At 42.6% G+C, this 57,671-nt stretch carries 52 protein-coding genes (1 of these 52 running past the window's edge); 33 read left to right on the plus strand and 19 right to left on the minus strand.

Translation table 11 applies throughout. The features are described from left to right. Window positions 1-566, minus strand: the 5' portion of a protein-coding gene (locus EV579_RS16355) for an ABC-F family ATP-binding cassette domain-containing protein (protein ID WP_024426645.1). It extends 988 nt beyond the left edge of the window; only the first 566 of its 1,554 coding nucleotides appear in the window; it begins with the start codon at window positions 564-566; its stop codon lies off the left edge, out of view. A 152-nt stretch (window positions 567-718) separates the two neighbouring features. Between EV579_RS16355 and EV579_RS16360 the strand changes: the two genes are divergently transcribed. Then, window positions 719-1,861, plus strand: a complete 1,143-nt coding sequence (locus tag EV579_RS16360; RefSeq protein WP_133744855.1) for a DEAD/DEAH box helicase — start codon at window positions 719-721, stop codon at window positions 1,859-1,861. A 37-nt stretch (window positions 1,862-1,898) separates the two neighbouring features. Here the strand turns inward: EV579_RS16360 and EV579_RS16365 are convergent, their stop codons facing one another. Together EV579_RS16365 and EV579_RS16370 are read right to left on the minus strand one after the other, a co-directional pair. Then, entirely contained in the window at window positions 1,899-2,903 is a 1,005-nt protein-coding gene (locus tag EV579_RS16365) for an NADP-dependent oxidoreductase (RefSeq protein ID WP_024426643.1), read from the minus strand. A 120-nt stretch (window positions 2,904-3,023) separates the two neighbouring features. Next, on the minus strand, window positions 3,024-3,401 hold the full coding sequence (locus EV579_RS16370; protein ID WP_024426642.1) for a YfmB family protein: 378 nt from the start codon (window positions 3,399-3,401) through the stop codon (window positions 3,024-3,026). A 221-nt stretch (window positions 3,402-3,622) separates the two neighbouring features. Here EV579_RS16370 and EV579_RS16375 point away from each other — a divergent pair, with 221 nt between their 5' ends. Together EV579_RS16375 and EV579_RS16380 are read left to right on the plus strand one after the other, a co-directional pair. Next, a complete protein-coding gene (locus EV579_RS16375; protein WP_024424592.1) occupies window positions 3,623-3,970 on the plus strand; it encodes a YflT domain-containing protein in 348 nt (115 codons plus the stop codon). Window positions 3,971-4,929: 959 nt separating this feature from the next. Further along, entirely contained in the window at window positions 4,930-5,586 is a 657-nt protein-coding gene (locus EV579_RS16380; protein ID WP_024424594.1) for a class I SAM-dependent methyltransferase, read from the plus strand. A 35-nt stretch (window positions 5,587-5,621) separates the two neighbouring features. Here EV579_RS16380 and EV579_RS19305 read toward each other — a convergent pair whose 3' ends face one another. Next, window positions 5,622-5,747, minus strand: coding sequence for a hypothetical protein (locus EV579_RS19305; protein WP_254968622.1), 126 nt, complete (start codon window positions 5,745-5,747; stop codon window positions 5,622-5,624). Between the two features lie 119 nt (window positions 5,748-5,866). On the opposite strand from EV579_RS19305, the gene EV579_RS16385 reads away from it, so the two are divergent. The 10 genes from EV579_RS16385 (at window position 5,867) to EV579_RS16430 (ending at window position 20,656) form a co-directional block, all read left to right on the plus strand. Beyond that, window positions 5,867-6,592 (plus strand): GTP cyclohydrolase II, encoded by a 726-nt coding sequence (locus EV579_RS16385; protein WP_024424596.1) that lies wholly within the window; start codon window positions 5,867-5,869, stop codon window positions 6,590-6,592. A gap of 32 nt (window positions 6,593-6,624) precedes the next feature. Then, window positions 6,625-7,428 (plus strand): formylglycine-generating enzyme family protein, encoded by an 804-nt coding sequence (locus tag EV579_RS16390; protein ID WP_133744856.1) that lies wholly within the window; start codon window positions 6,625-6,627, stop codon window positions 7,426-7,428. 4 nt (window positions 7,429-7,432) lie between these two features. Further along, window positions 7,433-9,190: a WD40 repeat domain-containing protein gene (locus EV579_RS16395; RefSeq protein ID WP_133744857.1), complete on the plus strand. Its 1,758-nt coding sequence runs from the start codon at window positions 7,433-7,435 to the stop codon at window positions 9,188-9,190. A 283-nt stretch (window positions 9,191-9,473) separates the two neighbouring features. Continuing rightward, the gene (ribD, locus tag EV579_RS16400) at window positions 9,474-10,556 is read left to right on the plus strand and encodes a bifunctional diaminohydroxyphosphoribosylaminopyrimidine deaminase/5-amino-6-(5-phosphoribosylamino)uracil reductase RibD (protein ID WP_024424599.1); all 1,083 of its coding nucleotides are present in this window, start codon (window positions 9,474-9,476) and stop codon (window positions 10,554-10,556) included. Between the two features lie 112 nt (window positions 10,557-10,668). Further along, window positions 10,669-13,791, plus strand: coding sequence for an exosporium glycoprotein BclB-related protein (locus tag EV579_RS16405; RefSeq protein ID WP_243837438.1), 3,123 nt, complete (start codon window positions 10,669-10,671; stop codon window positions 13,789-13,791). Between the two features lie 140 nt (window positions 13,792-13,931). Then, a complete protein-coding gene (locus tag EV579_RS16410) occupies window positions 13,932-15,527 on the plus strand; it encodes a sensor histidine kinase (RefSeq protein WP_044335448.1) in 1,596 nt (531 codons plus the stop codon). A gap of 3 nt (window positions 15,528-15,530) precedes the next feature. Further along, complete coding sequence (locus tag EV579_RS16415; RefSeq protein ID WP_025092679.1) at window positions 15,531-16,226, plus strand: response regulator; 696 nt, start codon at window positions 15,531-15,533, stop codon at window positions 16,224-16,226. Between the two features lie 3 nt (window positions 16,227-16,229). Next, complete coding sequence (locus tag EV579_RS16420) at window positions 16,230-17,207, plus strand: tripartite tricarboxylate transporter substrate-binding protein (protein WP_024426632.1); 978 nt, start codon at window positions 16,230-16,232, stop codon at window positions 17,205-17,207. Window positions 17,208-17,548: 341 nt separating this feature from the next. After that, the gene (gene citM, locus EV579_RS16425) at window positions 17,549-18,847 is read left to right on the plus strand and encodes an Mg(2+)/citrate complex secondary transporter CitM (RefSeq protein WP_024426631.1); all 1,299 of its coding nucleotides are present in this window, start codon (window positions 17,549-17,551) and stop codon (window positions 18,845-18,847) included. A gap of 177 nt (window positions 18,848-19,024) precedes the next feature. Beyond that, the gene (locus EV579_RS16430) at window positions 19,025-20,656 is read left to right on the plus strand and encodes a M14 family metallopeptidase (protein ID WP_133744859.1); all 1,632 of its coding nucleotides are present in this window, start codon (window positions 19,025-19,027) and stop codon (window positions 20,654-20,656) included. Window positions 20,657-20,727: 71 nt separating this feature from the next. Here EV579_RS16430 and EV579_RS16435 read toward each other — a convergent pair whose 3' ends face one another. Next, a complete protein-coding gene (locus EV579_RS16435; protein WP_008341777.1) occupies window positions 20,728-21,213 on the minus strand; it encodes a phenolic acid decarboxylase in 486 nt (161 codons plus the stop codon). 112 nt (window positions 21,214-21,325) lie between these two features. On the opposite strand from EV579_RS16435, the gene EV579_RS16440 reads away from it, so the two are divergent. Both EV579_RS16440 and EV579_RS16445 read left to right on the plus strand, forming a co-directional pair. Then, window positions 21,326-21,883 carry a PadR family transcriptional regulator gene (locus EV579_RS16440; RefSeq protein ID WP_024426629.1) on the plus strand — a complete coding sequence of 186 codons (558 nt, stop codon included), beginning with the start codon at window positions 21,326-21,328 and terminating at the stop codon, window positions 21,881-21,883. Window positions 21,884-21,987: 104 nt separating this feature from the next. After that, window positions 21,988-23,094, plus strand: coding sequence for a nitric oxide synthase oxygenase (locus EV579_RS16445; protein ID WP_122631760.1), 1,107 nt, complete (start codon window positions 21,988-21,990; stop codon window positions 23,092-23,094). 309 nt (window positions 23,095-23,403) lie between these two features. Here the strand turns inward: EV579_RS16445 and EV579_RS16450 are convergent, their stop codons facing one another. Continuing rightward, window positions 23,404-24,813: an MFS transporter gene (locus EV579_RS16450; RefSeq protein ID WP_133744860.1), complete on the minus strand. Its 1,410-nt coding sequence runs from the start codon at window positions 24,811-24,813 to the stop codon at window positions 23,404-23,406. A 117-nt stretch (window positions 24,814-24,930) separates the two neighbouring features. On the opposite strand from EV579_RS16450, the gene EV579_RS16455 reads away from it, so the two are divergent. Next, on the plus strand, window positions 24,931-25,818 hold the full coding sequence (locus tag EV579_RS16455) for a LysR family transcriptional regulator (protein ID WP_024426626.1): 888 nt from the start codon (window positions 24,931-24,933) through the stop codon (window positions 25,816-25,818). Between the two features lie 260 nt (window positions 25,819-26,078). On the opposite strand, the gene EV579_RS16460 is transcribed toward EV579_RS16455, so the two are convergent. Beyond that, window positions 26,079-26,351, minus strand: a complete 273-nt coding sequence (locus EV579_RS16460) for an acylphosphatase (protein ID WP_133744861.1) — start codon at window positions 26,349-26,351, stop codon at window positions 26,079-26,081. Between the two features lie 122 nt (window positions 26,352-26,473). On the opposite strand from EV579_RS16460, the gene EV579_RS16465 reads away from it, so the two are divergent. Beyond that, window positions 26,474-27,124 (plus strand): MOSC domain-containing protein, encoded by a 651-nt coding sequence (locus EV579_RS16465; protein ID WP_133744862.1) that lies wholly within the window; start codon window positions 26,474-26,476, stop codon window positions 27,122-27,124. Window positions 27,125-27,166: 42 nt separating this feature from the next. On the opposite strand, the gene EV579_RS16470 is transcribed toward EV579_RS16465, so the two are convergent. From EV579_RS16470 to map, 3 genes are all read right to left on the minus strand, one after another. Next, window positions 27,167-27,304 (minus strand): YflJ family protein, encoded by a 138-nt coding sequence (locus EV579_RS16470; protein ID WP_064497716.1) that lies wholly within the window; start codon window positions 27,302-27,304, stop codon window positions 27,167-27,169. A 134-nt stretch (window positions 27,305-27,438) separates the two neighbouring features. Continuing rightward, window positions 27,439-27,600 (minus strand): hypothetical protein, encoded by a 162-nt coding sequence (locus EV579_RS19045; protein WP_087978305.1) that lies wholly within the window; start codon window positions 27,598-27,600, stop codon window positions 27,439-27,441. 324 nt (window positions 27,601-27,924) lie between these two features. Then, window positions 27,925-28,674: a type I methionyl aminopeptidase gene (gene map, locus EV579_RS16480; protein ID WP_024424611.1), complete on the minus strand. Its 750-nt coding sequence runs from the start codon at window positions 28,672-28,674 to the stop codon at window positions 27,925-27,927. Window positions 28,675-28,861: 187 nt separating this feature from the next. Here map and nagE point away from each other — a divergent pair, with 187 nt between their 5' ends. Further along, the gene (gene nagE / locus EV579_RS16485) at window positions 28,862-30,229 is read left to right on the plus strand and encodes an N-acetylglucosamine-specific PTS transporter subunit IIBC (RefSeq protein WP_042968202.1); all 1,368 of its coding nucleotides are present in this window, start codon (window positions 28,862-28,864) and stop codon (window positions 30,227-30,229) included. An 18-nt stretch (window positions 30,230-30,247) separates the two neighbouring features. Here nagE and EV579_RS16490 read toward each other — a convergent pair whose 3' ends face one another. Next, window positions 30,248-31,006, minus strand: a complete 759-nt coding sequence (locus tag EV579_RS16490; protein WP_133744863.1) for a DUF817 domain-containing protein — start codon at window positions 31,004-31,006, stop codon at window positions 30,248-30,250. 195 nt (window positions 31,007-31,201) lie between these two features. Here EV579_RS16490 and EV579_RS16495 point away from each other — a divergent pair, with 195 nt between their 5' ends. After that, a complete protein-coding gene (locus tag EV579_RS16495) occupies window positions 31,202-31,705 on the plus strand; it encodes a DoxX family protein (protein ID WP_133744864.1) in 504 nt (167 codons plus the stop codon). A gap of 44 nt (window positions 31,706-31,749) precedes the next feature. Here EV579_RS16495 and EV579_RS16500 read toward each other — a convergent pair whose 3' ends face one another. Both EV579_RS16500 and ltaS read right to left on the minus strand, forming a co-directional pair. Next, complete coding sequence (locus tag EV579_RS16500) at window positions 31,750-32,337, minus strand: YjgB family protein (RefSeq protein WP_133744865.1); 588 nt, start codon at window positions 32,335-32,337, stop codon at window positions 31,750-31,752. 98 nt (window positions 32,338-32,435) lie between these two features. Continuing rightward, window positions 32,436-34,418 (minus strand): lipoteichoic acid synthase, encoded by a 1,983-nt coding sequence (ltaS, locus tag EV579_RS16505; RefSeq protein ID WP_133744866.1) that lies wholly within the window; start codon window positions 34,416-34,418, stop codon window positions 32,436-32,438. A gap of 579 nt (window positions 34,419-34,997) precedes the next feature. Between ltaS and EV579_RS16510 the strand changes: the two genes are divergently transcribed. The 7 genes from EV579_RS16510 to EV579_RS16540 all read left to right on the plus strand — a co-directional run bounded on the left by EV579_RS16510 (window position 34,998) and on the right by EV579_RS16540 (window position 43,550). Further along, a complete protein-coding gene (locus tag EV579_RS16510) occupies window positions 34,998-36,656 on the plus strand; it encodes a pyridoxal phosphate-dependent decarboxylase family protein (protein ID WP_044334637.1) in 1,659 nt (552 codons plus the stop codon). A gap of 31 nt (window positions 36,657-36,687) precedes the next feature. Next, the gene (locus EV579_RS16515) at window positions 36,688-38,412 is read left to right on the plus strand and encodes a methyl-accepting chemotaxis protein (protein ID WP_133744867.1); all 1,725 of its coding nucleotides are present in this window, start codon (window positions 36,688-36,690) and stop codon (window positions 38,410-38,412) included. Window positions 38,413-38,591: 179 nt separating this feature from the next. Next, complete coding sequence (locus EV579_RS16520; RefSeq protein ID WP_024425281.1) at window positions 38,592-38,981, plus strand: DnaJ family domain-containing protein; 390 nt, start codon at window positions 38,592-38,594, stop codon at window positions 38,979-38,981. 163 nt (window positions 38,982-39,144) lie between these two features. Next, on the plus strand, window positions 39,145-40,581 hold the full coding sequence (gene treP / locus EV579_RS16525; RefSeq protein WP_122631765.1) for a PTS system trehalose-specific EIIBC component: 1,437 nt from the start codon (window positions 39,145-39,147) through the stop codon (window positions 40,579-40,581). 15 nt (window positions 40,582-40,596) lie between these two features. Continuing rightward, complete coding sequence (gene treC, locus EV579_RS16530; protein WP_133744868.1) at window positions 40,597-42,297, plus strand: alpha,alpha-phosphotrehalase; 1,701 nt, start codon at window positions 40,597-40,599, stop codon at window positions 42,295-42,297. Window positions 42,298-42,316: 19 nt separating this feature from the next. Beyond that, window positions 42,317-43,045, plus strand: a complete 729-nt coding sequence (gene treR / locus EV579_RS16535) for a trehalose operon repressor (RefSeq protein ID WP_133744869.1) — start codon at window positions 42,317-42,319, stop codon at window positions 43,043-43,045. A 70-nt stretch (window positions 43,046-43,115) separates the two neighbouring features. After that, entirely contained in the window at window positions 43,116-43,550 is a 435-nt protein-coding gene (locus EV579_RS16540; protein WP_133744870.1) for a terpene synthase, read from the plus strand. 86 nt (window positions 43,551-43,636) lie between these two features. Here the strand turns inward: EV579_RS16540 and EV579_RS16550 are convergent, their stop codons facing one another. Continuing rightward, a complete protein-coding gene (locus EV579_RS16550; protein ID WP_133744871.1) occupies window positions 43,637-47,929 on the minus strand; it encodes a multifunctional 2',3'-cyclic-nucleotide 2'-phosphodiesterase/3'-nucleotidase/5'-nucleotidase in 4,293 nt (1,430 codons plus the stop codon). A 254-nt stretch (window positions 47,930-48,183) separates the two neighbouring features. Here EV579_RS16550 and EV579_RS16555 point away from each other — a divergent pair, with 254 nt between their 5' ends. Then, a complete protein-coding gene (locus EV579_RS16555) occupies window positions 48,184-48,702 on the plus strand; it encodes a type 1 glutamine amidotransferase domain-containing protein (protein ID WP_024425275.1) in 519 nt (172 codons plus the stop codon). A 108-nt stretch (window positions 48,703-48,810) separates the two neighbouring features. Here the strand turns inward: EV579_RS16555 and EV579_RS16560 are convergent, their stop codons facing one another. Then, entirely contained in the window at window positions 48,811-49,026 is a 216-nt protein-coding gene (locus EV579_RS16560; protein ID WP_003214000.1) for a DUF1128 domain-containing protein, read from the minus strand. Window positions 49,027-49,103: 77 nt separating this feature from the next. Beyond that, window positions 49,104-50,459, minus strand: a complete 1,356-nt coding sequence (locus EV579_RS16565; protein ID WP_122631769.1) for an alanine/glycine:cation symporter family protein — start codon at window positions 50,457-50,459, stop codon at window positions 49,104-49,106. Between the two features lie 174 nt (window positions 50,460-50,633). On the opposite strand from EV579_RS16565, the gene EV579_RS16575 reads away from it, so the two are divergent. From EV579_RS16575 to EV579_RS16585, 3 genes are read left to right on the plus strand one after another with little or no spacing between them, the layout of a single operon-like run. Continuing rightward, window positions 50,634-51,104: a low molecular weight protein-tyrosine-phosphatase gene (locus tag EV579_RS16575; protein WP_024425273.1), complete on the plus strand. Its 471-nt coding sequence runs from the start codon at window positions 50,634-50,636 to the stop codon at window positions 51,102-51,104. A 20-nt stretch (window positions 51,105-51,124) separates the two neighbouring features. Further along, window positions 51,125-51,448 (plus strand): YtxH domain-containing protein, encoded by a 324-nt coding sequence (locus EV579_RS16580; RefSeq protein ID WP_041106306.1) that lies wholly within the window; start codon window positions 51,125-51,127, stop codon window positions 51,446-51,448. A 27-nt stretch (window positions 51,449-51,475) separates the two neighbouring features. Continuing rightward, complete coding sequence (locus EV579_RS16585; protein ID WP_024425272.1) at window positions 51,476-52,294, plus strand: YihY/virulence factor BrkB family protein; 819 nt, start codon at window positions 51,476-51,478, stop codon at window positions 52,292-52,294. A 208-nt stretch (window positions 52,295-52,502) separates the two neighbouring features. Here EV579_RS16585 and EV579_RS16590 read toward each other — a convergent pair whose 3' ends face one another. After that, window positions 52,503-53,009, minus strand: a complete 507-nt coding sequence (locus tag EV579_RS16590) for a GNAT family N-acetyltransferase (protein WP_133744872.1) — start codon at window positions 53,007-53,009, stop codon at window positions 52,503-52,505. Window positions 53,010-53,025: 16 nt separating this feature from the next. Beyond that, window positions 53,026-54,189, minus strand: a complete 1,164-nt coding sequence (locus EV579_RS16595; RefSeq protein ID WP_041087254.1) for an MFS transporter — start codon at window positions 54,187-54,189, stop codon at window positions 53,026-53,028. 75 nt (window positions 54,190-54,264) lie between these two features. On the opposite strand from EV579_RS16595, the gene EV579_RS16600 reads away from it, so the two are divergent. The 3 genes from EV579_RS16600 to EV579_RS16610 all read left to right on the plus strand — a co-directional run bounded on the left by EV579_RS16600 (window position 54,265) and on the right by EV579_RS16610 (window position 56,625). Beyond that, window positions 54,265-54,642, plus strand: a complete 378-nt coding sequence (locus EV579_RS16600; RefSeq protein WP_133744873.1) for an OsmC family protein — start codon at window positions 54,265-54,267, stop codon at window positions 54,640-54,642. Window positions 54,643-54,707: 65 nt separating this feature from the next. Next, window positions 54,708-55,775 carry a calcium/proton exchanger gene (cax, locus tag EV579_RS16605; RefSeq protein ID WP_044334656.1) on the plus strand — a complete coding sequence of 356 codons (1,068 nt, stop codon included), beginning with the start codon at window positions 54,708-54,710 and terminating at the stop codon, window positions 55,773-55,775. 67 nt (window positions 55,776-55,842) lie between these two features. Further along, window positions 55,843-56,625, plus strand: coding sequence for a YfkD famly protein (locus EV579_RS16610; protein WP_133744874.1), 783 nt, complete (start codon window positions 55,843-55,845; stop codon window positions 56,623-56,625). 113 nt (window positions 56,626-56,738) lie between these two features. Here the strand turns inward: EV579_RS16610 and EV579_RS16615 are convergent, their stop codons facing one another. Next, window positions 56,739-57,458, minus strand: a complete 720-nt coding sequence (locus tag EV579_RS16615) for a YebC/PmpR family DNA-binding transcriptional regulator (protein WP_003218036.1) — start codon at window positions 57,456-57,458, stop codon at window positions 56,739-56,741. Window positions 57,459-57,671 lie beyond the last annotated feature (213 nt).

Raw genomic sequence — 57,671 nt, forward strand, 5'->3', positions numbered from 1 at the left:
GTCGGCTCATCGAGAAGGAGAATTTCAGGTTTCTCTAACAGCAATTTTGCTAGCAATACCTTCGTACGCTGACCGCCGCTGAGCTCCGTCACATCACGGTCTAATCCAAGATCCGTTAACCCAAGACCTCTTGCAATCTCCTCGACCTTAGAATCAATGATATAGAAATCATTGTTTGTCAGTGCGTCCTGAATGACGCCAACTTCCTCTAACAGCTTTTCCAGCTCATCAGGATCGGCTTCACCCATTTTGCCATAAATGTCATTCATCGCGGCTTCCATTGAAAATAAATAATGGAATGCATCCTGAAGGACTTCACGGATCGTTCTTCCCTTTTCTAGCACGGTATGCTGATCAAGGTAGCCGACACGGACATTTTTCGCCCATTCGACTTTTCCTGCATCTGGCTCCAGCTTGCCAGTAATAATATTCATAAACGTTGACTTTCCTTCACCGTTGGCGCCGATTAAGCCGACATGCTCGCCTTTTAATAAACGGAAGGACACTTCGTGGAAAATGGCTCTGTCGCCAAAGCCATGACTTAAATCTTTAACAGATAATATCATTTTTTACACCTCAAATAGATTCAAAACGGCTAGTGCCTCTCATGATTATATCGAACTGTCCGGCTCGATAAAAGCATCAAAAGAAAAATTGCGTTTCAAAGCTGATTTTGAGATACTAAAGGATAGATTGAATGAGGATAAAGGAGATCGACATGACGGAAAATTGGGCATTTTTGAAAGAAGCAAAGCCATTTATTCAGGAAAACTTTCAAGCGGCTGGCTTCGAAAAACCAACAGCTATACAAGAAAAAACAGCAGAGTGGATTACGGAGAAGCGTGATGTGATCGCAGAATCGCCAACTGGGACGGGGAAGACACTTGCGTATGTACTGCCGCTTTTAAATAAAATTGATGTCAATATCAAGCATCCTCAAGTCTTAATCTTGGCACCTTCAAGAGAGCTTGTGATGCAAATCTTTGATGTCGTGCAAGAGTTCAAACAAGGATCAGACATCAAAGCGGTCTCCTTGATTGGTGGAGCGAACATCAAGAAGCAGCAAGAAAAACTAAAGAAACATCCGAACATCGTTGTGGCGACACCGGGCCGAGTACAAGAATTAATCAAAATCAAGAAACTGAAAATGCATGAAGTCAAAACGATTGTATTAGACGAAGCAGATCAGCTTCTTGTGCCAGAGCATATGAAAACGATCCAAGGGATCATTAAGTCCACATTAAAAGAAAGACAAATCCTTTGTTTTTCTGCAACGTTGAAAGATGAAACCGTTCAGCTGATCAAAGAAATGACATCTGAACCAGAAGTATTGAAAATTGCTAGAAGCGAGGAAGAAGCGCAGAAAGTGGGTCACTATTATCTGTTATGTGATCAGCGTGACAAAGTGAAACTGCTGCAAAAGCTATCACGGCTTGAGGACATGCAGGCGCTCGTTTTTGTGCGTGACATTACGAACTTAAGCATTTATGCAGAGAAATTAGCGTACCATCATGTCGACCTTGGTGTCCTTCATAGTGAAGCAAAAAAAGCTGAGCGTGCTGTGATCTTAAAATCATTTGAACAGCGTGAATTCCCGCTCCTCCTTGCAACAGATATTGCAGCAAGAGGAATCGATATTGATGATCTGCCATATGTGATTCATGCAGATATGCCAAATGAAGAGGGCTACATCCACCGTTCAGGCAGAACCGGGCGCGCAGGAAAAGAAGGCGCAGTCATCAGTCTTGTCACACCTCAAGAGCAATCAATGCTGAAAAAGATGGCGAAAAAGCTGAATCTTTCGCTTGAAGAAATTGTGTATAAGCAAGGCCAGCTGCACCTTGCGCCCAAGCAGGCATAAGAAAAGGACCCTCCATTATTGGCAGGGTCCTTTTTTGTTATGAAATTTTGACAAGCTGTTTTCCGACATTTTCCCCTTTGAATAGTCCAAGGAATGCATCAGGAATGTTGTCAAAGCCTTCAATGATTGTTTCTTTATATGTGAGTTTGTCTTCTTTTACCCATTGTGCGAGATCCTTCGCTGCCTCTCCAAAACGATCTGAATAGTTGCCAACGATGAAGCCTTGCATCAATGCGCTTGTTTTGATGAGTTTTGTTTGCACACGCGGCCCGATGTCCTCGCTTGCGCTAATATTATAAGAAGAAATGGCGCCGCACACTGGAATGCGTGCAAAACGGTTTAAATGATTCATCACCGCATCTGAAATCTCGCCGCCTACATTGTCAAAGTACACATCAACGCCGTTAGGACAGGCTTTTGCAATGGCATCATCTAAATCATTTGTTGTTTTATAATTAATCGTTTCATCAAAGCCCAATTCTTTTAAATAAGCGAGTTTATCATCAGATCCGGCAATTCCAACGACGTGTGCGCCTTTGATCTTAGCGATTTGTCCTACAACAGAACCAACAGCTCCTGCGGCTCCAGAGATGACAACCGTCTCGCCTTCTTTTGGCTGGCCAATCGCAAGCAGGCCGAAGTAAGCGGTTTGCCCTGGCATGCCCAAAATGCCTAAATAATAGGACAATGGCGCAATGGACGGATCAATTTTAGTCAGAGATTCAGCTTTGGCAGTGGAATATTCTTGCCATCCAAGGAATCCAAGGACAAAATCACCCTTTTCAAATTGAGGCGATTTCGACTCAACGACTTCTCCGACGACACCGCCCTGAATCACTTCATTTAGCTTGAACGGAGGTGTATAGGATTTTGTATCCTGCATTCGTCCTCTCATATAAGGATCTACAGAAACATATTTCGTTTGAATCAAGACCTCTCCATCTTGCGGCACAGGTATATCTACTGTTTCAAAATGAAAAACATCTTTTGTAGGTAATCCTTTTGGACGTTTAGCTAATTGAATTTGCTTTTGTTGACTCATGTCAAATCCTCCCTTTCACTTACAGCCTAGATTTACATTAACATGATGCTTCTTTTCGTTCAAAACATACGGTCTTTTCAAAACACACACAAAAAAGCAGCCGCCATCTCATCGAAGGGACTACTTTTTCTGAAAAGATACAGAGAGGAGCGGCGGGAGACAGCCAAACAGCTGATACACATCCGCATCACGTTCTTTTAACAAATATTCGTTTGCATTTTGCATGGAGGCTTTCATCATATCGCGCGTCACAAAAGGAAAAAGGATATTCAAGTATGAGGACAACATGTCTTGTGGATCTTGTTCAATTGACTCGATATCTCCAATGTTAATAATGATGGAAAAGAGATAATCAATGGAGATGTGAAAGTGCTGTTCGGCAAACAATGTAAGCGGCTTTGTATTTGCTTCTTCAGGATTCCACTTTTGAAAAAGCTGTTTCACCAAATCACTGACAACCCAAGCATTAAACTGCTGCTCCGCTGAAAAGTAATACATCAGCTCTCCCTCATTTCTAGCCTCCAGTATAAGAATTGTACAACAAATCAACAGGATTGAACATAATAATTCAGAAAATTTAGTCATTTTTACAGGCTTTTTGTCAAAAATAAGTCGATAGACATGGTACTTCGATCAAGCAATTTGGATGTGCTCGTGGAAGGTTTAATGTCAAAAGTGACGGGTAAAAGATTCGTAAGACGTTAAAGGAGGAATATAAAATGAAACCTGTTGTAAGAGAGTATTCAAATGATGAAACACTTCAAAAAGATGTAGAGCAATTAAAGGCACTCGGTGTTGCAAGAGAGGACATTTATGTTCTGTCCCATGACGATGACCGAACAGAGCGTATTGCAAGTAATGCAGATGCCAATACGATTGGCTCAAGAGAAGTTGGACTCAAACATGCGGTTGGGAACATCTTTAGTAAAAAGGGCGATGAGCTCCGCAATAAAATTCATGAAATTGGTTTCTCCAAAGAAGAAGCTGAGACATTTGAAGAACATTTAGACGAAGGGAAAGTCCTTCTCTTTGTCACAGATCATGAAAAAGTGAAAAACTGGGCGTAAACGCCAACCGAAAAAGCCTCTTACTTTTGTAAGGGGCTTTTTTTCATGCTTCCATGTCTGAAAGAGAGACATATATCTTTTTTACGATATTAAGTAAATACAGAAGTATGGAATAAATAGTAAACTCTCTAATTGAAAATGCCGTTATACCAATGAAAATCAAGAAGAAGCAGAAAAAATAGTCGAAATATCACAAAAAACCATTCGGGAAATAATCATTGTATCTTTCTATTTTGATTTAAAATTAAATAAAAAACTTGTGTAATTTAGTAGATAAATTTCTTAGTTCTATTGGTTTAAGTTATATTTTTGTGTAGAAATAAGTGTTTTAAGGTCAAAAAACCACAAAAATTACCTGTATTTTCAATTAGAAAATTCATTTTAATGTTTAGGAAATAATTTGTTGACAAAATAAACTAAAAACAATATATTTGGCTTAATCCAGTCATTATGGAATTAGTTGTTAAATTTCCGGCAGGTTTATTCGAAGCATAATCTAGTGAAAGGGGGTGGCAAGAACCAAAGCGTAAGCGCCTCTTAGATACAAAAATGTCTACTAGAACTGAACAAATCGTCGTTTACTTGAAGAAAAAATGATCGCCATTCTAAACAGTAGATTGATCTTTCTACTAAAAGCACAGTGTAAGAGATTGTCCAAAAGACGTTAAGTCCTTATAAAAAAGAGAAAGCGGTTTCAATAAGAAATGTGAGTTGATCGAACGGTAAAGGAGGTGAACTCATATGAAAAAAAGAGAGAACAAGCTGAGGCGGTGCGGCCTTCGAAAGGCTGCATATGAGGATGAATGCTGAAAAAGAAGAGTGAACATGTGGGGTGCTTCTCTTCTTTTTCAGAAAAACAGATTTTCCTAAAAAATCCATCTTTCATTTTAACATAAGGTTTTTGGCTTGAAAACCACCTTTGCCCGAAAAGAAGATTGTGAATTGAAGGAGGTTTCATGATGAAAAAGGCTTTGTACCATGAAGACAGTGGATTGTATTTAGAAAAGATGCGCATGGCATTCCAAGAGCATTATGAGCAAAGAACAGATATGTGGTCTACTGATCCATCCTTAACAGACGCAGCAGTGATGTCATTAAAGGCATGGCGTTCAAGGGAAAAGAATGCACTTGCTTCTGTGCTGGATATCGGGTGCGGCAACGGCCGTGCACTAGAACATTTAAGCGGGCTTTCCGCATATGTCGGTATCGACCTGTATGAGCATGAGGAGTGGGAAGGATTACAGAAAAGAGAAACAGTTCCTGTCCATTTTGTTCATCAAGATTTTATGTCATGGTCCATGGATCAGGGACGCGGGATGCAGTTTGATTTAATTTTAGATCATGGCTGCTTTCATCATCAACATCCTGATGATCATGAACGTTATTTAAAACAGGTCTCTTCTTTACTTCATGAAGGCGGTGTCTTTTCACTTGTTGTCTGGGGAGAACAGTGGAAAACAGGATTAATCGGAGAAGATGGCCGTTTCCATTTTTCATTTTCAGATTCTCAGCTTGGCGAAAAAATTTGTACATCAGGTCTTGAGCTTGTATCCATATCACCGTTACAAGCGAAGGCTGGAATAAGCCAGCATCATGTCATTGCCGTCAAAATCTAGTACAAAGGTGAGTGATTCAAAGCTAGCAGAGGAGTTCATGGGAAGAAAGAGCGTCTGCCAATCAAGAGCGTTTGCTGCTCTGACAGAAAATAAAGCATATGAACCAAAATTTCTGCTCCTTTGTACTGGAAAAGGACAAGGTCTAAAACGATGAGAGACATCGCACATCCATTTCCTTCTGCGGGAGCACACAAGCTGAGGGGTGCGTACACATATTCATCACTCCATCACTGCGCTATGGGAGTCGATTTGGGTGCAGTGATGAATAGGGGGGAGACTAATGAACAAGTTTGTAGATGAATTACAATCAATGATTCATCATTTTACCTTTCAAGATAAACACTATTTGCTCGTGGGGCCTGTGAATCTGCCAATTTCCATTCAACATGAAGAAGTGCCATTTAAGTGGTATGCCTTCGCGCCTGTTGAACGGGATACAAAACCAACGATCGAATCGATTGTCCAAATGAGTACCGCGCAGCAAACCTTTTCCTCTTGTCTCTTATTTGGCGACTTTGAAAATGAACGGCCGCCGCTTGTGCGAATCCATAGTGTCTGCCAAACAGGAGATGTGTTTGGGTCACTGAAATGTGATTGTGGTCCACAGCTTGCATTATCGCTGAAGAAAATCACCGATTACGGAAAAGGCATGCTTGTGTATATGGCCAATCAAGAAGGTCGGTCTATTGGGCTGATGGCAAAAGCGTTGACGTATAAATTACAGGAGATGCAGCTGGATACTTTTGAAGCCAACCGCCTGATCGGCTGCGGGGATGATGATCGGCATTACGAGGAAGCAGCAGCTGTTTTGCACTATTTAAACAAAGGAAAACCATTGCATTTACTAACGAACAATCCAGATAAAGTCGATTCTATTGCAGCTTATGGTCTTCCTGTTTTGCGGTTTGATCATACGGTCGAAGCCTCTCTCTACAATGAAGCCTATTTAAAGGCAAAAGCAGCCTCAGGGCATATGGTCGATGAGAAGAAATTAATTAATCAATAGACGAGTTTATTGAAAGAAGGCGGGAGAAAAGCGTGAAACCTGATATCAATTGGATTCAAATCCCAAGCGGCTATGCAACGATTGGAAGTAATGAAGAAGATATGAAAAAGGCAGCAGAATTCTGGAAGGACAAGCTGCTCAATCCAACCTACGGCCGTGAGAAAAAATTTCAAAAGTGGCTGTACAAAGAATTTCCGTCCTATCAGCCGTATATCAACGAATTTTATATCTCAGATACGGTCGTCAGCAATGAACTGTATCAAAGCTATTGTGATGAAACAGGCCAGACATACCCGGAGAGTTTAACGAACGAAGAGCTTGGCGGGGGAAAAGATCATCCAGCTTGGGGCATGGACATTGAGGATGCCTTCTCCTTCTGTCAGTGGCTGAGCGGGAAACTTGGGATTGATGTTTCGATTCCTACTGAAGAAGAATGGGAGTATGCTGCCCGGGGAAACACGAGAAATCAATACCCGTGGGGAGATGAGTTTGATCCTTCTTACTGCAATACGCACGAATCAAATATTGAAAAAACGACGCCTGTCCGTCATTACGAAAAGGGCCGATCCTTATTTGGTCTTTATGATATGGGAGGCAACGTCGAGGAATGGGTCAACACCAAATATCACGTATATGAAGGCGGGATCGAGGTCGTCGATGATTTAACGGAAACACTCGGAAGTGATTACTATATTTTAAAAGGCGGCTCTTTCGCAAGAGGCGGAGATTTATGCAGAGTCGCAAGAAGACACGGGAAGCACCCAGATCCCGTTTTTCGATTTACTGGTTTTCGTTTAGTGACTCGTCAAAAACAACATATAAAGGTGGGAGTGTAAAACTATGCATAGAGGACCAATTACATCTGTTTTATCAACTCAGCACGACCAAATTGTTTACACTGGCGGCTATGACCGCTGTATTTATCAGTGGAACCGGGAAACAGGAGAAGGAACGTTTATTGGCAGTCACGAGCATATCATTAACTCCATATCTCTTTCTGAAAACGGAAAGTATTTAGCAAGTGCATCGTCAGACTATACGATTCAATTGTATGATACAGGCACAAATACTCGAATCCGCACGTTGTTTGGTCATGCAGATGATGTAGAAGCCGTCGCTTTTGCGAAGCAGGATACTTTACTTGTATCCGTGTCCAGAGATAGAAGATGCTTAGTCTGGGATATCGAAACGGGCGCTATTTTAAGAGAATTCCATGGCCATAGCAAAGATGTATTAGCTGTATGGATACATGGTGATAAAGCTTATACAACAGGTGATGATGGATATGTCCTTGTATGGCTGTATGAAACCGGAGAAATTGTAGGGGAAATCGGCCCGTTTGATTATGAGCTCGATACAATCAGCGGCAGCAATCAAAAAGAAGTTTTCGCACTTGGCAGAGATGATGGCACCGTTATTATTTACGATGCAGCTACTTTACAGGAGAAGAAAATCATCAAAGCCCATTTACAGGGCGTCAAGCGCGTGAATTTTTCTCCAAGCGGCAATTACTTGCTGACAGCAGGCTACGACCATTTAATTAAGCTGTGGAATTATGAAACAGGTGATTTAGTCGATACACTGCTGCCTCATAAATATCAGTGGGAGCGCTCGCTTGTCTGGACAGAGGATGAGAAGTCAATACTAGGAGCCAGCTTTGGAAAAACATATTGTGAATGGTCGATCGAAAAGGGCAAAGTCATATCAGAGGAGATCGAAATGGCGACACCATCTATCAATGATATTGCGCTGACTGATGCAGGTGATATTATTACCGCATCTGATGATGGAAAATTCAGAAAAAATGGGATTGAAATTGCCAAATCGACGGGCGTTTTAACAAATGGAGTAGCTGTTGCACGGGATGGAAGCTATTATGCGTGGGGAGACCATGCAAGTCAGGTGCATATTGTTCATGAGTCATTAAAGCAAATGGTTTCGTTTGATCTTAACACAGGTCCGGTCAACAGCGTGTATTTCCACGAGGAGGATCGTCAATTTTATATTGGAACTTATGGCGGTTATGTCCATGTCATTTCGACAGAACACTTAAAGGAAATCGGCCGTTCCAAAGCACACGATTGTGCAGTTAAAGCATTAAAGGTAGAAGGAGATCTTATCATCACAGCAGCAGTTGAAGGAACCATCTGTCTTTTAGATAAAAAGAGTTTGTCCTTAAAAGCGGAATACATTGGTGCGACAGAGCTGTTAAATGATGTCTTTATTGATAGTAAACGAGACCGTATCGCCATTGTCAGCCGCGACAAGAATGTGAGATTGTTTGATTTGCATACAGGAAGAATTTTAGACCAGCATAACGAACACCAGTATTCGATTAAATCGGTCACAGTCACAGACTCAGGCTATATTGTAAGCGGTGATTATTGGGGCTATATCGTTGTGTGGAATCCAGAGCTGGATGTCAACACCGGCCCAATTAGAATTGCCCAAAATGGGATTAGTGCCATCAGACAATTAGGCAATGATGTATACGCAAGCTCATATGACGGCGGGATTTATCACGTTCGAGAAGATGGGACGCATACCGAAGTACTACGCTTATTTGAACAATTTCCGAAAGAAGTAATCTCTCATTAAGAAAAAGAATGTAAGCGGGGGATTCTCATGATAAGTGTTTGCAAGGAACATATGAAAAAAGGTCTGTCTGTACTCAATTGTCCGCATGTGCTCCTCATTAATAAATATGAATGTCGCAAATGCTGTTTTTGTAAACAACGAGCATCTTATAAACTTTTTTATTCCTTGCCTTACTATGATCGATCTGAAAAGAAACGGATGGAAAAAATATAGCACATGAGAATAGAACTCCTTCATTCCCTGAAGGAGTTCTTTCCCTTGAAAGAGAGGAAAGGAGACTTACATGAAAGACGATGTTTTTTATATGAAGCTAGCGATTGCCAACGCAAAGGCCATGAAAGGACAAACCTCGCCAAATCCGCTTGTCGGGGCAGTGGTAGTCAAAAAAGGTGAGATCGTTGGAATTGGTGCTCACATGAAGGCGGGCGAGCCGCATGCTGAAATTCATGCGCTGCAAATGGCAGGAGAAAAGGCGAAGGGGGCTCATATGTATGTGACGCTCGAACCTTGTTCGCATCATGGAAAAACAGGCCCTTGCTCAGAAGCCATTATAAAGAGCGGGGTGAAACGTGTGGTCATTGCCACTGGGGACCCAAATCCACTTGTAGCAGGTAAAGGGGTCACGATGTTGAAACAAGCAGGGATAGAAGTAGAAGAAGGGGTATGTAAGCGGGAAGCGGACAGCTTAAATCTTCCTTTTTTTCATTCGATACAATCAGACCTTCCGTATGTCATATTAAAAACAGCCATTTCATTAGATGGGAAAATTGCAACAGCTCATCAAGAAAGCAAATGGATTACAGGGACAGAAGCGAGGAATGAAGTGCAGCAATTACGTCAAGAAGCAGATGCTGTGATAACAGGCGTTGAAACCATTATTCAAGATGATGCAGGTCTTATTGTAAAAGATTCAATCGTGACACAGCCCATTCGTGTCATTTTAGATTCCACATTAAGGATTCCGCTTCATGCGAAATGTTTAAATGATCATATGGCAGAAACCATCATTTGTACCTCAAACAAGTACGATCAAAAAAAATACCATCAACTGGTGCAAAAAGGACATCAAGTATTTGTCACAAGCGGAGAAAATCGGACAGATCTTCATGCGGTGTTACGTATGCTGAAAAGGCGCTCTGTGATGTCGGTGCTTGTAGAGGCGGGAGGCAGTGTGAGCGCATCCTTTTTAGAAGCGTCACTTGTGAACGAAGTCATTATTTATATGGCACCATTATTAATTGGAGGGAAAGATGCACCTACTTTCTTTGAAGGAGAAGGTACGAAATCATTAAAAGAAGCCATCCGTCCGGTAGATATGGATTATAGTATGGTAGGAAAAGATTTAAAAATGACGATGAGACTTTAATGAAAGAAGGACCTTGTGCATAAAGTGCAAGGTCTTTTGATTATTTTAAAAAAATAAAAGTGTACATACACCTTTCCCAGTCATGATGAATACGATGGATGGGGGTGATTCCATGAAAAGATGTAGGCAATGTGGTAAGACATATCCAACTCATTCGACAGACCACTACCAAAAAGGAAGCTGGTATGATGCGTATAAGGATGATGGCTGGGAATGTGATAGTTGTAAAAAAGGGATATCAGAAAAGCCTAGGAAACCAGTAAAAAATCCTTGCTGCGGAAAAGATCCTTGTGTTTGTGTGATTCAAGGTCCGCCAGGCGGGAGAGGAAGAAGAGGCCCAGCAGGTCCAGCGGGTGCAGTGGGTCCGGCAGGCCCAGCAGGTCCAGCAGGTCCAGCAGGTCCAATCGGTCCAACAGGCGTAGGTTTAACAGGCATCTTGGCATTTGATCCAGCAGTAGCACCAACCTACCCAGTAGGGCAAGTGGTGACATACGATGGCAGTACGTACGTCGTCAATTCAGTACCACCATTAGGTACACCGGATACGTCGGCAGATTATACATTATTAGCTGCAGCGGGGGAAACAGGTACAGGGCCAACAGGTGTCACAGGAGATCCAGGTCCAACTGGAGCCACAGGAGCCACCGGCGTGGGTTTAACTGGGGTTGTACCGTATGATGCTGCAGCAGCACCAGAATATCCATTGGGGCAAGTGGTGACATATGAAGGTGGAACGTATCTTGTGAATACAGCATCACCAACAGGTACACCAGATACATCACCAGATTATACGCTTTTAGCCGCTGTAGGCGCGACTGGCGTTACAGGCGCTACCGGTACGGGTGCAACAGGAGAAATTGGTCCAACCGGAGCCACCGGCGTCACGGGAGCAACAGGAGAAATTGGTCCAACCGGAGCCACCGGCGTCACGGGAGCAACAGGAGAAATTGGCCCAACCGGAGCCACTGGTGTTACAGGAGCGACTGGAGAAATTGGTCCAACCGGAACTACTGGCACAGGAGTCACAGGAGCAACGGGTACCACCGGTGCAACCGGAGCAACCGGTGTCACAGGTGCAACTGGTGATACGGGAGCAACCGGAGCAACCGGTGCCACAGGGATTACAGGAGCGACGGGAGTAGGTCTAGCCGGCGTCACAGCGTTTGATCCAGCGGCAGCGCCGACATATCCAGTAGGTCAAGTGGTGACATATGAAGGAGGAACTTACCTCGTCAATACGGCGCCGCCAACAGGTACACCTGATACGTCACCAGATTATACGTTATTGGCCGCTGCAGGAGCGACTGGCGTTACGGGTGCAACCGGTACAGGAGTCACGGGTTCCACCGGCGCAACAGGAGTGACAGGACCAACCGGGGAAGTTGGTCCAACCGGAGCTACCGGTGTCACTGGAGTTACGGGAGAAATTGGCCCAACCGGAGCCACTGGTGTTACGGGAGCGACGGGGGAAATTGGCCCAACCGGAGCTACTGGCACAGGAGCAACAGGAGCAACAGGGATCACAGGCGCGACAGGAGAAACTGGTGCAACCGGCGTCACAGGACCAACAGGTGCAACTGGGATAACTGGTGATACAGGGGCAACAGGAGTGACCGGAGCGACAGGTGTCGGTTTATCTGGAGTTGCAGCGTTTGATCCAGCAGTAGCGCCAACCTATCCAGTAGGTCAAGTAGTGACATATGAAGGAGGAACATATCTGGTCAATACAGCGCCGCCAACAGGCACACCGGATACTTCTCCAGACTATACGTTATTAGCAGCCGCAGGCGCGACAGGTGTCACGGGAGCGACAGGAGCAACTGGGGTAACCGGTGATACAGGAGCGACCGGAGCAACGGGCGTCACAGGAGCCACCGGGGTAACAGGAGATACGGGTGTAACCGGCGTCACAGGCCCAACTGGAGCAACTGGGATAACTGGTGATACAGGGGCAACAGGAGTAACCGGTGTAGGATTAACTGGTATTCTGACATTTGACCCAGCAACAGCGCCAACCTATCCAGTAGGTCAAGTGGTGACATATGAAGGTGGAACCTATGTTGTGAATACAGCGCCGCCAACAGGCACACCGGATACTTCTTCAGACTATACGTTATTAGCAGCCGCAGGCGCGACAGGTGTCACGGGAGCGACAGGAGAAACTGGTGCAACCGGTGATACAGGAGCGACCGGAGCAACGGGCGTCACAGGAGCCACCGGGGTAACAGGAGATACGGGTGCAACTGGAGTAACCGGAGCAACTGGGGTAACAGGTGATACAGGTGCGACAGGAGTGACAGGAGCCACGGGAGTGACCGGTGCAACTGGATTAACTGGAGTAACCGGAGCGACAGGAGTAACAGGCGCCACGGGAGCCACAGGTTTAACCGGAGCGACAGGAGTAACAGGAGCCACGGGAGCCACAGGTTTAACCGGAGCGACAGGAGTAACAGGCGCCACGGGAGCCACAGGTTTAACCGGAGCAACTGGAGTAACAGGCGCCACGGGAGCCACAGGTCTCACCGGAGCAACCGGAGCAACTGGATTAACTGGAGTCACCGGAGTTACAGGTCTAACCGGAGCCACCGGAGCAACTGGATTAACTGGAGTCACCGGAGCTACAGGTCTCACCGGCGCCACCGGAGTGACCGGTGCAACAGGCGCCACGGGAGTCACAGGTACAGGAGCAACAGGCGCCACCGGTCCAACAGGAGTGACAGGATCGAGTGCGATCATTCCGTTTGCTTCAGGTACACCTGCTGTCCTGACAACAATTGCAGGCGGTCTCGTTGGAACATCCAGCTTGATCGGATTTGGTAACTCAGCGACAGGTGTCAGTATTTTAGGCGGAGTGATTGATTTAACCGGCGCTGCAGGCACTTTACTCAACATGGCGTTCTCAGTTCCTAGAGCCGGAACAATCACATCATTTGCCGGCTATTTCAGTACGACAGCTGCTCTTTCTTTGCTTGGCACAAGTATTACGGTCACAGCTAGTTTGTTTGCTTCACCAACACCAAATAACAGTTTCACTCAAGTAGCGAGTGTCACTTTAGCACCAGCTTTAACCGGTGTTTTAACGCTGGGTGCAATTGCAAATGGTATTGCGACTGGTCTAAATGTACCAGTCACACCTGAAACACGATTGCTTGTTGTATTCTCCGCATCAGCTACAGGTCTATCCTTAGTGAATACCGTAGCAGGCTATGCGAGTGCTGGTTTATCGATCACGTAATAGGCATACAGGGACGACTCGATTTTGAGTCGTCTTTTTTCTTTGAAAGAATTTTCTCTTAACTTAGTAAGAAAAAATGATATCATTTTCTTAGAGTCTATTCGGGTGAATCTACTGAATTAGGGGTTGTAGCGGTGAGAATGGGCAAAAGGAAAGTCACTTTACAAACGAAAATTTTGGGATTAATTATCGGGCTTTTGCTTGTTGTCATTGCATTATTAACTATTTGTTTTGGTTTTTTGCAGACATCAGAAAGGCAGGCACAAGCTGAACAGCTGGCGGTGCAGACCGCTAGAACGATATCATATATGCCGCCCATTAAAGCATCGGTGGCTCTATCAGCGTCCCAAAATGAAGAACAGGCAGTGCTTGAGCAAATGAAGGAGCAAGTAAGAGCTCATGCCATCTTCATTACCAATCGAAAAGGAAAGGTCCTTGTTCATACGAATCATGAGGACGTAGGAAAAACCATCAGTGTTTCGGAAGGAAGAAGTACTCTCTTATTTGGAGGAACCTCCATATCAACTGATGATTCTAATGGTGAAACCGTTGTCAGAGGCAGTGCACCCATTATGAAAGAAACAGAGGGGCATGAAGAAATTATCGGCACAGTCACCGTCGAATTTTTAAAAAAGGAAATTGATCAAGCGACAGCTCATCAGCTATTGAAGCTTAGCTATATTGCCCTTCTCGTGCTTTTGCCTGGCATATTCGGTGCGATTTTTTTAACGAAGAGTATTCGCAAAGATACATTAGGGCTTGAGCCGCATGAAATTGCTTCGTTGTATCGAGAAAGAGAAGCGATGCTGCTCGCTATAAAAGAAGGGATCATTGCGTTTGACCAGAAAGGCGCGATTACGATGATGAATACATCAGCTGAGCACATGCTGCGCGTCTCATCAAAGCTGCCTCTTCATATTGATCAAGTCTTGCCAAATGCCAAACTTCTTCTCTATTTAAAGGCAGAGACGATTGAACCTAACATCGAAACCGTCGTCAATGATAAAACCTATGTCTTAAATGTGAAAAAAGTAATGCAGGATCATCGAGTATTCGGAGGGATTGTGAGCTTCAGAGAGAAAACAGAGCTGACGAAGCTGCTGGATACATTAACAGAGGTCAGCCAATATTCAGAAGACCTAAGAGCCCAAACGCACGAATTCTCAAATAAGCTGTACGCCATTTTAGGCCTGCTTGAGCTGAAGCAAGTCGATGAAGCCATCGACTTAATTAAAGAAGAATATCATCTGCAAAACCGTCAGCACGATTTACTCATGAAGCAGATTCGGTCTCCTAAAATACAAGCCATCTTACTTGGCAAGTTAGGGAAAGCATCTGAGAAGAAAGTCCATTTCCACATTGATGAAAATAGCTCACTTGAGCCGCTCCCAGCTCATTTAAGTTTATCTCACTTTATCACCATCATTGGCAATCTCGTAGACAATGCTTTTGAAGCTGTATTAAATAAGGAGAAGCGCGAGGTAGACCTGTTCATCACAGATATTGGGTTTGATATTATCATAGAAGTGTCAGATTCAGGTGATGGGGTGAATGAAGAAGAACTGTCACAGATTTTCACAAGAGGCCATTCGTCAAAGGGAGAAGGACGAGGCTATGGGCTTGCGAATGTGAAAGAAGTATTGGACGAGCTTGGGGGCTGGATTGAAGTTGCGAACCAAAAAGAAGGCGGTGCCATCTTCACTGTATACATACCGAAAGGCACAAAGGGGGAATAGATGGTGATTAAGGTACTCATTGCGGAGGATGATTTTCGAATCGCTGCCATTCATGAATCTTATATACAAAAGATAGAAGGATTTAAGGTCGCTGGAAAGGCAAAGAGTGCAAAAGATATGTGGGAGGCGCTCCAAAGGGAACAAGTGGATCTCATCTTGCTTGATGTGTATATGCCTGATGAGCTCGGCACAAACCTGCTGCCGCTTTTAAGAGAACGCTGTCCTGAAGTAGATGTGATCATTATCACGGCTGCAACGGAAACGACGCTTTTAAGAGATGCGCTTCATTACGGAGTGGTTCATTATTTAATCAAACCGGTGACCGCACAAAAGTTTGCACAAGTTTTAACCGAATATAAAGAGAAGAAAGACATCATCAATTCAAAGGATGAAGTCAATCAAACGATGATCGATCTGTTTTTTGGACAGATGCAGGAAGAGCCAAAACAAAGGGATGACAGAGATCTCCCCACAGGCATCAATTCACTGACCTTGGATAAAGTGAAAACATTGATGGCCTCAGAGAATAGCGGTATTACAGCAGAAGAACTCGGGGAAAAGATGGGCGCATCACGTACAACTGCGAGACGGTACGTAGAGTATCTCGTGACAACCGGGGAATGCCGGGCAGAGCTTGCATACGGAATTATTGGCAGACCTGAACGTAAATATTACCCTGCCAAACAAGCGGAGTCTTAAAAGATGAAAAAAGGAATACTTTTTGTGATCGTGCTCTGCCTTTGTATAACACTCACCTTTAATGAAAAAAAAGCCGGAGACTCTTTCCTGCAGCAAAGCTCCTTATATATTGTGGTGTCGGGTGTACCAGAGGGGGGATTTGACCAAACGGCTCAGGTGATGAAATCAGTGCTTGAACAAGAGAAGCTGGTGAACCGGCCTGTGAACATTCTTTATCAAAGAGGCGGAACGGTGGATAAAGGATGGACATACATGATGGAGCGGGAAGCCAACTATATCAGTTTAAATTCAAGTTTATTGTTAAGCCGTAATTTACTTGGCAGCAGTAACGTGACGATGAATGATGTGACACCGCTGGCAATCCTTGCAGAAGAGTGGCAGGTCGTCGCAGTCCCGATGGATTCTCCTTTTGCAAATGGGAAGGAGCTGTTACACGCCCTCAAGAAAAAACCAGATTCCTTAAAAATTGGGTTTGCGCCTGACTTTGGAAATGATGATCAAATCTCATTCGCCCGGGCAGCAGAAATGGCAGGGATTGATCCCTATCGCATTCAATTTTTGAAATTTGACAGTGCAGATGATTTATTTCAGGCGCTCATCAACCATGAAGTGGATGCAGCAACGACTACCATTACAGAGGTTCGTCATGATTATGAAAAAAAGAGGCTGAAGCTCGTAGCGACGACAACCAGCCAGCGCTTAGATGGATTTGAAGATGTGCCGACATGGAAAGAGCAGGGCATTCCGCTCATCTTTTCCCATTGGCGCGGTGTGATGGGCCCTAAACAAATGAGTCAGCATGACATTCGTGAATGGGATCAGCTTCTTCAAAAAATGACGAAAACGAAGTCCTGGAAAAAGCGATTAAAGCAAAAGGGCTGGACAAGTCGTTATATGAACAGCAAAGAGGCAAAGATCTTTATGGAAAATCAATTAAGGCAATATGAGCAATTGATACAAGGAGAACAAGCGGTCGAGTGAGACCGCTTCCAGCGTGTAGACAAACCCTTGCATTCGCCCGCATTCCTGCGTGCCGGTGCTCACCAATCTCATATCGCTCCAGTACTCGTCTTTCCTAGACTTCAAAGGTTTTCTATCACGCTGAAAAGAAAACAAAGGGCTAAAATAAACCCTTTGTTTTTTTCATGGAATTAAAAAGCTCAATGTTTGAACAAAATGAACAAAAAGCATTTATCGACCGAAAAAGAATTAAAATTCATAATATTTACTTCAATTCTCACCTCAGATATGATGACAAAAAGGGTTGGAAATGGGATACCAACACATTAATGAAAGCGTATACAACACAAGGGGTGAACAATATGTTAGCAATCTTAGGATTTCTTATGATGATTGTATTTATGGTTTTGATTATGACGAAACGTATGTCTGTTTTAACGGCATTGGTGTTAACACCGATTGCATTTGCTCTTATTGCAGGTTTTCATTTTACTGAAATTTCAGACATGATTGTCAAAGGCGTGCAGCAAGTCGCACCAACAGCGGTCATGATCATGTTTGCGATTTTGTACTTTGGCATTATGATTGATGCGGGTTTATTTGATCCAATGGTGGCGAAAATTTTAAAAATCGTTAAAGGCGATCCATTAAAAATCGTGGTCGGAACAGCTGTCCTGACGATGCTTGTTGCACTTGATGGTGATGGAACAACAACGTATATGATTACAACAACAGCGATGCTTCCACTATTTACGCTGCTTGGCATCCGTCCAATTATTTTAGCGGGTATTGCCGGGGTTGGCATGGGAATTATGAATACAATTCCATGGGGAGGAGCTACACCTAGAGCGGCGAGTGCACTTGGCGTTGATCCTTCACTTTTATTTGGACCGATGATTCCAGTCATTGGTGCAGGGGTTCTCAGTATGATTATTGTTGCTTATTTTCTTGGAAAAGCCGAAAGAAAACGCCTTGGTGTGATTGAACTTGACCAGCCGATTCATGCAAATGAAATGGCAGCGGCACTGCAAGATGACATCAAACGGCCGAAGCTTTGGTGGTTTAACCTGGCGCTGACTTTGTTATTGGTGCTGCTGCTTGTATCAGGTAAAGTCAGCTTAACTGTTCTATTTGTTCTTGCTTTCTGTGTGGCGATTATCGTGAACTATCCGAACTTAGATCAGCAGCGTGAGCGAATTGCCGCTCACTCAACAAACGTTTTAGCCATTGCTTCGATGATTTTTGCGGCAGGTGTTTTTACAGGTATTCTAACTGGAACGAAAATGGTCGATGAAATGGCGATTTCGATTGTATCTGCAATTCCAGAGCAGCTTGGCGGCTTTATTCCAGTCATTGTCGCATTAACAAGCGGGATCTTTACTTTCTTTATGCCGAATGATGCATACTTTTATGGCGTACTGCCGATCCTATCAGAAACAGCGGCAGCATACGGTGTCGATAAAATTGAGATTGCCAGAGCCTCTATTATTGGTCAGCCGATTCATATGTTAAGTCCACTTGTTCCATCGACTCATTTACTTGTTGGACTTGTTGGCGTATCACTGGATCAGCATCAGAAATTTGGGATGAAATGGGCTGTGCTGGCAGTCGTCGCTATGACTGTCGTGGCGGTTCTCATTGGGGCCATTTCCATCTGGTAAATAAAAAAGTGTCTGCTGCGGGCAGGCACTTTTTTTAGGTCATATTGCCGTGCAGTCTCCATTCATTTGCCCTAGACAAAGATCTGCCTGTTCCTCCAAAAGATTTATTTTTGAAAAATACTGACACTTTTTCTGTTTTTTTCTTTATAATGCAAATCAACGAAGGGAGAGGATAGCATGTCCAAACGAAAAGGCACGATTCTTTTTGCTGCTGCATGCCTCTTGGCAGGCAGTTTGTCGATGGTGAGCCCAGCTTCAGCTCATGCAGAAACCCCTTATTATGGAAAGAGTTATGAACAGCCGGCTTCAGTGAAAAAGCTATACCCTAAGCCTGGCGAGACGTTTGAAACCCCTGCCTTTCAGAAAAAAGGAGAAGCATTTACGACACAAGAAGAGCTTCAAGCTTTCTTAAAAGACATTGTCCGCAAAAGCCCATATGCCACTCAGAAACAGATTGGAACATCCATTGAAGGCAGGTCCATTCCGGCCCTGTACTTTACAAAGGATCGCTCCATTACTCCACTTTCAAAAAAGCCAACCATCTGGCTCCAAGCACAAATACACGGAAATGAACCAGCCTCCGGTGAATCTGCTCTCGTCATTGCAAAACGATTAGCAGGTGAAGAAGGAGAGCGTATACTCAATCATGTCAATATCATCATTGTTCCAAGAATCAATCCTGATGGTTCTTATGCGTTTGACCGCAGACTGGCAAACGGATTAGACGGAAACCGTGATCATATGACATTAGAATCTCCAGAACTGGCAGCCCTGCATCAAGAATTTAATCGGTATGCGCCAGAGGTAGTTATTGATGCCCATGAATACGATGTGGGTCAAAAGCAGTTTGAAAATATCGGTTCATCAGGCGCTCTCAAATATCATGATTTGCTTATTCTTTCAGGGAAGAATTTAAACATTCCTGAAAGCATCCGGCTGACTTCAAATGAGTTATACGTTAACGGAGTTCGTGAAACGCTGACGAATAAAGGATTTTCTAACGATTTGTATTATACAAACACAAGAGGAAAGGATGGAAAGATCGACATCTATGAAGGTGGTACGGATGCGCGAATTGGCCGTAATGCCTTTGCACTTTCGCCAGCCCTGTCATTTCTTGTAGAAAGCAGAGGGATTGGGATTGGAAGAGAGGATTTTGCCCGCCGCGTTGCTGCGCAAGTAGCCACCCATGAAAAAATCATTGAGACCACGGTGAAACATGCCAAGCAGGTGAAGCAGCAAATGGTGACGGAGCGGCTGAAGCTGGTCAAAAAAGGACTGCAGCCAAATGATGATGATCAAGTGGTCATTCAAGATGATTTCCAAGCACCTGTCAATGACTCGCTGGAAATGGTTGATATTGAGAAGGGACAAACGACTCAAGTTCCTGTGCGCTTTCATAGTGCGAGCGATGCAGTTCCTGTCTTAACAAGAGAACGGCCGACAGCTTATCTCATTCTTCCGGGGCATGAAGGAGTAGAAAAGAAACTTAGAACATTAGGATTAAAAAGTGTCACATTGCCGGCTGGCATGAAAGTGCCGGTACAAGCCTATCAGGTGACAAAGCGAGAGGAAAAGAGCAAAACAGATATTCAGCTTGAAACAAAACTCGTTGACAAGAAACGTCAGCTGCCAAAAGGAACAAAGGTATATGTCACGGCACAGCCGCAAACCAATTTGCTCTCACTTGCCCTTGAACCAGAATCAAAGGACAGCTATATGTCATCAGGGTTTATTGCTTCAAAAACAGGTGATGAACTGCCAGTCTATCGTTTCGTGCTTCCTCAAAAGACGTTAGGCATTCAATAAAAAAAGGCTAAAATAAAGATCATTTTAGCCCTTTTTCACCAATCTAAAGCGGCACTTGGCGTGCCGCTTTTTTATTTTCGTCCAGCTCTTATTTCATCTGTCATGCCTTCATATGGTGCTTCTGCGATAATGGTTTCGTCATTCACACCTGCATGATGGATATACGTAATGTCCGCAAATTCTGGGACAACATATTTCGGATAGGTTTCGTATTTTTCACGAGATTCTTTCATGAGATCGATGTAGTCATTTTGATAGCAGACGGTGATGTCTGGACGTTCATGCACCCATTTCGGGAAGAAGATGACGCCATGCATGCGTTTTTCTTCAGGCATAAAGTTCAGAGAGACGTCTGTCCCAGTTGGTTCTGTCCAAGAGACTTTGTATACGCCTTTTGTCAGCTTCACAATATTTACTTCTTGATCACGGACCCAGCGTCCTCCAACCATTCCGCTATGAATGCGGTAATCAATGGTGTGATCGTTTTTAATGTAAATCTCATATTCCCAGCCATTTTCATACGTATAAATCATATGAAGTCCAACGAATTGATCCATGTTTATTCCTTCTTTCATTAGAATAATGTTTTTTCAAACATGTTGTGATTTACATGTTTATTTTAAAGTCTATGATATACTATTGTCAAAGAATAAGCGTTGGAGGCCCATCATGAGAGTACTAAAATATGCCATTCTTGGCTTGCTGGATCAGCATGAGCTGACGGGATATGATATCACGAAACATTTTAAAGATTCCCTTGGACAGTTTTGGAGTGCGAAGCACAGTCAGATTTACCCTGAGCTGAAGCGTCTCACAGAGGAAGGGTTTATTGAATTTGATATTCACATACAAGGAAAAAAGCTGGAGAAGAAGGTCTATCAAATCACAGCGGCAGGAAAAGAAGAATTGCGTCAGTGGTTAAGAACAAAAGATCCGATTCCGGAAACAACAAAGGATGAATTCATGCTCAAAACATTTTTCATCTCCTCCATGGACAAAAAAGAAGCGGCTGACCTGTTTGCCTATCAACTTTTAGAGCGCACCAAGAAAGTAGATGTGCTGGAACAAAAGCTGCACGCTTTGACAGAGGAAGACCCTTCTGCTGAATCACTGCATTCAGCGCAATTTGGGCATTACTTAGTGCTGACAAGGGCAATCGAAAGGGAAAAAGGCTATGTACGCTGGCTCCAAAAGACCCTTAAACGAATTGATTCATCTATGATCTAAGGACAATGGTCGGATGATTTGATAAAAAATGGTTTGAAACGAGTGAATTTATCAATAGAAACCGCTACAATGGATATATTCGTATTAAAGTGAGGCGAGTATGTTTGAGTAATCAAGAAGCGTTGTGGAATGAAGCAGAAGCTTTTATTTCTGTATGCTATGAAGAATTAAACAAGTCAAATGAAGAGAAAGCAGCACGTCTGCATGAAATAAAAAAAGAAATTGAGTCTGAAGGAATTTATACGCATACACTAGAGGAATTAGCTCACGGGGCGAAAATGGCATGGCGCAACAGTAACCGCTGCATTGGCCGTTTGTTTTGGTCGACCCTGCAAGTGCATGACTGCCGGCATGTAAAGACAGAGGATGAGGTGAAGGAGGCGCTCTTTCATCATATTGAGTATGCGACAAATGGCGGGAAAATCAAACCGTCCATTACGATCTTTCCCCCAGAGAAAAACAGACAGAAGGAAGTCGTCATTTATAATCATCAGCTCGTTCGTTATGCAGGCTATGAAACGGAATACGGCATCATCGGCGACGAGGCATCTCTTGAATTAACAAAATTATGTGAAGCACATGGCTGGAAAGGGGAGGGCACACATTTTGATATTCTGCCTCTCATGTTTCAGCTTAAAGGTCAGCCGCCTGTTCTGTATGAGCTTCCGAAAGAAATCGTCCAAGAGGTAGAGATCACCCATCCTGAATATGATGGATTCCGTGATTTGGGACTAAAATGGTATGCGGTCCCGATTATTGCTGATATGAAATTAGAGATTGGCGGTATTCATTACAATGCTGCACCGTTTAATGGCTGGTATATGGGCACAGAAATTGGCGCACGCAACCTAGCGGATGAAAACCGCTACAATATGCTGAAAAAAGTCGCTTCTCTTTTAGGACTGGACACAACCAAGAATTCGTCCCTTTGGAAGGATAAAGCCATTGTCGAATTGAACGTGGCGGTTCTCCATTCTTATCGCGAAGCAGGGGTAACCATTGTCGATCACCATACAGCAGCACATCAATTCAAGCAGTTTGAAAAACAGGAAGAAAAGGCTGAACGCAAGCTGACCGGGGACTGGACATGGCTGATTCCGCCAGTATCACCAGCTGCTACCCACATCTTCCACAAGCATTACGACAATACCATTGTGAAACCAAACTATTTTTATCAGGACAAGCCCTATCACAGGACAGAAAAAGCTTAGCGAGAGTTATATGTAATTCCATAAAAAGATGGCTTTTATCATAATACACGTGTCCTCTCATATGATGTTGAACATTTAAATTGATTAAAACAAAAGGGATAGATATCTATCCCTTTTTATTTATTTATGATGACCACAAAAGATCTCTTCCTTACTACAACAATGGGCGAAAGTTTGCGCTCTCGCATTCCACTTCTGGATGACTTTCTCACCCTGAGGCTGTTTATCCTTTTGCATTCCCTGCCAAGTTTGATCCCATGAGGACCATTCCTTGATATTAACAGTTGTTATAACATTCAACTCCAATTTTTATTTTTTGTTTGAATTGCTTGTACTCGGTTCATCCAATTGCTCAGAATATCTGAGCCGCAGACTTATAAATACTAAGACCAATGCAATGACCGTTAGGAAAACCCCAAGCAATCGGAATCCTGTAAAGGTGAACGCACCTCCCATAATGATACCTGTCAACAGTGAAGATAAAATTGTTCCCAAGTATCTCGATGTATTAAATAGTCCAGATGATACACCAGCAATTTCTTTTGGAGAGCTTTTAAACAAAGCTGCCTGCATACCAACAGCGTTTAGCCCGTTGCTAAAACCGAATGCGGCTAACGCCAGGCACACACTGATGACTGGTGAACTTTGCGTCCATGTCACGATCCACACTGCCCCTACTACCATCAGTAATGAGGATACAATCAATGCAGGTCTGGGTCCTGATTTACCGACCCATTTCCCTGCTATTGGCGAAGCTATAATCGAGCTCAAGCCCAAGGTTAACATAAGAATCCCTGTCTGGAATTCACTGACATGACGTACCATTTGCAGGTATGACGGAATCCCAAAAAAGAGTGAATAATAAAGGAAGTTAACTAGCAAGTATTGTATATTGACCCAAGTCATCCCTGGATATTTGGCGAAGGTGCGTAAAGGAATAAATGGCGACACTGTTTTTAGCTCATGTCGTACGAATATTCCCACCGCAACGAGCCCGATTAGCACAACAACGATATTCCACATAGAGAAATGCCCAGATGATTTCGCTGTCAGCAAGCCAACTAGAAGGGCAATCAGAGCCACCACAAAGAGCAGAATTCCTGGCACATCAATCACACCCAGTAATTTTCGAAACGACATGTCACGTGAAACCGTTGCTGCTGGTCCATCATTAGGAATCATTTTCCAAGCTAATATAAAGCTCGCTACTACAAACGGGGTATTGACAATGAAGATCGCTGGCCAGTCCCACCATTGAATAAGTACTCCTCCGGCAAAAGGTCCTATAGCTGCCGCACCGGATAGGAAAATTGATAAACCTGCTAAAGCATCTGATTGCTTTTCTGTAATATGAATGCGTACTATAGCTGTTCCAACTGCAATCAGCATACTAGTTCCGATGGATTGTACGATTCTGAACACAATAAGCCATCCGAAATTTGGAGAAAATGGAGCCAGAATAGAAGAAACTAAGGATACAACAAGACCAGCCAGAAATATCTTCCTCCGGCCGAATAAATCACTAGTCTTCCCCATGACAGGTTGGGCGATAGCACTAGCGATATAAAATGAAAACACAATCCAGGAAACAGCAGTAAAATCAATGCTATACACATGTTGCAACCTAGCAATAGCAACAGAAATCATTGATGAATTTAAAGGGTTTAATAATATTCCTAGTCCAACGGATATCATTAACCATCTGCTACGAGAATTCATTTTTTCTCCCCCTTTAAATTTGTTATATTGATATCTTACTTGGAATTTTACATTCATTCCAACGCATTTAAAGTTATGATATCATTGACCAAAAGGAATGATTGGAGAGAAAATGAAATGGAACTCCTTCAACTACAATATTTTCTAGAGGTAGCTCGATTAGAGCATGTAACTGAAGCTGCACGAAGCCTCCACGTTACGCAATCGTCGCTAAGCAAAACGATTCAGCGTCTGGAAGAAGATTTAGGGGTGCCTTTATTTGATCGCACAGGCAGGAAACTGCGTTTAAATGAATTTGGCAACAAATTCATTCGTCGCGCGGAAAGGGCTTTGTTTGAGTTGGAACAGGGAAAACAGGAGATTAGCGATTTGTCTAGAGGAGAATCTGGCACACTAAAGCTTGCGGTAACCACAGCAAGCACTTTGCCTCAGATTATGCGAGAGTTTCGTAAAAAACGTCCTAATATCCAATTTCATGTGCAAATGCTGACCACACTGGAAATGGTCACGCTTTTACATCGAGGCGAAGTCGATTTTTGCTTGTCGTCCTCTCCTTTTCAAGGGGAAGACATCGAATGTCAAGTTGTCTTTGTTGATCCCATTCTTGTAGCAGTTCCTAATGGGCATCGACTGGCAGACCGAACTAGCGTATGTTTAACAGAACTTAAGGATGAATGCTTTGTCGGTATGAAAAGAGGATACGGCACTCGTGATTTAGTAGACTCTGTATGCAAATCGGCTGGAATTGACCTTAAATATGTGTATGAGGGCGATGAACCTACACGTTTGATCAGTCTTGTAGAAGCTGAAATTGGACTTGCCTTCATACCAAGCACAGCAAAAATATCATGGGGAAAGATTAAATATTTGCAAGTTGAGAATCATGAACTTGTACGTGATATCGCTTTATTATGGCATACAAGTCGATACATGACGCAAGCTTCATTGGAATTCCGCAAAGTAGTTCTAGACTATTTTGAGGCAATATCGAACCAGTCCAATTAATCTTATGCATGACTCGTACCGATTCGATGTTATAGAAGATCTAAGTCCCAACCAGCCTCAAACATATTTCTACAAGTAGGTGGTGAACAGTTTACTTGACGGAATCAATGTCCCACTCCTCCGTACGTTCTACCCTGGCTACTGATAGATTAAATCTAAATAAAAAAAGTTCAACCAGAAAATTCTGGCTGAACTATATAATACGAAAGCTCCGTCTAACTATCATGAATAGGAATAATGTTTACATATAGCTAGGTTTTTTATGACCGTATTCGAAAATCCTGATAATGAGCAAGCTCGGTGAGCGGCTCCATTTGCATGTCGGTGACTTTTGAAAAAGGACTTCCTTTTTGGACAGTCTCTAAGAAATCAATCACTTTCTGCTGCTCACCCTCTACCTTTAACTCGACATGACCTTCATCTGTGTTGCGTACCCAGCCTTTCATTCCACGATTGACGGCTTCTCCCTGAACAAAATAACGGAAGCCGACTCCTTGCACACGTCCTTTTACAATGGCGTGATAATGAATCATGGTCATCTCTCCTTTTTTCACATCGTACCATAGCCTGCATCTGATCTTCACACATCGACTATGATTTGATTGTCAAACGATGTAAAATAAAGGCCAGTAGACAACCAAAGGAGATGGCCATCGTGGGACAAAAGAGATACGACATAGAAGGAATCCAAGTGGGACAACCTATCATTACATATGCGAATGGAAAAGAAATCAAAACAGCCATCAACAAAAGGCGCATTCATGAGCCTGTGTATTTAAGTCAGGTCAATTTTGAAGGAGATGGTCAGGGGGATTTGGTTCATCATGGGGGTTATGATAAAGCCGTCTGTGTCTTTCCGTATGATCATTATGCTCACTTTGAACAATTTTTAAGGGTACCATTACAGGAAGCTGCCTTTGGCGAGAATGTAACAGTGCGCCAGCTAGTCGAAACGAATGTGCATATTGGCGATGTGTTTCAGCTTGGAGATGCATTTGTTGAGGTGAGCCAGCCAAGACAGCCTTGTGTGAAATTGTCTCTTAAGCATGGCAACATGAAGCTTGTAAAGGAAGTGCAAAAAACAGGGTATACAGGCTTTTATTTACGTGTATTGAAAGAAGGCATGGTGCCGCCTGATGCATCGCTTGTACTAGTAGAAAAAGCGTCCCATCACATTACGGTCCATGAGGTCAACGAAGTCAAATATCGTCAAACAAGTCCAGAGAGACTGAAAGCTGTTCTTGAAGTAGATGCTTTAGCAGATGTGGTGAGGAAGTCTTTAGAAAAACGCATTCAGCACATTTAAAAAAAGCCGTACATTATCTTAAGATGTACGGCTTTTCAGCGTTTATGAGCTGCGTTTCTTTTGCTCAAGAAGATTTGCAAGGAAATATGTTTTTAAGCTTTGAAGCTTTCTTCCTTCATGCTTAGTCACACCAAGCTTCTTTAATTCTTCGACATACCAGCCTTTGCTACCATAATGCATGATAGAAAACTCCTTTCAATTGAAACTGCCTGCATTGTAACATCTCAAAAAAGGACGTGAAAAGCGTGCAGGTGTCAAGAAATGAAAACTGATTCTATCTGCCTATGATCCATGTATATGCTGGAAATATTGATTTATGAATTTGGCGGGTTGAGGGTAACGAGGATCATGCCGACCGTCATAATCATGATGACAACACCAAGATAGGTCATCATGGATTGTTTTTTCTTAATCCCTACAACCGTTAAGATAATACTTTCGATGAAAAAGATAACACCTATGATGATGAACCACATATCAAATAAGACCCCTTTCACATATCTTTGCCTATTTTACCACAGGCTTTTTTGTTTAGTCGTGACAGATTCGTGAAACGGGCATGAAAAAATCCCCTCTCAGTGAAGGAGGGGATACAGCGTGTAGACAAACCCTCGCATTCGTTGTCAGGTCTGCGCTCCGGTGCTCACGAATGTCAAATTCGCTCTGCTCCGCTGCTCGTCCTTCCTAGACTGCAAAGGTTTTCTATCACGCTGAAAAGAAGACAAAGGGCTAAAATCAACATCATTTTAGCCCTTTGTCAACAATCTGATTCCCCACCTGTGAAGGAGGGGATAGCTGGCTTACAGCTTTGTTAAAATAATCGGTTCGTCTTTAGTGATCACAATCGTATGTTCAATCTGTGCGACTAGACTTTTATCTGGTGTTTTAAATGTCCAGCCATCATCAGCCTGATAAATCGATTCAGCATTTGTTGAAATGAAAGGTTCAAAGGCAATGACTGTGCCATTTTTAAACAAAGCATTATCGAATGGATCATAGTAGTTCAAGATATGGTTAGGTGCTTCATGCAGATTCTTCCCAATGCCGTGTCCTGTCAGGTTTTTAATGACGGTAAATCCTTGTTCTTTCGCTGTATTGTAGACCGCACGGCCAATTTGGTTTTGTCTTTTACCGGCTTTTGCATGTTTTAATCCTTCAAGGAACGCATCTTCCGCACACTTACATAATGCTTCAAGACGAGCATCACCTGTACCTAAAACGAATGAAATGCCCGTATCGGAATAATAGCCGTCCAGTTCTGCTGAGATATCAATGTTCACGAGGTCGCCCTCTTGTAAAATGGTTTTTTCACTTGGGATACCGTGTGCAACTTCATCGTTCACGCTGATACAAGTGGTACCAGGGAAGTCATATTCCTTTTCAGGTGCTGAATTGGCACCGTGCTCTTCTAATATTTTTTTCCCAATCAAATCTAATTCTTTTGTAGACATGCCTGGTTTCGCTTGGCTTTTCATTTCTTCTCTTGCCAAAGCGACAATTCGGCCGACTTTTTTTAAGGCTTCTAACTCATGATCATGTTTGACAATCACTGTTCATTCCCGCTTTCTATATCTTCATTCTATTCAATAGCTTACCACATTTTACGCAAAAAGAGTAAAGAGCGGAATTCAAATGGATGTGGACAAATTGGTATAGATAACTAGACGTGCATATGATATATTTTTTATGAACATCATGAATGCTTTGGTCATGATGATGACAAAGGGGGGAAATCAGATGGTGTTTCAGTTTTTTCAAAAGCTAGGAAAATCATTTATGCTTCCAATCGCTGTACTTCCAGCAGCAGGGATTATTTTGGCCATTGGGCGGGAGGATGTATTCAATATCCCGTTTATTCATGCGGCAGGGAATGCAATTTTTGCGAACTTGGCTTTAATTTTTGCAATGGGTGTAGCGATTGGTATTTCAAAGGATGGGAACGGGGCAGCGGCATTATCAGGAGCGATCTCTTATTTTATTTTGTCAGCCGGTACAACGTCGATTAACTCAACCAACAATATGGGTGTATTGGGCGGTATTTTATGCGGGCTTTTGGCAGGTTATGTTTACAATAAATTTAAGGATACGAAACTGCCGGAATACTTAGGTTTCTTTAGCGGAAGGCGGCTTGTGCCTATAATGACCGCACTTTTCACCATTCTATTAGCAGCCGTTTTCGGATATGTATGGCCGCCGATTCAAAGTGTAATCAATGATTTAGGAGAATGGATTTTAAGCCTTGGTGCAACAGGTGCAGGGCTGTTTGGTTTCTTTAACCGATTGCTCATTCCATTAGGACTTCACCATGTCTTGAATAACTTATTTTGGTTTCAATTCGGTGAATTCAGCGGGGCAACAGGGGATTTAGCGCGATTCTTTAAAGGAGATCCAAGTGCAGGTGTCTTTATGACTGGATTCTTCCCAGTGATGATGTTTGGTCTGCCAGCGGCATGTCTAGCCATGGTTGTAACTGCAAAACCTGAGAAACGAAAAGCAACAGCTGGTCTGATGATTGGGATGGCACTTACATCATTTATAACAGGGATCACTGAACCAATTGAATTTTCTTTTATGTTTTTATCACCACTTTTATATGGTGTCCATGCTATTTTGACGGGGCTTTCGCTTTTTATTGTGAACACTCTTGGGATTCATAGCGGCTTTGCCTTTTCAGCAGGTGCGATTGATTACGTCTTAAGCTTCGGTATTGCGCAAAAACCGATCTTGCTTCTTGTAGTAGGAATCATTTATGGCGTCGTGTACTTTGTCGTTTTCTATTTCCTCATTAAACTATTAAAGCTGAAAACACCAGGCAGGGAAGATGATGACATGGAAGATATCGCAACGGATGATGCGGTGACGGCAGGTGGGGCGAGTATGCTCGTAGAGGGGCTTGGCGGCAAAGACAATATCACCAACATTGATCATTGTGCCACACGTCTTCGCTTAACAGTAGAGGATACTAATTTATTAAATGAAGGTACATTAAAAAAAGCAGGTGCCAAAGGGGTGCTGACTTCTGGAAAAACATCCGTACAAATTATTATTGGAACGAATGTAGAATTTGTCGCAGATGATCTCCGTAAGGAAGTCGATCGAGATTAAAAAAAACGTTCAGCCAGGTCAAATGGGCTGAACGTTTTTTTGTTTACGCTGTTCGATCACTAACACAATACTGATCACAACGAGTAAGAACCATGAGCTAATTTTCCCTAGATGAACAATGGACCAAGCATGCTGCTGATTTGGATATTGCCATGCGCCTAAAAAGGTGGTGACATTTTCGGCAATCCAAATAAAAAAGCCAATCAGGAGAAATGAAACAATAAGCGGCATTCGAAAGGAAGATGGACCAACCTGAAACGAAACCGATGTTTTCCGAAACACAACAACAAGCAGACATGTCAGCCACCATCTGACATCATAAAGCCAGTGATGCGTAAAGAAATTGAGATAAATGCACAAACTGATGCCAATTGAAAGAAATGGATGAGGCCAGTCGGCCACTTTTACATGAAGTCGTGAAAATGCCTGATAAATATAACTAGCCACACTCGCATACATAAAGCCGCTATAAAGTGGAACCCCAAATATTTTTGTATAAGCTTCTTCTGGGTAGGACCAAGAGCCCATATGTACTTTATACACTTCTAAACAGATTCCTATGAGATGAAATAGACAAATGACCTTTAGCTCCGCCCAAGTCTCCAGCCGCAGCGTCAGCATCAGGATCTGAGCCGTGAGGCAAAGTAGCAGAATGAAATCATACCGGTGAAGAAAAGTAATAGACACCGTCTTTGATAGGGCAAGCGCCGCAAAGATCATGACGGGGAATAGACATGAGATGGCCTGTAAATAAGCAAAATGAAATAGTGTTTTCATACAATATTAAACCCCTTTTTACGGTCTGAAATGACTTAGACGGTTTCAGCAAGGGAAAAGTTTACCTCAATTAGATATTCATGAACAATTTGTGAATATATATGTGAAAAAGATCACAAATTAGATATAGCATAGTATAATAAGATCATAAAGAAAATGTGAAATATTTCACATAATTTAAAAGGAGGCATCATCATGTTTACAAAATTCTTACAAACGAATGTATGGGCAGCCGTTATCCTTTTGGCAGCAAGACTTTATATCGGATGGACTTGGCTGACATCTGGTATTGGAAAACTAACAGGTGGATTTGATGCATCAGGCTATTTGCAATTTGCGATATCTGAACCTGTCGTCAAAGATGGTCATCTTGTGTATCCGTTCTATGTATGGTTTTTAGAAAATGTCGCTTTGCCAAATGCCGGACTATTCAGTGCCATGGTCATGTGGGGAGAAATCTTAGTAGGCCTAGGATTAATTGTCGGATTATTTACAACAACGTCAGCCTTTTTTGGAAGCGTGATGAATGTCTCTTTCTTACTAGCTGGAACCGTCTCTGTGAACCCGCTGCTTCTTCTGATCGCAGTCTTCATCATGGCAGCGAAAGGAAATGCCGGAAAACTTGGTCTTGATTATGTAGCAGGTCCAGTCCTCAAACGAAAACTGAAAAGAAAGCCGCAGTTAGAAGTGGCATCATAATAAAAGAAAAGCATCCAGAGCATGTGCTCAGGATGCTTTTTTATTTAAGAATTGGCTTTTATCAAGTTGATATGCAGCACGGTGAGTTCATGCTGGCTAATATCAGGATCATGTCCAACGATAAATTCGAGCTCATAATCACCGGTACGATACACATATTTTTTCTCTTTTGTCTGCGGGATGGTGCTCACTGAATCCGCTGGTCCAAGCTGTTTCTTTAGTAACGAAGGGGTCATACCGCCAATATTCGTTTCTTTTTCTACATTTGTACCGAAATAACGGATTTCATCAATTTTGCCTTTTGCATCATAGTGAAAAGCAAATCCGGGATTCCCCATTTCCGCATGATACAAATCAAAGCTGCTTTGACCTGTTTCTGGATATGGATTTCCGAGCTGATGATGAACGTCTTTTTTGGTTTGAACGCCTATTTTCAATCCTTTAGCATAGTAGGGCATTTGTCCTTTATGTGCCAGCTCATAAATGCTGGTAAGCGCGGCTTTTGGACCTTGAGGAACAGATTGTTCTGCTGCCGGTTTGGTCATGGCGTGTGCTGAGACAGCAGGGCTGAAACCGAAAAGGGCAGACGAAGCAAGTGAGGCAGTCACGACAAAAGCTGCTGTTTTCTTCATGATAAATCCCTCCTTCTTCTCCTATACCCGGAGTAATCATGATCAAACGTAAAAAGAACCAGCTGATCAAGGATCGGCTGGTTCTTAGCATGAGAACGTTATTTTGGAGAAGAGCTGGATTCATCTTTGGCGGAAGAGGAATCCTTTTCATCCTGTACTTTCTTTGTATAGTCATAATCATTGCGGTCAATCGGTGTAAAGCCTTTAGGCTTGTAGAAACGGAGTAAATCTTCGGTGACAATCTTATCAGATGTCTCCAGCATCTTTTTCACCGTTTCATTTTCTTGGGATGCCTTGTCAGTTGGCTCGATTTTCTCGCCTGTTTTGTTGCTGTAATAGTTATTGCCTACTTTCGTGTAGTCCTTAGACACGAAGTCACCGTTTCTAAATGGCACAAGCTCTTTAAAGTTCTTCGATAAGATATCAGAACCAGACATTAAATAGTTCTTCGTATCATCGCCAAGCAGGTGCAGAAGGGTTGGTGCGACATCGACTTCACCAGAGTATTTATGAATCTGTCCGCCTTTTACGCCAGGAACATGGATAAAGAGCGGCACACGCATGAGCTGCGCATTTTCATAATCTCCAATTTTTTGTCCTGTCACTTTTTCCATCGCTTCATTATGGTTTTCAGAAATACCGTAATGATCTCCGTACATAATGACGACTGTGTTGTCATAGAGACCTGACTTTTTCAAATCGTTGAAGAACTGTTCAATCGCTTCATCTAAATAATGAGCCGATTGGAAGTAGTTATCGACGACAGAGTCACCGAAATCACCAGGCTCGAAATCAGTATCACCTTCATCCATTCCAAATGGGAAATGGTTCGATAAGGTAATGAATTTCGAATAAAACGGCTGCTTCATGTTTTTAAGGATTGGCATCGATTCTTTGAAGAACGGTTTGTCTTTCAGTCCATAGTTCTTCGTATCCTGCTCGTTCATATCGTAGTACTCAGAATCGTAAAATCTGTCATATCCAAAGGATTTAAACATTTCATTACGGTTCCAGAAGGTTTTCGTATTGCCATGAAATTCTGCTGACGTATATTGATCCTTCTTCAAAATACCAGGAAGTGCTTGATATGTGTTTTGCGCTTTGTTAATAAAAACAGAGCCCTGTGATAATGGGAATAACCCAGTATCCATCATAAATTCAGCATCAGACGTTTTTCCCTGTCCTGTTTGATGGAAGAAGTTATCAAAGTAAAACGTTTTGTTGTCGTGTGCCAATGAATTAAGGAATGGCGTTACTTCTTTTCCATTCACCTTATAATCAATGACAAAGTTTTGCAGAGATTCAAGAGAAATTGTAATGACGTTCATGCCTTTCGCTTTCCCGTAATAAGCAGGGTTAGGATCAGCGCTGTTCGCTTTTAAATAGTTCTCTACATCTGTCACGTCATTTGAATTTGCCAGAGCACGCTGGCTGTTTGATTTCACATTTTGAATGGCATCAAACACAGTAAAGTTATAAGCACCTAAATATTTAACTAAATAATTGCGGTCGAACGATCTTGATAAAAGCTCTGGACGATCGATCTCTGCAGCAACTAAGTTTAAAACAAAGATCACAACAGAGGACACAAGGACGAGTCTAAACGATTTTGACTTTTGAACAGGTACAGTGGCTGTACTTGTTTGCTGCTGCCTTTTCATGCGGACTGCAAGTACAATCAAAATGATTGTATCAATAAAGTAAAACACATCAGTCCAACGCATGAGTGAAAATGCACTATCACCTAATTGTCCGCCATTCGTTCCTGCCTGCATCACTGTAGGCAGCGTGATAAAGTCATTGAAGAATCGATAGTACACGATGTTTGCGTATAGTAAAAAAGACATGAAAAAGTGAATCACAATGATAGCGGCAGGCTGCCATTTTTTCTTGAACAATAAAGCAAAGCCAAGAAAGAACAAGCTGGAGCTAATAGGATTCACGAAAAGCAAAATATGCTGAAGCAAATTTGATATACCAAGTTTAAATTCGATTAAATACGCTGAATACGTTTTGAGCCATAGTAAGATGGCTGCAATCAGAAAGAAGCCGAGACCTCTTTTTTGAATAAATGTTTTCATATAAACACTCCTTTTCTCCGTTAAACGGAAGAGGCGGAACGAAAGAAAACGAACCATTAGAATATACCACGAAATGCACAAATAGAAAAGTCATAACCAGTGAAGAGCCTTTGCAAGCCTGTCCGAGCAATAAAAGGAGAGGAAATGAAAATATTCGCCCATCGAAAAACTTTTTATGAAAATTGACCTATTATTGACAGAAAATTCAGCAATTTTCCAGTTGCTATATCAATAAAACAGGTAAAAAGATACAAGTCTAAAGAATTAATTTAATTTCTACAATGGTCATTTAGAGAGTATTTCCATTGTTTATTAATGTTTATGCAGGTTAAACAAAAAAAATGAGCCATGTAATAGAATAAGACGATGGATAAAAATTCCTCCTATACAATATATCAATATATTTTTGTGTTTCGTGAACATAATGGTTTTCATGTGTTTTTTAAGGGTTTCATTTATTTTAATAAGTGAACAAATTATCTAAATATACTTAAGTGAACATATCGAGACTATAAACTTCTGAATTGGGGTCGATATAGACAGTGACAGGAAATCTTCCATTGAAAGGATTGATAGTATATGACTGTACGAGCAGAGAACCTCGTTCAGAACTGGTTTCCGAGTGAGGATGGAAATGCAGGAGAGCGTAAAGAACTCATCAAATTGATGGAGCAGATCATTTCAGGGGTCGATGACCTGAAAGATCCCAACCGTGCACACCTTAAAGGTGAAAAGAATCGTGGGGAGGATTTTTACAAAAAGCTCACTGAAACAAGTCAAATTCCGATGAACGGCCAGCAAGCGGAACTTGTGAATGAAGAATTACTGAAGCTTTTACATAACCATCCATACCACACCAAGTATTTCTTCACGAACATTTTGCCAATGGCAAGTACACCAGGAATTTTAGGCATGCTGACAGCTATGCTGGTAAACGGAAACAACCTTTGGGATGTTTATGGACCAGCAGGTGCGGAAGCTGAGGTCAGAGTGGTCTCAATGATGTCTAAGCTCATCGGATATGATCCAAATATGAGCGGGGGATATACAACATGGGGAGGTCAAGGAGCGATTTTTTCAGGACTTCGTTTAGCGATCGCAAAAGCTGCGCCGGAGTCACTGCGAAAAGGAGTTCCACAAAATCTTTATGCGTTTTGTTCTGATGCTGCACATTACAGCTTATTTAAGTCAATGGAAGCAACAGGACTAGGCACAAACAACTTAATCAGAATTAAGACGAATAAAGATCATTCAATGGATATGGAAGATTTGCGTTGTCAAATGGAACGTGTTGCACAGGGTGGCGGAATTCCCGTTTATATTGTGGCAACAACCGGAACAACAGATGCCATTGCAATTGATGATGTCAAAGGGGTACGTGAAACAGCAGAAGCGATTGCTGAAAAGTATGATCTGAAGGTGCCGCATATTCATGCAGATTCGGCGCTGGGTGGATTCTTTGCTTTCTTTAATGAGTATGATGTATCAGAAAACCCGCTGCAATTCTCAGTCGGTGTTCTTCGTATGCTAAAAGAAATCAAAGCGAAATTCCAGCATCTTTCTCTTGCAGACTCGATGTGCTTTGATTTTCAAAAGCTCGGCCAAACACCTTACACATCCAGTTTATTCTTAGTGAAAAACGCTGCTGACTTAAAGCGTTTGGACCTGGAGGAACAAGAGACACCATATGTTGGCCATAGAGGCTACGGTGAATACCATACGGGTTATACACTTGAGTGTTCAAGAATGGGAAGCTCAATCAGCATGCTGAGTGTGCTCTTAACGTTTGGGGTTGAAGGCTATCAGCGCTTGCTCGGTCAATTCTTAGAAGTGAACCTTGCCTTCAGAGAAGCACTTAGCCGAGAAATTCCGCAAGCAGAAGTCGTGAATGATGACAACGTCGGAATGGCTACATTATTTAGAATTTACCTAGACGGCTCACCGCGTTTTCAAGAAGAGATTTCTGGCGAAGCGACTTCAATGGAAATTGAGCGAAACAATGAATTGAACAAAATGCTGTTTGAAAAACTTGGAGAGAAAAGAGATGAGATGTTCTTTGGCGATACAACGAAGTTTTTACTTGTCAACTCAAAAGAAGGTCAAGAATTCTATCTAAGTGTTAGTAAGTTTTTTGTCATCTCACCTTATACGTTACCAGAGCATATCCCTCATATCGTATCTTATTTAAAAGATGTGATTGCATCTGTTTGTGGTCAATTTGAAAATGTACATGCTTAAATCAAATCTGAGAGTGGAGATGTAGGAAAAAATGGCGAAACAAAGGAAATTTGGAGGATACACGATATCCTCTAAAATCATGTCAGTCGTTACCGTAACATTACTCGCAACCGTAGCATTATTCGTTCTAACCTTTTATCTAGTGAGCCAGGATTTATCATCCCAGTTATTAAAGCAATTTGATTATCGATTAACAACAGATATTGATACCGCCAAAAAAGAAATCGATAACATCGATGGAAACGTACTCAGCATTAGCGGGAAGGATGATCCTATTTATGCTGAGATCAAAACGAAATTCGCAGAGCTTCAAAAAGATCATACGCTTGAGAACTTATACGTGTTATCTAATAAAGGCGGCAAAGAAAGAATTATTATACTAACCGGTGAAGAAAATGACTTTGATCAAGATTATGCTTTTTCAGAAGAGATGAAACAAGCGCTCTCTGAAGATAAAATGGTCAAAAGTGATATTTACAAAGATTCATTTGGTACACATAAATCAGTCTTTTTGCCAATTAAGGATTCAGGCGGTGAGCTGACAGGGATTTTAGGCATTGATTTAGATGCGTCTGTCGTGCCTCAAACAACGCAGAAGTTGATGATCTATATCACAGTGGCATCTGCCATTGTGCTTATCGGTGGATTGCTCTTCTCATACTTCATGGGAAGAAGAATTGCAAAACCAGCACGTTCCTTGATGGAATCAGCGAATCGAATTGCTGACGGTGATTTAACTGGTATGGTAGAGGTTGAAAGTAAAGATGAGATCGGCCAGCTTGCCGCATCCTTCCAAAAGATGCAGGGACGGATTAAAGAGCTCATTTCGAAAATCTCAAACTCATCTAGTGAAGTGTCGAAAATGTCTTCACAGCTTCGTACGGTGACGACCGAATCAAGTCAAAGTGCGCAGCAAGTATCAGAAGCTATGACGAATATGAGTGAAGGAATCAATGATTCTGTCGCAAATATCACGGATTGTACGACATCCGTTGCAGAGATCGATACTCAAATCGAAGGCGTCACAAAAGAAGTCGACGAAATGAAATCTGTTTCATCTGACGTACAAAAGCAATCAGAATCTGGTCAAAAATTAGTGAACCATGTGCTTGATCATCTGAATATGCTACATGACAAGATGACCAACTCAAAGCAGGCAGCAGAAGAATTACAATCTCATTCAACGGAGATTGAAAGTGTCATCTCAATTATTACGGACATTTCAGCCCAAACGAATCTGCTTGCACTGAATGCTTCAATTGAAGCGGCACGTGTTGGAGAAGAAGGAAAAGGGTTTGCTGTTGTGGCAGATGAGGTGCGCAAGTTAGCTGAGCAATCAGCGGATGCGGCTAAAACCGTTTCAGACCTTGTCATCGGCACACAGGAAAACAGTCAGCGCGTTCTTGAAAGTGTAGAGGAAAGTAGTAAAGCAGTGGAAGAAGGACGTGAGCAAATGGAAGGCACGTCACAAAATTTCGCTTTGATTTACGACGGTGTATCTCAGTTTTCAAGAAGAACGAACAATTTGCTTGCTTCTATTAAGCAAGTTGAGCAAGCATATCAAACGATTTCTACATCGATTGAGCAAATTTCTGTTGTATCGGAAGAACATGCAGCCAGCTCTCAAGAAGTGGCGGCAGCAACAGAACAGCAAAGTGCTGGTATGCAGCAAATTTCAAGTGCGATTGAACAGCTCTCTGACATGTCAGAGGACTTAGCACAAATGGTCTCAACCTTCAAAGTCGACAATAAATAACGAGAAAGGGCTAAAATATTTTAGCCCTTTTTCTCTTTTCAGCGAAGAAGGGACGAGCACCTGAGCGCAGGATAGACACCGAATGCGAGGGGGTGTCTAGATGCTGAAGCTGACTCTTGTGAGAGAGCCAGCTTTTTTGCTATGCTTAATCAAATACTTCCGGCGAAAGGAGAAACGCTATGGATTTTGCGCAGAGATTATCAGAAGAACGGATCAAAAAAGCGATGGATAACGGGGCTTTTGAAGGATTATCTGGCTTTGGGAAACCTCTGCCAAAAGATGATGCTGCTCATGTACCAGAAGAACTTAGAATGGGCTACCGCATCATGAAAAATGCCGGATTTGCTGGGGAAGAAACAGCGCTGAAAAAAGAACTCATGACTGTCAAAGAATTACTTCAATCAAGCATAGATGGAGAAGAAAGAAAGAAACTGTCTCTTATCTGTGAAGAAAAACAAAAACGTCTGGATGAACTTACATCTAAGCGCCAAACTTTTGCCCGCCCAGCCTCCTCCTTTTACAAAAATAAGGTCTACGAGAAATTAACGGAGCATAAAAAAAGAGGATGACACGCTGCCTCTCCCTGAGCACATTGAGGGAGCTTTTTTATGTAAGCGCTACATTTTGTTGTTGACTACATGTATATACAAATATAAAATATAAAGTAACATGTATATACAAGTTTTTTGGTTCTTTTTTCTTATATAAAAAAACGATCTCGGAGGGGATAGTATGGCTGATTATCAGGCAGCAGCAGATCAGATTGTGAAAGCCATCGGCGGCAAAGAAAATATTGATCAAGCGACACATTGTGTAACAAGGCTGCGCTTTGTGCTGAAAGATGAAGGCAAGGTGGATGAGAAAGCACTTGAACAAATTGATGAAGTGAAGGGATCTTTCTCAGCGAACGGTCAATACCAAGTGGTTATCGGCCAAGGGGTCGTCAATCGAGTATATGCCGAAATGGTCAAAAGGACGGGGATTGGGGAAGCCACAAAAGAAGACGTCAAGCGTGCCTCTGATCAAAAATTAAATCCATTGCAGCGTGCTGTGAAAACGCTTGCGGATATCTTTATACCGATTCTTCCTGCCATCGTCACAGCCGGTTTATTAATGGGGATTAATAATATTTTAACAGCTCCTGATATTTTCTTCGATCAAAAATCGATTGTGGATGTGTATCCGGCATGGGCTGATTTAGCGAATATGATCAACTTAATTGCAGGAACTGCCTTCACCTTCCTGCCAGCATTAATTGGCTGGTCAGCTGTGAAGCGGTTTGGGGGAAATCCGCTTTTAGGGATGGTCCTTGGACTGATGCTTGTACACCCGGACTTGTTAAACGCATGGGGCTATGGAGCGGCTGAGAAGACCGGTGACATTCCTGTTTGGAATTTGTTTGGACTTGAAGTGCAGAAGGTAGGCTATCAAGGACAGGTTCTTCCGATACTCGTCGCCTCCTATTTACTTGCAAAGCTCGAATTATTTATCACAAAACGGACACCTGAAAGTATTCAGCTGTTAGTTGTTGCACCGATTACGTTATTAGTCATTGGATTTTTATCATTTATCGTCATTGGACCTGTTACCTTTGCAATCGGTAATGTTTTAACATCTGGACTTGTAGCCGTCTTCCAGCAATTCGCAGCACTTGGCGGTCTATTATACGGCGGACTGTATGCAGCATTAGTCATTACAGGAATGCACCATACGTTCCTTGCTGTGGATATTCAATTGATTAACTCAAAGCTGCACGGCACGTTCCTATGGCCAATGCTTGCACTGTCCAATATCGCACAAGGATCAGCTGCACTGGCAATGATGTTTGTCTTAAAAGATGAAAAGCAAAAAGGACTTTCGCTGACATCAAGTATTTCTGCTTATTTAGGAATTACCGAACCGGCGATGTTTGGGGTCAACCTGCGTTATCGATTCCCATTTATTTTTGCACTGATCAGCTCAGGATTAGCCGGTATGTTTATCGCCTCTCAAGGGGTGCTGGCAAGCTCAGTTGGTGTTGGAGGCATTCCAGGAATCTTCTCCATTATCCCGAAATATTGGGGGGCATTTGCAATTGGAATGGTGATTGTACTCATCCTTCCATTCATCGGTACTCTTTTATATGCAAAACTAAAAAAGAAGAAGGATTTTTCAGAAGAACTTAACTAGTGGTGGTGAAGGAAATTGAATCAGCAATCAAATGAACCATGGTGGAAAAAAGCGGTGGTCTATCAAATTTATCCGAAGAGCTTTTTAGATACAACGGGCTCTGGTACAGGGGATATCAATGGCGTGACGAAAAAGCTTGATTACATTAAAGAGCTTGGGGCGGATTGTATTTGGCTCACGCCAATGTATGAGTCCCCGCAGCATGACAACGGCTATGATATTAGTAATTATACAAAAATCCACGACATGTACGGCACAATGACAGATTTTGAACGCATGCTGAAGGAAGCGCATGAGAGAGGAATACGAGTCATCATGGATCTAGCCGTTAACCATACATCCATTTTCCATGAGTGGTTTCAAGCCTCGCGTGAGTCAAAGGATAATCCTTACCGAGATTATTATATTTGGAAGGAGCCAAAAGCGGACGGATCTCCGCCGAATGATTGGCAGTCGAAATTTGGCGGCCCAGCCTGGGAATTAGACGAAGTAACAGGAGATTATTATCTTCATTTATATGATGTCACTCAGGCGGATCTCAATTGGGAGAAGGATGAGGTGCGCGGGCAAGTATATGACATCATGCACTTTTGGTTTGAAAAAGGAATTGATGGGTTCAGGCTGGATGTCATCAACAACATCTCAAAGGATCAGCGCTTCTTAGATGACGCCGGACAATCTGTGCAAGGCGACGGCCGCATGTACTATACGGATGGGCCGAGAATTCATGAATTTCTGCATGAAATGAACCAGGAGGTTTTTTCGAAATACGATAGCATGACAGTTGGAGAAATGTCTTCAACGAATATCGCAGACTGCATTCGGTATACAAGACCTGATCGGCAGGAGCTGGATATGACGTTCAATTTCCATCATTTAAAGGTGGATTATCCAAACGGTGAAAAATGGGCGATCGCACCATTTGATTTTCAAGAATTAAAGTCGATTCTGTCTGAATGGCAGACGAAAATGCATGAGGGCGGCGGCTGGAATGCGCTGTTCTGGTGCAATCATGATCAGCCGCGTATCGTCTCAAGGTATGGTGATGATGACACGTATCATCAGCAATCAGCGAAGATGCTGGCGACCACGATTCATCTGATGCAGGGGACTCCTTATATTTATCAAGGTGAGGAAATTGGCATGAAGAATCCTCGCTTTGAGGACATTTCGTCTTACCGTGATATCGAATCACTCAATATGTACGAAGTCATGCTTGAAAAGGGAAAATCAAAGGAAGAAGCACTCGCCATTTTACAGGTCAAGTCAAGAGATAATGCGAGAACACCAATGCAGTGGACCTCAGAGAAGAATGCAGGTTTCTCAACAGGAACACCTTGGATTGAGCCAGCCCATAACGACATTTCGGTCGAAGCTGCGTTAAAAGACCGGACGTCCATTTTCTATCATTACCAAGCCCTTTGCAGACTGCGTAAAGAACTTGATGTGATCACATATGGCAGCTTCTCCTTACTTTTAGCAGAAGATCCAAAGATTTTTGCTTATGTTAGAGAAAGCAAGGATGAGAAGCTCCTCGTGATCAATCACTTTTATCCAGGGGAGGCGGACTTTACGCTTCCTGATGAGCTTGTACAGGCTGTAGATGAGATGGAGGGGCAAGTCCTGTTATCCAATTATGAGGATGTGCCGGCACATATCAAGGGATTTACGTTGCGCCCATATGAGTCAATCGTTTATCATTTAACCAAACGCTAGAAAATGGGGCGGAGGGAAAATGAAAGAGAATAAGTTTCGAGTGATTTATGATCAGCTCGCAAGACGAATTGAGCAAGGTGAATGGCAGGATAAAGGCATTCTCCCATCAGAACATGAACTTTCTATCATGTACGACACGTCCCGGGAGACGGTGAGAAAGGCATTAAATATTCTTGTACAAAATGGCTATATTCAAAAAATCCGCGGAAAAGGCTCTGTATTGCTGAATCGGGAGAAAATGCAGTTCCCTGTATCGGGTCTTGTCAGCTTTAAAGAGCTTTCCCAAACGCTTGGCCGAAAGACAGTCACAACGGTTCATGAATTTGGCTTAATTAAAGCGGACCAGTATATTCAGTCTCAGCTGAAAATTGATGAACAGACAGACGTCTGGAAAGTCATTCGATCTCGTAATATTAGCGGGGAAGAAGTGATTTTAGACAAGGACTACTTCTTGCAAAAGCATGTTGAAGTCTTGACTAAAGACATATGCGAAGGATCAATCTACGAGTATATTGAGGGAGAACTCGGTGTATCAATCAGCTATGCTCAAAAGGAATTTGTGGTAGAGCCATGTACAGAAGAGGATGCGAAGTACCTTGATTTAAAGGGATTTGACCATGTCGTCGTGGTAAAGAATTATGTGTTCTTAGAGGATACGAGTCTATTTCAATACACAGAAAGCCGTCACCGATTAGACCGCTTCAGATTCGTCGATTTTGCTAGAAGAGAAAAAACGGACAGAGCATAGGCTCTGTCCGTTTCAATTTTTGGAGAAGCGGGGATATACAACGACAAGATCATGATTGATAGGAGGAAAAATGATTAGACTGAATCGACCACTAAAATTACGGGATTTAGAAATTTTTAGCGTGATGAAAAATCATCGAATATTATGTTACGTGATTATTGAAGATACTCGAAAACCGTTTACGGAAGAAGATCGAAAACTAGAGCCATTATGTTATATGGATGAAGAAGATATACAAGCGATTTTGAATGTGTTTCATATTTCAATTATTAATGATGAAAAGTTAAGTGAAGAGGATTTAACTCTTGTAGAGGATTATTTTGCTGATTTTGTGAATAATACGAACTTAACGAATTTTATTATAAGAGATTATGTTCAAGAGGATTTATATGCCATCGATGATGAAGATGATATCACGTTCTTCAATAGAATGCTGCGTCATATAGGATCAGATAATGTGAAAGAATTTGATAAGCGCAATTGGATTTATTTATCCCAAGATTGAGATGAAAAGAAGACAAAGGGCTAAAATCAAGATCATTTTAGCCCTTTGTCAACAATATGAGGACAGAGCATACGCTCTGTCCTTTTTTAGGATGATACATTTTTTCTTGTACGCTTGCGCTGGTAGTAATATAGGATACCGCCTAAGGCAAGCATAAGTACACCAATCAATACAGCTGTATACATCATCGTTGCTGTATTAGGCAGTGTGCCGCCTGGGAGTCCGGTTCCATCTTGGTTTGGATCTGTACCTGAACCTCCGCCTGGCGCTGATGTACCGCCTTCTCCGCCAGTTTGATCTGGCGTTGTTCCAGCTGCCCCGCTTTGGTTGAGTACGGTATATTCGCTGAAGTGTTCAGTTTGACCTGATACGACCCCATTTTCGAACGATCCGTTACTTGTTTTGGCATAACGGTTTTTCTTGCGGTCTACATAATATACACCAGGTTTCTTCGCCTTTTGAGGCTCATCTAATGTAAAGGATAGTGTGACAGGATCTTTAAAGGTAGAAACCTTTTTCTGATCTTGTTTGATTTGGAAATCATACGTATCGGTTAATGCATTTTTCACCTTATTCGTTTTTTTCATCCATATATCTGCGCTATTTTCGGACAAATTAGAGAGCGGTAATACGAGTCCCACTTTGTCATGATAGATGGTGACGTTTGGATCTTGCTCTCTTTTCTTCAGCTCGGCTACCTGCGCTTTTGATAGAGACAATTGAACGTTTTTCGCTTCGCTCGCTTTGTCTAAATAGAGCAATGCTTTGTTTGTATGCTGCACATACGTTTGGAATTTTTCATCATCTTGAATGTCATAGGCGCCTTTTCCTTTCGCACGCGGAAGGAACACTTCTTTCACTCGATGATCGATGACAGGAGAAATATGCCCGCCGTCTGCCTGTTCAATTTGCTCTTTGAAGATTTCATAGTCAAGATAGCCTAAGTCTTCGCCGTGAGAGGCTTCTGTCAAGACGCTGTAGCCATCTCCGCCTGTGCCGACAAATGCGTTTGTCGCCACGCGGTATGTTTTCTGATCATCAATGTTTGTTAGTATGCCGTTTTGGTCTTTCAGTTTGACATCAATGAGTCTGCTGCCAACTGGTTTACTCAGCGTAAACGTATATTCAATGCCGGCTACATGAGGGAATGCGCCGCCGCCTTCCTCAATGCCTGAAAGCCCTTGTTCGAGTGCTTTCTTAATTTGGCTGCCTTTTAAATCTGCGACATAGAGTGTGTTTCCGAATGGCATGACCGTTAAAATATCACCTAATGTGATATCTCCTTTTTCAATGCTGCCTCGAATACCACCGCCGTTTGTGATGGCAAGATCAGCACCAGCAGATTCTTGTGCTTTTTTCAGCATACCGTCAGCAATAAAGTTCCCAAGGTTCGTTTCCTTCGCACGGACATGCTCGCGTTGTCCATCTAAGAGGACATCGGTAGACCCGACTTTTTCCGTTTTTAAATCTTGAATATCTGCCTTGTACTGATCGAGGATCGCTTTTGCATCGGCATCTTCTTTGACAGAGTCATCGATGGTGATGAGGTCAAAAGAAGATTCCTTTGGCTGTACGACTCCTTTTTGATTAAAGGCCACGTCTACTTTTCCTAAGAATTGTCCGTAGTCTTTTACCTGTGCGACAATCGTTGGTTCTTTCTTATTGACGACCTTTAATTTTTCAACAAGGGTGTGCGTGTGACCGCCAATGATTAAATCAATCCCGTCTACTTTTTGGGCAAGCTCAAGGTCACGGTTATAGCCAATGTGTGTTAAAGCAATGATTTTGTTGATTTTTTCTTTTGTTTGAATCGTGTTGACTGTTTCTTTTGCTTTCTTGTATGCATCCTTGAATTGAATGTTAGGACCGCTGCTGGACGTAATGGCCGTGTCTTCAGTCGTTAAGCCGAATACAGCCACCTTCTCACCGTTTACATCAAGCAGGATGTATGGGTAAATCCCAGCTTCTTTTTTCTCACCAGCTTTGAATGTGGCTGGCTTTTTCACTAAGCCGCTCAATTGTTTTTCCTTAGAGACATCAACGTTTGATGACACAATCGGGAATGCAGGCTTTTCAAATTGATGACGGTTTTTCGCATCTACATCTGATGCATCACCTGTCAGGAATTGACGAAGAACAGAAGGACCTTTGTCAAATTCATGATTACCAAACGTCATGGCATCATATTTCATTAAGTTCATCAGTTTTAGGTCGGCAAGTCCTTGCCATTTTGTGAAATATAGGTCACCAGAGAAGACATCTCCAGCATCTAATAAAATGTTGTTTTTGCTTTCGGCTCGAACTTCTTTAATCTTTGTTGCACGTCTTGCCGCATCATCAAGGTGTGCGTGTGTATCGTTTGTATGCATCACCGTTAAATTCCAGTTATCTGATGCAGGCGGTTCTGTTGTGCCATCCTCTTTAAAGGCTAGCTTGTACACGCCAAGACCATCTGTGCTGGCGTTACGAACAAAATCTACGCTGCTTGATTTTTCAGCAAACGGCTTAGCCAAAAGAGAAGATTCGAATGTGACTGTTGCGCCCTTCACTGGTGCAATGGACCAGTTTTGATCCGCACTTGGGTTGATGGTTTTTTGTTCGATAATATAATCCATCAGCACTTGGCGGTTCTCATCAGCTGAGGCAAGCACCACTTTATCTTGCGTCAGATGCGGGAAGCCCCCGCCGCCAGAAGCTCGATAGTTGTTCGTTACGACTAAAAATTCTTGATTGTCAGAGACTGGTTTCCCATTGTAGGACAGGTTTTTGATGCGGTTTGCATTCGCATTAACAAGAGTGCCTGTTGTGCTGTACTTAGCAGGCTGCGTCACATCGACTTGATAGGTGACACCATCGATCACATCAAAGTTATACGAGCGGTATTCTTCGTTTAAAATAGGCTGTTCATTTGAATTGTTTGGTTTGATCTGATTAAACTGTCCAGCAGACATCTCGAGCCAGTCTTTCACTTCACTGCCTTTCAGTTTGACAATCTGCACGGTGTTATCGTAAAGGTAGAGATCGCCGATGTTTTTAATTGCTAAATCACCTTTTGCGATATTTGTATAATAATTTACACCGTTTCGGCCGCCGGCTTTAAACGGGGCGCCTGCAGATAAAATCGGTAAGTTTTTGTATGACGTGTCCTTCATTTTTTCTTGTGCATACCATTTTTGTGCATCTGTCACAATTTGAATAGAAGGGTCATCCATCACTTGAGCAAAAAAGCTGTTAATGTCTGCTTCTGTTTTACCAACAGGTTTTCTCACATACTCAAGTGTGTTTTGATGCGTTGTTTGAATGGCATCTTTCACAGTGCTGTTTTGAGAGGTGACTCCTGCAACAGATTCAATCTTTCCTGTTCCATCTGTGACCTTCCATTTGCTGCCGTCAGGCTCTAATGTTAAATCAATGACTCCGAGGTAGCTTCCCCAGTTTTTTGACATGACGACTGGAATGCCGTTGATCGTTCCTTTTGAGACATCGAATTTGTCGACGCCGCTATATTCAGCGCTTGGGAATGTGCCGTGCTGATGGCCGGACACGATCGCATCGATGCCTTTCGTTTTTGTGGCAAGGTCAAAGATCATATTTTCTGATCCTTTAGGCGAAGCGGTTTTTTCAATTCCTGTATGGGCAAGAGCGACGATGATATCTGCGCCTTTTTCCTTCATTTCAGGAATGGTTTCATTAGCAGATTCGACGATATCCTGCACTTGAACTTGTCCATCTAAATTCTTCTTATCCCACGTCATAATTTGAGGTGGAACGAATCCTATGTAACCGACTTTCACAGTTTGGGAAGCTCCGTTTGCATCTTTAAAGGTCTTATTTTGGATCACATAAGGGGTAAAACGGTGTTCTCCATTTAACTTTTTGACGTTCGCATTGACAATCGGGAAGTTAGCCCCGGCAATGGTACCATCAAGGAATGATAATCCGTAGTTAAATTCATGATTGCCAAGTGTTCCTGCATCGTACTTTAGTTTGTTGAGTGTATGAATAATGGGGTGAACCTTTGTTTGATTGATGATACTGTCTTTTTCATTTTTGTAAACGTATTCTCCAAGAGGGGTTCCTTGAATCAGGTCTCCGTTATCAACAAGGAGTGTATTTGGATTTTGTGAACGGTGCTTTTCAATCAGCTCGGCTGTTTTTGCCAAACCAAATTCATTTGTTTCTTTGTCGCTGTAATAATCGTAATTCATCATGTTCGCATGAACATCCGTTGTGGCTAAGATGCTGACTTTTACGGCATCGCCGTTTTCTATTGCTGCATGAGTAGGTACTGCTGGGAGAATGAGACTAATCATCATAATGGAAGTGAGCAGAATAGACAGGTTTTTCCTTCGTTTAGACCTATGTGCTTGCTTCTTCACCTGATCTCCGCCTTTCTAATTTTTTTGACCACAATACCTATTGTAGAAATGTTTCGTTAACTTTTGTAGTTATTTTTTGCAGATTATTGTAAAGATAACATAAATCATACGAATTACCTTGTTGAGGAAATATAAATAAGTCTAAATGCTTATTTTTATCATAAGGGGTTTTCTGATCGGGATAGGATGTTTGATTTCAATGTACCCGGGTATAGTGTGTAGTGTAAACGATAATCAAGCAGGAGGGTTTCTACATGGGTAAGAAAATTGCAGTTGTATTAACAGATTACTTTGAGGATGTTGAATTCACCGAGCCTGCAAAAGCCTTTAAAGATGCAGGCCATGAGATCACAGTCATTGAAAACGAAAAAGGAAAAACAGTGAAAGGGAAGCAAGGAGAAGCAGAAGTGAGAGTGGATGCGTCCATTGATAACGTGAAGCCTGAAGACTTCGATGCACTGCTAATTCCTGGCGGGTTCTCACCAGACATTCTGCGTGCAGATGACCGCTATGTCCAGTTCACAAGAGCATTTATGGACGAGAAAAAACCAGTATTTGCGATCTGTCACGGGCCGCAATTGCTCATTACAGCAAAGACGCTGGAAGGCAGAGGCGCGACTGGCTATACATCCATTCAAGTAGATATGGAAAACGCAGGCGCAAAATTCAAAGATGAAGAAGTTGTCGTTTGTCAGGATCAGCTTGTGACAAGCCGTACACCTGATGACATTCCAGCATTTAACCGTGAATCATTAAAACTGCTCGCAAAATAAGCAGTTTTGACAGGATAAACAAAGCCAGCACCTTGCGGGGTGCTGGCTTTTTCTGTGCATGGATGGAAGAAAGCGGCGTAAACCGCAATCTTAGTTTCCTTTGCACGATTATTTTCTTAAGTTTTTTAGCTCGCTTGCGATGGCTTGCATTTCACTTGGGCTGAATGAAGATTTTTTCATCACCATTTGGTGTAGAAATTCAATATCTTCGTACTTGTCTGGACTGAAGTCCTCGGCTTTGATGACTCCAATGTTCAGCATATTTAACTTTTGCGAAATGTCTTCAATCAGCTGATTGACTTCAGCCGCTTTTTGCTCTGACAAGGGCGGCACGTCCTTTCCTGCATATGTGTTGAATAATATGTCTATTTTAACAGAAAAGCAAAAGAATAAAAGGGCTATTAAGACGACACCGAGATGTTTTTCTCTTTTTTCTCCTGTTTAATTTTTTCAATGATTCGTTTTGATTCAAACACGACAACCCCAGATAAACCGATGAGGCCGATTAAGTTAGGAACAGCCATCAGTCCGTTTAGCATATCCGCTACGCCCCAGACGAAATCATTCTTAAACACGGCACCGAAAAAGACAGCAATAACAAACACAACTCGATAATACATCACATATGAATCTTTCGCCAAATATGTAAAGCATTTTTCGCCATAATAGGACCAGCCAATGATGGTTGAATAGGCAAACAAGAGCAGTCCGATTGCCACAATGGTTGAGCCAGCTGGACCGAGGAAGTGAGCAAAGGATAACGAAGTCAGCGCATCACTTTTCACTGTTAAATACATATCTGCCATGACAATGGTAATGCCAGTGATAGAACAAACAATGATGGTATCAATAAACACTTGTGTCATAGAGACGAGTGCCTGGCGTGCAGGCATATCCGTTTTCGCAGCTGCAGCAGCAATTGGTGCTGACCCAAGACCTGCTTCATTGGAAAAAACTCCTCGTGCGACACCCCAGCGAATGACAGTCCCAATTGCACCCCCTGCTACGGCTTGACCAGTAAAGGCATCTGAGAAAATAAGACTGACTGCGCCTGGAACAAGATCAGCATTCATAACAAGAATGATTAGACCGCAAATGACGTAAAATAAAGCCATGACAGGTACAAAGATAGATGTGACCCGGCCAATGCTTTTGATTCCGCCTAAAATCACAAGTGCTGTAAAAGCCGTAATGATGATACCTGTTACCCATGTTGGAATTTGAAAAGTAGAATTCATGACGCCTGAGATGGAATTAGACTGGACCAGGTTGCCGATCCCAAAGGCAGCACTGGCACCGAAAACAGCAAATAGCACCCCTAGCCATTTCTGTTTTAATCCATGCTCTAAATAATACATAGGTCCGCCAGACATTTCGCCTTTTTCATTTTTGACTCTGTATTTTACAGCAAGAACAGCCTCTGCAAACTTGGTGGCCATCCCGAAAAATGCAGCAAACCACATCCAGAAAACTGCACCAGGACCACCGGCTATAACAGCGGAGGCCACACCGACGATATTCCCTGTACCGACAGTTGCAGCAAGAGCCGTCATTAACGCTTGGAAATGTGAAATATCTCCTTCTGACATTTTGTCTTGTTTTGAAAAAGCGAGCTTTAAAGAATAAGGAAGTAATCTAATTTGAATGAAGAGAATGCGAAAGGTGAGGTATATTCCAGTACCAACAATTAAAATCAACAGGGGAGGTCCCCACAAAAAATTGTTCATCGTCGTGACAAACTGCTCAATTATTCCCATCTAATATCCCCCTTTGTTTGTGTAATTCTCCTAAAGTTTCTCCTGTTTTTGTGTATTTTGTCAATGGCGATGAGAGCTTTTCTTGCAAAGTTTTCAAAAGAAAAAGGGCTTGATATGATAGAGAAAAGGTTTTCGAAAGCAGTTCTTAGGGAAAAGATAGGAGGAGAATGAAGGATGATTCATGTATTATTCGTATGTCTTGGCAATATTTGTAGATCACCGATGGCAGAGGCCATGTTTAGAAAACGAGTAGAAGATGAGGGGCTAAGCGAGCACTTTGTCATTGATTCAGCAGGCATTGGCGGCTGGCATCAAGGCAGTCCTCCGCATGAAGGAACACGAAAGCTGCTTGATGAAAAAGGGATCAGCTATGAAGGGATGTCCGCAAGACAAATCATAGATGAGGACATCACAGCATACGACTATATCATTGCGATGGATGCTGAAAATGTAGGGGCACTTCGCAGTATAGCCGGCTATGGGAAACATCACTTTATTGGCCGTCTTCTTGACTTTGTTGAAGACGACGATCGAGATGATGTGCCAGACCCTTATTACACTGGAAACTTTGAGGAAGTACATGATTTAATTGAAAAAGGAATTGATCGTTTTTTGACGTATGTAAAAAAAGAGAAACACCTTTAACTGAAAGGAGATCAGACGAGATGGAAGAAAAAAATCAAATCATGCTTCGAGGAGCTGTGATAGGAGCAGCTTGCGGTGCACTGCTGACATTATTTCATCGGCCAACGAGAATCGCGCTCAAAGACAAATGGGATGACTGTCAGGAAAAGCTGGCGGAATACCGTCAGGAGCCAGCCAGAATTTCTGCTTGTATGAAAGAAAAAATGGAAGAAACGAAGCAGCTGATGCGAACAGTCTCAGATGATTTGTCATTTTTAAATGAACAAGTCAATCAGTTAAAGGAAACAACCCCAAAAGTATTAGAGATTATTGAAGAAACAAAGGATCACTTTCGATCGAAATAGAAAGATTGATCATTGGAGATGAGGCGTATGGGTTTTATCAAAGCGTTAATTGAACGCTTTTTGCTGCATGAAGGACCGGCAAAATCTGCTGAGCTTGCTTACTTCTTTTTGCTTTCATTATTTCCGTTTCTCATCTTCGTGCTGACGCTCGTTGGATATTTGCCGCTGACGTCGAAGGATGTCCTAAGCGTCATCTCTGGTTATGCGCCAGAAGGAGCGCTTTCGATGATTGAATCCATTGCCGAAGAGACACTGAACAGCCGTAACGGCGGATTGCTGTCATTCGGGATTATTGCCGCCCTTTGGTCTGCATCTAACGGGATTAATGCCGTCGTCAGAGCATTTAACCATGCTTACGAAGTTGAGGAAAATCGTTCCTTCATTCTCGTACGTTTAACATCAATCATCTTAACCATCGCAATGGTTCTCACGATTATTTTTGCCTTAATGCTGCCTGTCTTTGGAAAAGAACTTGGCTTATTTCTCGCTGAACTAGTCGGGCAGTCAGATGCCTTTCTCACCATTTGGACGGCCATGAGGTGGATCATTAGCCCGCTGATTTTATTGATTGTGTTTACAGCCTTGTACTATTTCGCCCCAAACATTAGACTGAAATTGAAATTTGTTCTGCCAGGCGCGATTTTTGCATCGATTGGTTGGATTTTGGTCAGCATGCTGTTCTCATTTTACGTAGGCGAGTTTGCCAACTACAGTGCGATGTACGGAAGTATTGGGGGAATCATTATTTTAATGATCTGGTTCTATTTAACCGGCATCATGATTATCCTTGGCGGCGAGCTCAATGCGCTTTTACATAAGCGTAAAATCGTACCAGGCAAGGTGTGAAGAAATCCGGGCATCCTAAAGAAGAACGAACATGTTCAATCTTGATGGATGGGGGAATCACATATGTCCAAACAATCGAAAAAAGGCGGAAGCAACACGAAACAAAACAAAGGCCATCAGCCAAAGCACAAAACAAGCGGCAGTGCAAACGGGCAAAATGGTTATCATTAAATGAAAAAAACTCCTCTGCATAGGTGCAGGGGAGTTTTTATTTCGACGATCGTATATATCGCTTAAGGATAAAAGCTGTATCAGGTTTTGACTGGTAGTGAGGATCATGCTGAAATCCTGCGTTTATCGCTACACGTTCACTTCTGACATGGCCAGCAGGGCAAAAAATTTCAAATCCATCGACTTTAGGAGCAAAGGTATCTGTCATATATTTCACGATGGTTGTCACAATGCCCTGTCCTTGCGCATCTTCATCAATCCAATAACCGATATTGCCTAATTGTTGATCAAATGTCAGCCGGAACACACCGATTAATTGCTCATTCAGCTTAATGCCAGCTTCCAATCCTTTTTGTTCATCGTAAGTGGTTTGAGTTGATTGAATAAACGTTTTGACAGCTTCTACGCTTTGGCAGTGATGAACCCAAGGCAGCCACTCCCCTAAATGGGCCTTATTCTTTTGAATAAGGCTAAATAGTGTGTCCGCATCATCTAATTGTAGAGATGCCAAAGTCACCTCATTTGTGATGTTATATGTAAACAACGATTGACCCTCCATTTTAGTGACTTTCCACCACTGCCGTCGTTCTCCCAAATCGAACGCAGCAAAACACAAATAATATGACGATGCTGACAAGGTAAAGTAAATTCATTCCTTCAAACGTTTGCACAAAGAATCCTCCGAGTACCGGCCCGAGAATACTGCCTGCACTAAACGCCATTCCGCACATTAGATTCCCGGCGGGAAGCAGATGCTTTGGCAATAAGTCGGTCATATAACTGATGCCAAGTGAGAAGGTAGAGCCTACAGCCATTCCGGCAATAAAGAAACAGATGGCTACAGCCAAAACGGATTGAATGAAAATCCCTGCCAAAAGGAAAAAGAATGATCCAGCGAGTGTCACACATAAAATGATGCGGCGCCTGCCAAACCGGTCACTGAGCATCCCAAGAGGAAGCTGAAAGACAATGCTCCCAATGGCAAACGCAGGTAAAATAAATGCAACCGCATCTACTGTCACACCGCTTCTTAGCGCATATACCGGGAAGTTACTATTGAGCGTCGTTTCTAAAAAGCCATAGCAAAATGGCATCATAAAGGCGACCCAGCCAAATTGAAAGGCCTTTTTAAAGCGCTTCAAACTGTTTGTCTGCTCTGACGTTTGCACTTCGCCTGTATCTGGATATGTATTTTTTAAAACAAACACAAGCAGCCAAATACATAAACTAACGGCACCAGAAACAATAAAAGGCAAGGCTGGATTGATCTCAATGAGCGGCGTTAAAAAAGGGCCGGCGGCAAAACCGAGTCCAAACGATAATCCATACAATGAAATATTTCGTCCGCGATTTCTTGATGATGAAGCATAGGTCACCCACGTCTGTGTAGAGAAATGCAGCATATGGTCACCAATCCCGATCATGAGCCGGAGGAAGAACCAGACGACATAAGATTCAAAAAACACAAAGCTAAATAAGCTTAAAAAGACAGCGGCGCCTCCAATGACGATTAATGGCTTAAATCCAAACCGGCGAAGCGGTGCTTCCATAAAAGGAGACGCAAGCAGTACACCGAGATATAAGCCTGTGGCATGCAGTCCGTTTAACGTAGGAGAAGTACCGGCATGTTCAAAGATAATGGAAATGACAGGAAGTAATGCCCCCTGTGAAAAACCAGATACGGATACAAGTAAAATTAAAATCATAAAGTGAATTCTCGACATAAGATGCTCCTTACAAGTTCATGCTTTCATCGTACAATGGAACCATAGGGGTTTCAATAGAAAGGTGGAAAACGAATGACGCTGACATACAAAAAGGATCATTGGATCGCACATATTGAGGACAGGCAGCTGCCTATTTCAGGAACAGAAGAACTGGGGTTCCGCCCATCTCAATTGTTCACCTCAGCCATTGCAGGCTGCTTTGGAGAAATGCTTATTCATGTATGCCGTAAAAAGCGAATATCCTATGAAGGGCTGACGATCACACCTGAAACGACAAGGGTAGGAGCTGTAAATAAAATTTCCTGCATTCATTTACATATCTTATTTGAAGACATCAATACATCTGATGAACAAATCGATAAAGTGATCACCCTTGCATTGAAGCATTGCTCTATGGTGCAGTCTGTGAAAGGGAGTATTGATATCACTTTCTCACACGCGCGAATCTAAAATGTATACGATGCCGGCACTCACGAAAGAATAACAGTCAGACATATGTAAAGGAGAATGGCTGTATGAATCGTTTGTTTCTTGTAATTGTCGCAATCGGTGTTCCGCTATCGGTGATTGGCAGTTTTCTTCATTTCCCGCAGGTCATCATGTTTGCCGTTTATTGTATCGCCATTATTGGTCTTGCTAGTTTTATGGGAAGAGCCACAGAAAGTCTTGCCATCATTGCGGGACCTAGAATTGGCGGACTTTTAAACGCCACATTCGGAAATGCAGTGGAATTAATCATATCGTTTTTTGCCTTAAAGCAAGGACTGACGGCCATTGTACTTGCTTCATTAACTGGATCAGTCATCGGAAATTTACTGCTTGTGGCGGGGCTGTCTTTTTTTGTTGGCGGATTAAAATATAAGCGCCAAGTGTTCAATGTCCATGATGCAAGGCACAATTCAGGCTTGCTCATGTTTGCCATCATTGTAGCGTTTGTCGTTCCAGAAGTGTTTTCGGTGGAGATGGCAGAGAATAAACAGTTTGTTTTGAGCATTGGGATCAGCATTGTGATGATTTTGCTTTATGTTGCGGCGCTTTATTTCAAACTAGTCAGTCACCGCGGTGTCTATGTTGCTAAGCAGGAGAGCGTGCAAGGTGAAGCGGAGACGGAAGAAGAAACACCTGAATGGTCTGGCAAGTTTGCCACCGTGATTTTGCTGCTTTCGACGATCGCAGTTGCGTACATTTCAGAGCGCCTTGTTCATACATTTGATACGGTAGGAGAACAGTTTGGCTGGAGTGAGCTGTTTATCGGTGTCATTATTGTGGCCATCGTCGGCAACGCCGCAGAACATGCCTCAGCTGTCATCATGGCGTATAAAAACAAAATGGATGTAGCAGTGGAAATTGCCTTTGGCTCCACGCTTCAGGTTGCCATGATGGTCGCGCCAATCCTTGTCATCAGCTCGCTATTTTTTGATAAGCAGATGCCGCTCATTTTCTCCTTGCCAGAGCTCATTGCGATGGCATCCTCTGTGCTGCTCACGGTGATTTTATCAAATGATGGGGATACAAACTGGTTTGAAGGCGCCACATTACTCGCTGCCTATTTTATTATGGCGATTGGATTTTTCCTTTTATAATCTTTTGTGGATAAGGGACGTCTTTGCGGAAAATACTATGGAAAAATGAATGAGAAAGAGTGATGATATGAAAAAGATGCTCCGCATCATGTTTGTTGTTCTCTTATCCTTAAGTTTTCTATACAGCTTTCCAGCAGAAGCGGCAAAGCAATTTAAAGTGCCATCCTCTGTCGCCAGTATCTCCAAGGAGAATACGTATCCAAACGCGTCACAGGATCAGCCGCTGCTCCAGCCGAGCGAGCTGACGGCTGAATTGTTCAAAACAACAAGTGTACCGATTGAGAACACTCATTTGATTAAAATGCTGAATGAATCCAGCATTTCAGGGACGCCATTAGCTGTTGGATACCGTGCGACCGTTTTCCTCGGGAGATGGGCGCTGAGCTACGATTCAAACGAAACGGTCGCCAACTGGGAATACAAAAAAGTGAATACGAACCACATTGATAACAGAGGCGGCAACAAAACAGCCATTGGAAAATACGTTCAAAAGCAGCAAGTGAAAGTAAGCGGAGGCCTCACAGCAAAAGTGCCGAACCCAGAAGATGTGAAAACATTGATGATGCAAAAAGCGATTCAAAAAACAAAGCTGCCCCTCGCTTTTGACACCGTGATTGGTGCAGGAACAAAACGAGATCAGTCATACCACGTCTCTCCGAAAAAAGCAGCATCGCTTCATGCCTATGCACCAGCGATTAACGAAAAAGGTAAGGTCACATACGGAGAAGTGTACCTTGTACTAAAAGGAAATAAACGAAAACTCGTCGTGAAAAACGTGACCTCACAAGGAATCGGCGCTTGGATTCCTGTTCAGGATCACTTGACGTTTGGGTTTCAAGGGATGAATTAATCTCCTTTTATCAATAGAAGAGACATTAACGCTTTATCCATGATTTTTAAAGAAAATATAAAAAGCCATAGTAGAAGTTGAATGAACTCAACGACTACTATGGCTTAAATTTTTTATTCCCCTAAATCCACATTATGATAAACCTGCTGCACGTCTTCAAGCTCTTCTAATACATCGATCAGCTTTTCAAATTGTGCTTTTGATTCATCATCTAACGTCACTTCGTTTTGCGGGAGCATTGTGATTTCAGCGACAGTGAATTCTTCTACGCCGGCTTGTTTGAATGCTTCTTGTACTTGATGGAATTGATCTGGTTCAGCGTACACAATCACCGTTTCATCTTCTTCCATGATGTCACGTACATCAACGTCTGCTTCCATTAAAAGCTCAAGCGTTTCTTCTTCACTTTTTCCTTCGACACCGATGACAGCTGTTTGGTCGAACATGTAGGCAACAGAGCCGCTTACGCCCATGTTTCCACCGTTTTTCCCAAATGCTGCTCGAACATCTGAAGCTGTACGGTTCACGTTATTGGTGAGGGCATCAACGATCACCATTGAACCGTTTGGACCAAATCCTTCGTAGCGCAGCTCATCGAAGTTCTCTTCCGCACCGCCTTTGGCTTTTTCAATGGCACGGTCCACAATGTGTTTTGGGACACTATATGTTTTTGCACGTTCTAGGACAAAACGAAGTGCTTGGTTTGATTCTGGGTTTGGCTCACCTTGTTTGGCAGCCACATAGATTTCACGCCCGAATTTTGCGTAAATACGACTTGTACTGGCATCCTTTGATGCTTTCTTTTCTTTAATGTTGTTCCACTTACGACCCATCTTATTCACTCTCTTTCACTTAGAAAATACACAGTATGAGGGTCCCCATGCTGCATGAAATCATTCTGCTATCTATTATACATGAATCAGTCAAGAGGATAGAAGTAAGAGGGCTGGAATGAAGAGAATTGTTAGCGAATGTTCAAGTGTTCCATGTTTCTCGCAAGCCCGAGTCAGCCCGGCTACTTGTATATAAAAAAATAACCCCATCAT

Origin of the sequence: Bacillus sp. BK450 (genome assembly GCF_004364885.1) — a bacterium.
GTDB lineage: Bacteria > Bacillota > Bacilli > Bacillales > Bacillaceae > Bacillus > Bacillus safensis.

What these genes read in the sequence shown, in the direction of transcription:
- ribD (WP_024424599.1), top strand. Translation starts at nt 9,474, where the DNA reads ATGAAAGACGATGTTTTTTATATGAAGCTAGCGATTGCCAACGCAAAG.
- EV579_RS16615 (WP_003218036.1), bottom strand. Translation starts at nt 57,458, where the DNA reads ATGGGTCGTAAGTGGAACAACATTAAAGAAAAGAAAGCATCAAAGGAT.
- EV579_RS16515 (WP_133744867.1), top strand. Translation starts at nt 36,688, where the DNA reads ATGGCGAAACAAAGGAAATTTGGAGGATACACGATATCCTCTAAAATC.
- EV579_RS16510 (WP_044334637.1), top strand. Translation starts at nt 34,998, where the DNA reads ATGACTGTACGAGCAGAGAACCTCGTTCAGAACTGGTTTCCGAGTGAG.
- EV579_RS16600 (WP_133744873.1), top strand. Translation starts at nt 54,265, where the DNA reads ATGACGCTGACATACAAAAAGGATCATTGGATCGCACATATTGAGGAC.
- EV579_RS16380 (WP_024424594.1), top strand. Translation starts at nt 4,930, where the DNA reads ATGAAAAAGGCTTTGTACCATGAAGACAGTGGATTGTATTTAGAAAAG.
- EV579_RS16565 (WP_122631769.1), bottom strand. Translation starts at nt 50,459, where the DNA reads ATGGGAATAATTGAGCAGTTTGTCACGACGATGAACAATTTTTTGTGG.
- treR (WP_133744869.1), top strand. Translation starts at nt 42,317, where the DNA reads ATGAAAGAGAATAAGTTTCGAGTGATTTATGATCAGCTCGCAAGACGA.
- EV579_RS16585 (WP_024425272.1), top strand. Translation starts at nt 51,476, where the DNA reads ATGGGTTTTATCAAAGCGTTAATTGAACGCTTTTTGCTGCATGAAGGA.
- EV579_RS16430 (WP_133744859.1), top strand. Translation starts at nt 19,025, where the DNA reads ATGTCCAAACGAAAAGGCACGATTCTTTTTGCTGCTGCATGCCTCTTG.
- EV579_RS16440 (WP_024426629.1), top strand. Translation starts at nt 21,326, where the DNA reads ATGAGAGTACTAAAATATGCCATTCTTGGCTTGCTGGATCAGCATGAG.
- EV579_RS16365 (WP_024426643.1), bottom strand. Translation starts at nt 2,903, where the DNA reads ATGAGTCAACAAAAGCAAATTCAATTAGCTAAACGTCCAAAAGGATTA.
- treP (WP_122631765.1), top strand. Translation starts at nt 39,145, where the DNA reads ATGGCTGATTATCAGGCAGCAGCAGATCAGATTGTGAAAGCCATCGGC.
- EV579_RS19305 (WP_254968622.1), bottom strand. Translation starts at nt 5,747, where the DNA reads ATGTCTCTCATCGTTTTAGACCTTGTCCTTTTCCAGTACAAAGGAGCA.
- EV579_RS16500 (WP_133744865.1), bottom strand. Translation starts at nt 32,337, where the DNA reads ATGAAGAAAACAGCAGCTTTTGTCGTGACTGCCTCACTTGCTTCGTCT.
- nagE (WP_042968202.1), top strand. Translation starts at nt 28,862, where the DNA reads ATGGTGTTTCAGTTTTTTCAAAAGCTAGGAAAATCATTTATGCTTCCA.
- EV579_RS16420 (WP_024426632.1), top strand. Translation starts at nt 16,230, where the DNA reads ATGAAAAAAGGAATACTTTTTGTGATCGTGCTCTGCCTTTGTATAACA.
- EV579_RS16385 (WP_024424596.1), top strand. Translation starts at nt 5,867, where the DNA reads ATGAACAAGTTTGTAGATGAATTACAATCAATGATTCATCATTTTACC.
- EV579_RS16470 (WP_064497716.1), bottom strand. Translation starts at nt 27,304, where the DNA reads ATGCATTATGGTAGCAAAGGCTGGTATGTCGAAGAATTAAAGAAGCTT.
- EV579_RS16450 (WP_133744860.1), bottom strand. Translation starts at nt 24,813, where the DNA reads ATGAATTCTCGTAGCAGATGGTTAATGATATCCGTTGGACTAGGAATA.
- EV579_RS16520 (WP_024425281.1), top strand. Translation starts at nt 38,592, where the DNA reads ATGGATTTTGCGCAGAGATTATCAGAAGAACGGATCAAAAAAGCGATG.
- EV579_RS16610 (WP_133744874.1), top strand. Translation starts at nt 55,843, where the DNA reads ATGAAAAAGATGCTCCGCATCATGTTTGTTGTTCTCTTATCCTTAAGT.
- EV579_RS19045 (WP_087978305.1), bottom strand. Translation starts at nt 27,600, where the DNA reads ATGTGGTTCATCATCATAGGTGTTATCTTTTTCATCGAAAGTATTATC.
- EV579_RS16410 (WP_044335448.1), top strand. Translation starts at nt 13,932, where the DNA reads ATGGGCAAAAGGAAAGTCACTTTACAAACGAAAATTTTGGGATTAATT.
- EV579_RS16575 (WP_024425273.1), top strand. Translation starts at nt 50,634, where the DNA reads ATGATTCATGTATTATTCGTATGTCTTGGCAATATTTGTAGATCACCG.
- EV579_RS16490 (WP_133744863.1), bottom strand. Translation starts at nt 31,006, where the DNA reads ATGAAAACACTATTTCATTTTGCTTATTTACAGGCCATCTCATGTCTA.
- EV579_RS16595 (WP_041087254.1), bottom strand. Translation starts at nt 54,189, where the DNA reads ATGTCGAGAATTCACTTTATGATTTTAATTTTACTTGTATCCGTATCT.
- EV579_RS16395 (WP_133744857.1), top strand. Translation starts at nt 7,433, where the DNA reads ATGCATAGAGGACCAATTACATCTGTTTTATCAACTCAGCACGACCAA.
- EV579_RS16495 (WP_133744864.1), top strand. Translation starts at nt 31,202, where the DNA reads ATGTTTACAAAATTCTTACAAACGAATGTATGGGCAGCCGTTATCCTT.
- EV579_RS16375 (WP_024424592.1), top strand. Translation starts at nt 3,623, where the DNA reads ATGAAACCTGTTGTAAGAGAGTATTCAAATGATGAAACACTTCAAAAA.
- EV579_RS16405 (WP_243837438.1), top strand. Translation starts at nt 10,669, where the DNA reads ATGAAAAGATGTAGGCAATGTGGTAAGACATATCCAACTCATTCGACA.
- EV579_RS16540 (WP_133744870.1), top strand. Translation starts at nt 43,116, where the DNA reads ATGATTAGACTGAATCGACCACTAAAATTACGGGATTTAGAAATTTTT.
- EV579_RS16455 (WP_024426626.1), top strand. Translation starts at nt 24,931, where the DNA reads ATGGAACTCCTTCAACTACAATATTTTCTAGAGGTAGCTCGATTAGAG.
- citM (WP_024426631.1), top strand. Translation starts at nt 17,549, where the DNA reads ATGTTAGCAATCTTAGGATTTCTTATGATGATTGTATTTATGGTTTTG.
- EV579_RS16360 (WP_133744855.1), top strand. Translation starts at nt 719, where the DNA reads ATGACGGAAAATTGGGCATTTTTGAAAGAAGCAAAGCCATTTATTCAG.
- cax (WP_044334656.1), top strand. Translation starts at nt 54,708, where the DNA reads ATGAATCGTTTGTTTCTTGTAATTGTCGCAATCGGTGTTCCGCTATCG.
- EV579_RS16460 (WP_133744861.1), bottom strand. Translation starts at nt 26,351, where the DNA reads ATGATTCATTATCACGCCATTGTAAAAGGACGTGTGCAAGGAGTCGGC.
- EV579_RS16435 (WP_008341777.1), bottom strand. Translation starts at nt 21,213, where the DNA reads ATGGATCAATTCGTTGGACTTCATATGATTTATACGTATGAAAATGGC.
- EV579_RS16580 (WP_041106306.1), top strand. Translation starts at nt 51,125, where the DNA reads ATGGAAGAAAAAAATCAAATCATGCTTCGAGGAGCTGTGATAGGAGCA.
- ltaS (WP_133744866.1), bottom strand. Translation starts at nt 34,418, where the DNA reads ATGAAAACATTTATTCAAAAAAGAGGTCTCGGCTTCTTTCTGATTGCA.
- EV579_RS16555 (WP_024425275.1), top strand. Translation starts at nt 48,184, where the DNA reads ATGGGTAAGAAAATTGCAGTTGTATTAACAGATTACTTTGAGGATGTT.
- EV579_RS16370 (WP_024426642.1), bottom strand. Translation starts at nt 3,401, where the DNA reads ATGTATTACTTTTCAGCGGAGCAGCAGTTTAATGCTTGGGTTGTCAGT.